The following is a 56,731-nucleotide window of genomic DNA, read 5'->3' as shown; positions in this document are numbered from 1 at the left end:
GCTACGAGCGAGTTTTCTGCTGCGCCCGCACGGCAAGTCGCTGAGTGTCGGCGCGGTGCAGTTGCGTTATGTGCTGCTGATGCACGGGATTTTTTATGTGGCGAAAGCGTTGACCGTGGTGATTCCGGGCACGCTGATTGATCTGGCGGCGTTTCGTGGCGAAATCATTCAGATCTCGCTGGTCGAAGGCGCGATGGCGGTGATGCTGATCGCCCTGTCGATGACCGGCACCGAGCGCTACCGCCGCGAACAACAGATCGCCCGCCTCGCCGCCCGCGATCCGCTGACCGCGCTGTACAACCGCCGAGCGCTGGAAATGCGCGCACCACGCCTGTTGCACGACGCCTCCCCCACTCGCCCGGGCGCGTTGCTGCTGATCGACATCGACAACTTCAAACTGGTCAACGACCTGTACGGCCACACTGCTGGCGACCGTTTGCTCATCGCCCTGAGCGAGATGATTCGCTCGGCCCTGCCGCAAGATGCACTGACGGCGAGGCTGGGCGGTGATGAGTTCGTCATTCTGCTGAACAACGCATCGAACGAGCGCGTGGTTGAACTGGGCAAGGCCCTGCGCGACCAGTTCCAGCGTAGTGCCTCACAGGCGTTCGCCACGCCCGTCGCCGTGACTCTGAGCATTGGCGCCACCTTGTTCGAGCATCCGCCCGCCAGCCTGACGGCGTTGATCGAGCAAGGTGATCTGGCGCTTTACGAATCCAAACGCGGCGGTCGCGACAGCCTGCGCATGAACCACGGACTCAAACTTCCAGGATAAATATAACAATGAACAATCCCGAGACCTCCCTGCAAGACCTCGCCGCGCCCGAAGGCGTCTGCTACGGCTGCGGTGGCCGCAACCCGCACGGCCTGCACATCAAAAGCCATTGGCACGAGGACGGCATCCATGTGATGGCCGAGCACAACCCCGACGCCCAATACTGCGGCTGGCCGGATCTGGTCTACGGCGGCTTGCTCGCCATGCTGGTCGATTGCCATTCCAACTGGACGGCGATGGCCCACCACTATCGCGCCGAACAACGCGAGCCTGGCAGCCTGCCACGCATCGACTGCGTCACTGGCAACCTTGGCATCAAGTTCATCAAACCGACGCCAATGGGTGTAACGCTGACCTTGCGGGCGAAAATCGAAGGTGAAACCGGACGTAAAACCCGGGTGATTTGCGAGGTGTATGCGGGGGATGTGCTGACAGCGGTTGGGGATTCGGTGTTTGTGCGGGTGGATACCGAGCAGTTGGCCGCCGCTGCGCACGGGCGCTAAGCATCGGGCGGGTAACTTTTAAACTGCGTGACTACAAAGCCATGCGCCTTTGCCTACAAATTCCCCGGAAAGAGCCGGCTTGTTCGCTAAGTGCTTCAGCTTTATCGTTTGGTCGTCACTGCTGAGCAACGAAGTGAAACTGAAAAGGCATGGTTGACGCCACCGTCAGCCAGACCTAATCTGCCCCCATCCCGCCCAAGGCAGTAAGCCGTCCTAACCATCCAGGACGTGCCAAACCCTTGGGCGTTTTGTTATCAGGAAGAAAGCATGCCCACAGCGGTATTGGTCGACGGCGCCTTTTTCATCAAAAGTAGCTCAAAGGTGTAAACGAGTGATAACGCCGACAGTTGGCAGCCGCAGCGCACGATAGCTGAAAAAACGCATACCCCTGTAGGAGCTGCCGAAGGCTGCGATCTTTTGACTTTGATTTTTGGCGTGAAGATCAAAAGATCGCAGCCTTCGGCAGCTCCTACAGGGGTAACTTGAGCAAGCCCGGCTAGGCGCTCCCCTGCCGTTATCGGTGACGCTATCGCAGACCGCACTTCCAGGAGTTTTCCGCCCGTGTCTGACATGCCGACCCACCTCGCCTACACCACACGCTTCAACGCCGTCCTCGCCTACATCGATGCCAATCTCGAGGGCGATCTGTCGGTGAGTACGTTGAGTCAGGTGGCGAACTTTTCGGTGTTTCACTTCCATCGGCAGTTCAGCGCGTTCGTCGGCGTGCCGGTTTCGCGCTACGTGCAACTGATGCGTCTGCGCCGAGCGGCACATCGGCTGGCCACGCAGCCGGAGCACTCGATACTCGACGCCGCGTCTGGCGCTGGCTTCGAAAGTCCGGAGGCATTCAGCCGCGCGTTCAGACGGGACTTCGGCATGGCGCCGAGTGCCTTCAGGAAGCAGCCGAACTGGCAGATATGGAATGCGGTGTTCGCCATCCCTCACTTTTCCAGGAGCGTCATCATGCACACCAAAATCGTCGAGTTTCCCGCCGTCAGGGTCGCTGCACTTGAGCACTGTGGCCCGCCGGGGATGGTCCAGCAGAGCGTGAGCAAGTTCATCGAATGGCGCATGCAAAGTGGCCAGTCGCCGGTGGCTTCGAGTCGCAGCTTCGGTATTCCCTACGGCAACCCCGACACCACGCCGCCAGAGGATTTTCGCTTCGACATTTGTGGCGAGATTCACGAGCCGGTTGCGCCCAACACGTTCGGCGTGCGGGAAATCGTCATTCCCGGCGGGCGTTGCGTGGTGGTGCGACACACAGGTTCGCCGGACCACATCGGCGAGTCGATCTATCCGGTCTACCGCGACTGGCTGCCCGACAGCGGCGAGGAACTGCGCGATCATCCGTTGTTTTTCCATTACCTGAGCGTCTTTCCGCAAACACCGCAGGATCAATGGCAGACAGATGTTTATGTACCGTTGAAGTAAACCGGCAGACAAAAAAGCAAAATCCCCATGTGTTTCCCTCGTCTCTTCCTGCGTCGCACTGTTCATTGTCTGTTTCTGTCTGCCTGGAGTTTTCGATGCCCGCGCCCAAATCCCTGCCCACTGCTCTGTTGGGGCTGGCCCTTGCCTGTCCGGCCATGGCCGAGGAGCCGAAAGGCATGGAACTGGGCCAGGTGCTGATTTCGGCCGAGGAGCAAAGCGGCGCAGACGCCTCCGTCGCCGAAGCCGAGGCGCGGCTTGCGCAGGTGCCCGGTGGCACCAATGTGGTCGATATGCGTCAGCCGTTACAGGGCCGCGTGGCTGGCAATCAGGATGTGCTGGCGTATCAACCGGGGGTTTACGCACAGTCGGCGGGCAATGAAGGGACGAAGATTTCGATTCGCGGCTCGGGGATCAACCGTGCGCCGGGGGCTCATGCGTCGGGGCTGTACACGATGCTCGACGGTCTGCCACTGACCGGCCCCGGCGGCACGCCTTATGAATTGCTGGAGCCGCTGTGGCTCGATCATGTCGAAGTGCTGCGCGGCGCCAACGGCTTTGATCGGGGCGCGCTGGCACTGGGCGGCGCCGTCGATTACGTCAGCCACACCGGTTACAACGCACCGAAGCTGCAAGTGCGCTACGCGACCGGCAGTCACGGCTATCAGCAGCGTCAGGTCAGCTCCGGGCAAGTGCTGGGCGACTTCGACTACTACGTGTCGATGACCGATTCGAACGCCGGTGGTTATCAGAATCACACCGCCAGCGAGAGCCAGGGCGTGATCGCCAACTTCGGTTATCGCTTCAACCCGAACCTGGAAACGCGTTTCTACATGCGCTATCGCCAGACCGACAACGATCTGGCCGGACGGGTGACCAAACACTCCATCGAGCACGATCCAAGGGCAGCCAACCCCGCCTACGTGAATCGCGACGACAGTCGCAAACAGCCGGGCAGCACCTTCATCGGCAACAAGACCACTTATTACATCGACGACGATTCGAGCATCCAGACCGGCCTCGTCTATCACGACTATCCGATGGATCTGCGCGAAGGCCCGAATCGCCTGAAAGTCGCGTACACCGATGTCAGCGGCACGTTTGACTACAAACGTCGCGATACCCTTTGGGGCATGGAAAGTCGAAGCATCATTGGCCTGCGAACCACCAAACACCTGCCCAACGATGGCGCCAGCGAACTGGTGCGCATCCCGACCGGCAACACGGCTGGTTACGCGCCGGGCACGCACATGCGCAACTTCACCTATCAAGGTTCGGACACCGTTCTGCACGTCGGCAATGATCTGGAAATCGCCAACGACCTGTGGCTGACCACCGGCCTCGCGGCGATTTACACCCGCCGCGAAAGCGACGTCACCTACCCGCAGAGTGGCGGCAAGACCAGCATGAATGACTGGGACTACGCGCCGCGTCTGGGCCTGCGCTATCAGGTGACCCCTGACCTGCAACTGTTCGGCAATCTCAGCCGCTCGGTCGAAGCGCCGCATCCGTGGTCGCTGATCTACAGCTCGAACATTCGCTTCCCGGCCGGCAACGGCCCGGCGACCGGCGCACAAAGCGATCCGATCAAACTGCAAAACCAGACGGCGACCACCCTCGAACTTGGCGGTCGCGGGGACAGCACGCTCGGCCAGTGGAGCCTCGCCTGGTACTACGCGCAAGTGCGCCACGAATTGCTCTCGGTGTTGCCGGACGCCAACGCCATCACCCCTTACGAACTCAACGCCAGCCCCACCGTGCATCAGGGCATTGAAGCCAGCCTGCAAAGCACTCTGTGGACGCCCGATGACGGCGGCAAACTGAGCCTGCGCCAGAGCTACACCTTCAGCGACTTCCACTACCGCGACGACGAGCGCTTCGGCGACAACCGCCTGCCGGGGCTGCCGATGCACTACTACCAGGGCGAACTGCGCTACGACTGGCCACAGGGTTTCTTCGCCGCATTCAACACGCAAATGGTCTCGAAAGTGGCAGTCGATTACGCCAACAGTTATTACGCCGATCCTTATGCGATTTTCGGCGCAACCGTGGGTTACAACGCGCCGAAGGACGACTGGCAAACCTGGCTCGACATCCGCAATTTGACCGACAAGCGCTACGCCGCGACCGTCACACCGGGGTATGACGACAAGGGGCTGGATGCGGCGCGGTCTACACCGGGTGAAGGTTTGGGGGTGTATGTCGGGGTTTCGTGGAGCCTGCTCTGAGCGTTGGTCGTAGTTTTTAAAACAGAAGCCACGCAATCACGCGCGACCACGCAAGAAATAGCCTCCATCCAATACACACCGATCCGTTAAAGTACCAAGAGCAAAAGCCCACCGAAGGATCGACGCGTGAACACCGTACGAGAATGGCTGCAACGGCTGAAAGGCAAACCAGTAACCGTTTCTTCCCGGGAGCAGTATCGCTGGAACGAGGCGTTGGAACTGCTGGGGCATGTTGAAAGCGATAGTTCCTGGGTAGAACTTAGCAGCCACTGCAACGGTTTTATTCGAGAAGCTGCTGTACGGGAACTGTGCAGCCACTCATCTCCCGAAGCATTAGTGGCCCTGATCCAGCGGCTGAACGATTGGGTGCCACAAGTTCGCGATCTGGCAGCAAATGGTCTGCAAAGCTACTTGTCGCCTAGCCATGCGATGTCATTGCTGGCCGCGCTTGAGCCTCTCATCGCATTGGCCGGGCAACGTCGAGTCGATCACAGCCCGACACTCAAAACCGCACGTACATTGCTGCAATCGTCAGAAATGCGCGATACGGTCTACGCAAACTTCCTTGCACGCCAAGGCAAAACTGCGCGATATCTGTTTGAACTCTTGATTGAAAATCAAACTGCTTCGGACATGCTTCTGAGCAGCGCGCTGGCACATCGCGAATTGACTGTGAGGTTGATGGCGGTGTCTGCGTGTCAGGCGCTGCCGACTGCGCGGGCTATGCCGTTGCTGCTTGAGGCCCTGTCGCGCCCTGGAGCAAAAGTTCGCGTTCGCGTCCTCCACGCCCTGCTGCCTATGCTTGACGACCCGACACCCGTGTTACGCAACGCATTGCTGGATGCGTCACCGGCAATTCGCAACCTTGCTCGCTGGGCTGCTCCACGCCACAACATCAATGCGCTTGTAGTCCTCACCGCGCAATTGAACCAAGAGCCACCCACAGGGAAACGTGACTGGCTCGGTTGTCTTGGATTGGCAGCGGAGTTGGGCGCTGAACTGCCTGAACGCTGGCGTATTGAAGCTCTGCATTCACCGTATGCTACCGTTCGACAACTGGCCGTGCGCCTGCTGCGTGATGAACAACTTCACGAGCTGTTCGAGGCGCTCGATGATCCATCGGACAACGTGTTTTTTGCCGTTGTCGCGCAATTGGGCAAACAGCCGTGGGCCTTTATCGCGGTGGAGATAGGCAGAAAACTGGATCGGGACTGGCATGAACTCTCGACGGCGCGCCGCCAAGGCATATTCCAGCTACAACCCGCTTGGCAGCAGTTGGCGTATCTAGTGAGACGGCTGGATACGGGAGCGGCTGAGCGGGTTTTCTGGCTCGATCAAATCGACTTATGGTGTGATCGCCAGTATCAAATTGTCGACCCTGTCACCACCGGATCTGCGCGAGCGGTATTGGTGGAAGAACTCAGACATCTGGCCGAAAACGGCCTCATCCGCAGTGATAGTTTTGCTCGAGTTGCAGGGTAACTTCACTCCGGGTAGATATTGCTCAGCTACCCCGCCTCTTCTTGATAACTCGACGGAAGGTTGGCACACACGGCCTTCTCATCCGACGCCTTCGCCTGAGTACAATCGATACTGGCGGCGAATACCTAATTGGCGGCGAGCAACAAAGTGCCGCCGAGCATCGCGGCGGTCAATCCTGAAAAATCTCGAACTCGGGTCATATCTCTGTATCCAATGTTCAGGTCAATCGAGGTATGAAAAATGAAAAGCACCGACGATATCAAGCCTGTCCCCACTGCCGACGATGAAAGCAAAGTCGTGGATGAGGTCATCACGCCGACATCCACCCACACCAAGGAACAGGCTGCCGAGGAACTCAAACGCAAAACCGACGAGATCGAGCGCAAGGTTGCTGACGGTAATTAATCGCGCCGAAGCAAAGGTTTGACGGGGGCACCGACGAAAAATGCCTGACAGGTGGATTCTTTATTGCAAACGAATCCACCCACCTCTTGTCGCCCTCCGCAAATTGCCAGAACTCGCAAAACCCCGGCAAATCAAAACCTTGATAGCCTTCAACGACAGCCCCTCAGGCAACGCCAACGTAATGCACACGACCGTTCGGCGCTTTCTCTGGCAGGCCTGCAAAATCGGATCTAGGGTTGCGTGGCTGGCGATATGCCAGCGAACTGACGAGCCTTGAATGGACGCTCGTCCGTAGCAGCATCCGGTAAGAAATCAGGGATGGTTTTGGTGCTTGCGGTTCTTTATGCACTCTGAGGAGTGCTCAACTGATCCCTGTGTTTCGTTGTTTTCTATCAAGGACAGAAAGATGACCAACGTACAGGCGAAATCCCCATGTTTGCCGCTCTGGCAGGCATCTCGCGACGCTCCCGAAGCAAAGCCCAACGGCTTCGGCTGACGATGCCGGTGCAGAAACCGACGCTTTTGAAGCCGTCTCTGCGCTCACTGAAAACCCCTGTTTGATCAGATCCCGACGGATCAGGCTGTTTGCTCGCCGAGAAAAACTGTTGCCGGTTTTTTTCGCCGACCGCTGCTGCCTGCCTGTCAGGTAAGACGCTCCTGTTCATCACGGAGCGGTTGCACGGCACTGATGAGGAAGCTCGATATGACCCGTTCCACGGCAAATATGCCCCCTTACGGCGTCGCGATCCAAAGCGCGATCTCCCAAGGCGATCTGCAACACATGAAGTCGTTGTTGAAGCAACGCGACGTGGCGAACCCGGAATCGAAAGATCTGAAAGTCGCGTACGAAAAACTGGCCGGGGAAATTTCCCGTTTGGAAAAACCCTAGGCCATTCCCCACATTGCAATGGAGGCAATCACTATGTCTGGTTCTACTCAGCAAAACGTCGGCTTGTTCCCGGTCTGCTATCGGATTGGCACGGGACAACCCGGCGCGCAAAGTCTGGCGATCAACCTGCTGGTTTCCACGCCCCAACTTGAAGTCACCGGCACATCCGTAGTCACTCAGGCAACCAACCCGCCGCTCGATCTGCATGCCGATGTCTGGGGCGGTTATACCTACATGACGGTCATGTCGCCCGGTGTCAGCAAAATCCTGATCACGGCCCAAGGTAATCAGGGCGGCCCGGCTTCCAACTCGATATTGACCTTCAAGCTGCATCTGGTGGTCGGCACCGACTGGAAGGACGGCGTAGCGAACTATCAATACTTCGACGGGCAGCGCTGGCACGAGGTCAACAACGCCCCGGCGCGCATGGTTGATTCGGTGCGTTCGAGTGCGTTCCCGCCGTTCGAACCGGGCCCGGTGATCAATCCGCACACGCCAATCGTGCCGCTGTACGGCGCGCCGATTCAAAGCGCGATTGCCAGCGGTGATCTGGCGCAGATGAAAAATCTGGCGCAACTGGCGAAACAGCAACTGGACCAGCAACCGCAACTGAAAAGCGCACTGGAAGCGGCCAAGAGCGAGATCAGCCGCCTGCAAAGCCGCTGAACCGGGCGACCCGTTTGCCTGACTCGTTTGCATTCATTCAAGGGAGTAGCACCATGTCGATTGGACTTTTTCACACCCGTCTCATCATCAGCAATTCATTGCTCGGCGCGCCGGTCCTGAACCTCGATCTGCTGGTCGATACCGCGCATAAAAAAGTCAGCGGAATTGCCAGCGTCTTTCAAAGCACCTGGCCTACAGTCAATTTTCGCTCGCGGGTCTGGGGCACTTTCTCCGAGGCGAAACTGACGGCAAACGTCGAAAACCACATCATCCTCACCCTCGACGGTAGCCCGAGCGGCCCGACCAGCCAGATAGCGGAGACCTTCCATCTCAAAGGCATTCTCGGTGGTGACTGGGCCAGCGGTTTTGTCGATTACCGCTACAACGAGCAAGGCCAGTGGCACGACGTCAAACACGTCGCCGTGCATCAGGCGCCGACGGTAGAGCCGCAACCCGTGCGGCATCCAGTCTTGCCGCTGTATGCCGTAGCGGTGCAGCAAGCCCAAGCCAGCGGCGATCTGGCGCAGCTCAAATCGGTGGTGCAGCAAGGCGAGCAGCAACTGGCTCATCAAGCGACATTGCGCAGCGCCCTTGAGCAATTGCACGCGGAAATCGCGCGGCTGGAAGCGCGCTAACCGGACTCAAACGGGCGGGATCATCGCTGATCCCGCCCGTTTGTTTTTCAACCACGGTCAATCCATTCGTGTCGCGCACAGTCTGCTGCGCAAGGATTTCCCATGTCAGACCAACTCCCCGCCCGCTACCTCAGTGACACCGATCTCAAACGCTACGTGCCGGTGCACGTGGTCTGGGAAATCACTCTGGCCTGCGATCTAAAATGCCTGCATTGCGGCTCCCGTGCTGGCCATCGGCGTCCCGATGAGCTGAATACCCGCGAATGCCTGGACGTCATCGATTCACTGGCTGCGCTCGGCACTCGCGAAGTCACCCTGATCGGCGGTGAAGCCTATTTACGCAAGGACTGGACGCAGTTGATCGGCGCCATTCACGACCACGGCATGTACTGCGCGATCCAGACCGGCGGGCGCAATCTGACGCCGGCGAAGATGCAGGCAGCGATCGATGCGGGCCTCGACGGCGTGGGTATTTCCCTCGACGGACTGGCGCCACTGCACGACGCGGTGCGCAACGTCGCGGGCTCGTTCGACAAAGCCGTGGACACCCTGCGCCGAGCCAAGGCTGCCGGGCTGGCAGTGAGCGTCAACACGCAGATCGGTGCGGCAACCTTGCCGGACTTGCCTGAGCTGATGAACACCATCATCGAACTCGGTGCCACCCATTGGCAGATCCAGTTGACGGTCGCGATGGGCAACGCGGTGGATCACCCGGAATTGTTGATGCAGCCTTTTCAATTGCTGGAAGTGATGCCGTTGCTCGCACGGCTTTACCGCGAGGGGCTTGATCGCGGCCTGCTGATGAACGTCGGCAACAACATCGGCTATTACGGCCCGTATGAACATTTGTGGCGTGGCTTCGGTGACGAACGCGTGCATTGGACCGGTTGCGCAGCCGGCCAGACAGTGCTGGCGCTGGAGGCCGACGGCACGGTCAAAGGTTGCCCGTCACTGGCTACCGTCGGGTTCTCCGGGGGCAATGTTCGCAACATGAGCCTGCACGATATCTGGCATTACAGCGAAGGCATGCACTTCGGTCGTCTGCGCTCGGTGGATGATCTGTGGGGTTACTGCCGAGGCTGTTATTACAACGACGTTTGTCGCGGTGGTTGCACCTGGACTTCGCATTCACTGCTCGGCAAACCCGGCAACAATCCTTACTGCCATTACCGCGCACTGGAATTGCAGAAACGCGGCTTGCGCGAGCGCATCGTCAAGGTCGAGGACGCGGCACAGCAATCCTTCGCCGTCGGGCGTTTTGACCTGATTACCGAACGCATCGACAGCGGCGCAAAAGTCAGTAGCGTCAGTGACAGCGGTCAGGTGATCAAACTGGCCTGGGTCAATCAGGGACAGCAATCACCGGAGGAAGGACGGATCGCCACGCAACTGAGTCTCTGCCGCCATTGCATGCAGTACATCCAGCCTGACGAAACGATTTGCCCGCATTGCGATGCCGATGTCGCCGCCGCTGAAGCCGTGCATCTGGCTGATCGCGCACGCCAACAAGAGATCATGAACACTCTGACCGGACTGCTGGGAATCGCTCCGAGTACGTTAACCAGAGATACACAACAGCGCTGACTTGAGAAAAAAACCTGTTACTGGCCCGGATTTCTTCTCCGGGCCAACCTTCCCCTCGCCTGAAAGGCCCGGTTTCAAAGGGCCTCGCCCCTCTGCATCAGCATTTTATATTCACATCCCAGCTTAATAATATTTTACCGATACCCGCCCCCTCCCTAGTCTGATCCCACGCAAAGAGGACAAGCCCAGCGCGGTCCGAATCCAAGTGCCTTGCCAGGAAGGATGTAGAGATGACCACTGAAATAATAAAAACAGACACACTCGTTGTGGGGGCCGGACAGGCAGGTGTGGCGATGAGTGAGCACCTGAGCAAACTCGGTGTGCCGCACATTGTTCTGGAGCGCAGCCGTATCGCCGAGCGCTGGCGCACCGGGCGTTGGGATTCACTGGTGGCCAATGGTCCGGCCTGGCACGACCGGTTTCCGGGGCTGGAATTCGACGACGTCGACCCGGATGGTTTTGCCCCGAAAGAGCGCGTGGCGGACTACTTCGAAGCCTATGCGAAAAAATTCAACGCGCCGATCCGCACCGGCGTCGAAGTGAAGAAAGTCGAGCGCAATGTCGGGCGTCCTGGCTTCACCATCGAGACCTCCGAAGGCGTGATCGAAGCCAGCCGCGTGGTCGCTGCGACCGGCCCGTTCCAGCGTCCAGTGATCCCGGCCATTGCCCCGCAAGACCAACGCCTGCTGCAAATCCACTCCGCCGACTACCGCAATCCGCAGCAACTGCCGGAAGGCGCAGTGCTGGTAGTTGGCGCCGGTTCGTCGGGGGTGCAGATCGCCGATGAGCTGCAACGCTCAGGCAAACAGGTTTACCTCTCGGTCGGCGCCCACGACCGCCCGCCTCGTGCCTATCGCAACCGGGATTTCTGCTGGTGGCTGGGGGTGTTGGGCGAGTGGGATCAAGCGGCGATGAAACCCGGTCGCGAGCACGTGACCATCGCCGTCAGCGGCGCCCATGGCGGGCGCACCATCGACTTCCGTGGTCTGGCCCATCGCGGCATGACGCTGGTTGGCGTGACCGAGTCGTTCAACAACGGCGTGGTGACTTTCAAACAGGATCTGCTCGATAACCTCAAGCGCGGCGACGACAACTATCTGGCCCTGCTCGATGCCGCCGATGCCTATGTCGAACGCAACGGACTGGATCTGCCGCTGGAGCCCGAGGCTCGCGAAACCTATCCAGACCCTGAGTGCGTGAAAAATCCGCTGGCCGATCTGGATCTGGCAGCGGTCGGCATCACTTCGATCATCTGGGCCACCGGGTTCGCCGTGGATTATTCGTGGCTGCAGGTCAACACATTCGACGCCAACGGCAAACCGCAGCATCAGCGCGGGGTTTCCAGCGAGTCGGGGATTTATTTCCTTGGCCTGCCATGGCAGTCGCGCCGTGGCTCTTCGTTCATCTGGGGCGTGTGGCACGACGCCAAACACGTGGCTGATCACATCGCCACCCAGCGCAAATACCTGAGCTATCGCGATGCCGAGCAACGCGACGCCACGCACAGCAAAGCCGCCGACACCGTCGACGCTTGATCCCCACCTTCCGTAACGGCGCCGAGGGCGCCGGGCCAATATTTGTCAGGAGCTGCACATGAGCAAGCCAACCCACACGCGCATTCGTATGTTCAACACCAAAGACACTTACCCGAATCAGACTCTGGACAACGATCTGTGCCAGGCCGTGCGCGCCGGCAACACCGTGTATGTACGGGGTCAGGTCGGCACTGATTTCGACGGCAATCTGGTCGGCCTCGGTGATGCGCGGGCGCAAACCGAACAGGCGATGCGCAACGTCAAGCAACTGCTGGAAGAAGCCGGCAGCGACATGAGCCACATCGTCAAGACCACCACTTACCTGATCGATCCGCGCTATCGCGAGGCGGTGTATCAGGAGACGGGCAAGTGGCTTAAAGGCGTGTTCCCGATTTCGACCGGGCTGGTGGTGTCGGCGCTGGGGCAGCCGCAGTGGCTGATGGAGATTGATGTGATTGCGGTTATTCCTGAGTAAGCAGGTTCACCGAGTTGCGGCCATCGCTAGCAGGCTAGCTCCCACAGGTTTTATGTGTGCCACAGATTTTGTGAACGACATAGATTCCTGTGGGAGCTGGCTTGCCAGCGATGAGGCCAGCCAAAAACGAACAAGGAGCAAGACCATGACCTTTTCAATCGCAGCCCGCTGCGCCGAAACCGGCCAGTTCGGCGTCGCCATCAGTTCCTCAAGCATCGCCGTCGGCGCCCGTTGCCCATGGCTGCTGCCGGGTGTCGGCGCGGTGTCGAGCCAGAACATCACCCTGCCGTCCCTCGGCCCGGAAGTCCTCGCACTGATGGAACAAGGTCTGGCGCCCGATGATGCACTCGACAAAGTGCTGACCCGCAACGGCTACAGCCAGTACCGGCAAATAACCGCGATCAACCACCTCGGCCAGAGCGCGCATTTCAGCGGCGGGCAAACCCTCGGCGTGCACAACGCGGTATCGGGCGAACAGTGCGTCGCCGCCGGCAATATGCTCGCCGGACGCTCGGTGATCGAAGCCATGGTCGGTGCTTTCGAGGACGGCGAAGGGCAACTCGCCGACCGCCTGCTCAAGGCCCTGCACGCTGCGCAAGCCCTTGGTGGCGAGGCCGGGCCGGTGCATTCGGCAGCGGTGGTGGTGGTCGGCGAACAGACCTGGCCGATCGTCAATCTGCGGGTCGACTGGGCCGATGAAGACCCGATCGGACAACTGCAAAAACTCTGGGACGCTTACCGTCCGCAATTGCAGGATTACATCGACCGCGCTCTCGATCCGGCTAAAGCCCCGGGTTATGGAGTCGCCGGAGACGATCGATGAGCAGCAGCGTCGAACTGCTCAAGACGCTGGTGGGGTTCGACACCACCAGCCGTGAGTCCAACCTGCAACTGATAGAGTTCGTGCGCGACTATCTCGCCCGCCTCGATGTGCCTTGCGAGCTGATCTACAACGATGAGCGCAGCAAGGCCAACCTGTTCGCCAGCATAGGCCCGGTCGACAAACCGGGCATCGTGCTGTCCGGGCACACCGATGTGGTACCCGCCGATGGCCAGCCGTGGACGGTACCGCCCTTCGCCCTCACCGAGCGCGACGGCAAATTGTTCGGCCGTGGCACGGCGGACATGAAAGGCTACATCGCCTGCGTATTGGCGCTGGTGCCGGCACTGGTCAGCGCGCCGTTGCGCATGCCAGTCCACATCGCGCTGTCCTACGATGAAGAGGTCGGTTGCCTCGGTGTGCGCTCGTTGCTCAAGGTGCTGGAACAGCGTCCGATCAAGCCGCTGTTGTGCATCATTGGCGAACCGACCGAACTCAAACCGGTGCTTGGGCACAAAGGCAAACTGGCGATGCGCTGCGATGTTCACGGTCATCCGTGCCATTCGGCCTATGCGCCGCTCGGGGTCAACGCGATTGAATACGCCGCCGAACTGATCGGCGAATTGGGGCGTATCGGCCAACAACTCAAAGCCCCGGAGCAGCATGATGCGCGCTTCGACCCGCCGTATTCGACGGTGCAGACCGGCGTGATCAGCGGCGGCAGAGCCCTGAACATCGTCCCCGCCGACTGCCGCTTCGACTTCGAAATCCGCGCCCTGCCCTCGCAGGACCCGAGCGTGGTCGCGCAGCAGTTGCAGGCCTACGCCGAGCAACAGGTGCTGCCGCGCATGCGTGCGGTCAATCAGCGAAGTGATATCCGTTTCAGCGAACTCTCGGCGTATCCGGGGCTGGCGACTGATGCGCAGAGTCAGGCTGCGGAGTTGATTGCAGCCTTCTGCGGTTCACGGGAATTCGGCACGGTGGCGTTTGGCACCGAGGGAGGGCTGTTCGATGCAGCGGGAATTCCGACCGTGGTCTGCGGCCCCGGCAGCATGGATCAGGGCCACAAACCGGACGAGTTTGTCAGCCTCGATCAACTGCATGCCTGCGATGCGATGTTGCAGCGCCTGCTGGCTTCTGTTCGCAGCTAAAAACGTTCCGGCGCGCACCTGCCCTTCAGGTGTACAGCCGGGCCAGTTCTTCTCGGCAATGATCGACAAACAACTGCACCGGTTTGGTCAGTTGCACCCGTCGCAGCCACGCGGCTGACAGGCCCGAACCAGTGACGCTTTCTGCCAGCGGCACGCACACGACTTTCTGCCCGTCGTAGGTGTAGTCGCTGAACGGTTTGGTCACCAGAATCGAAAAACCAAAACCCCGACCGACCATACCGCGCACCATCTCGATTGATGGCGAGCTGAAGACGATGTGCGGCGTCAGTCCACATTCCTCGAAGATACTCACGAAGTAGGTACGGCTCGGCACCACGTCGAGCAGGATCATCGGCTCCAGCACCAGATCATGCAGCGAGACTTTCGCCTGTTGCGCAAAGCGGTGATCGGCCGGGAGCAAGGCATACGGCTGCTGTGCCGGCATCAGTGGCGTGGTTTCGATGGTGCTGTCGAGGTCGTGTTCGAACAGCATCGCCAGATCGATGCTGCCAGCAGTCAGGGCGTGCACCAGTTCCTGTTGTTCGCCGTCACGAATGCGGATTTCCACGCCCGGGTAACGCTCCTTGAATCCGGCGATCAGCCGCGGCAGGTACAGCGGCGCGACCGTCTCGAAACAGCCGATATCGATCTGCCCGGCCACCACATCGTTGTCGGCCAGAGCGTTCTGCTCGAACTCATGGGCGACCCGCAACAGCTCCAGCGCCTTGCGATAGAAGCGCGAACCGCTGGGCGTCAGGGAAACACCTTGAGCGTGATGGCGGATAAACAGCTGCACGCCGAAGCTTTCTTCCAGATGCTTGATCGCGGTCGATACCGACGGCTGGGCGATATAGAGCTTGCGCGAGGCTTCGGCGACGCTGCCGCAATCGGCGGTGGTGACGAAGTATTTGAGCTGGCGCAGGTTGTAGGCGGCCATGGGAACCTCCGGCGAAATCAGGTCAGGCAATGTTTTTTTGTAGTGATGAGTTTTATCTGTATTGACTGGATTTATCCGTGGCGAGGGGATTTATCCCCGTTGGACTGCGCAGCAGTCCCTTTTTCAGGGGTCGCTACGCAACCCAACGGGGATAAATCCCCTCGCCACGGGACACTGAATGTGGAGGTGAAACATACCCGACACCCCACAAACCCGGGGCATATATTTTTTAAGGTCTGAAGCAACAAACTTACTAATTTATCTATCCCGATGCTTTGCACATGATCGCTTCAACAAGAAATGCGCCGTCCGTGCCGGCGCTTACCGAAGTACGTCCACGTACTCATACTTGCCTTGGAGTTCGTCATGGCTACCCCTGCAACAACGTCGGCCCCGCTCATTGAAAAACACACGATTGGATACGTGCCCCCCGAAGATCGCCACGGAAAGGTCAGGGATCTGTTCACGCTCTGGTTCGGCGGCAACATCGCGCCGTTGCCCATCGTCACCGGCGCACTGGGCGTGCAGTTGTTCCACCTGAATCTGCTGTGGGGCATCGTCGCGATTCTGGTCGGCCATCTGGTCGGTGGCGTGCTGATGGCGCTGCACTCAGCGCAAGGCCCGCAGATGGGCATCCCGCAAATGATCCAGAGCCGTGCGCAGTTCGGTTCGCTCGGTGCCTTGCTGGTGGTACTGATTGCCGGGGTGATGTACATCGGCTTCTTCGCCTCCAACATCGTCCTCGCGGGCAAGTCGCTGCATGGCGTGGTCGATATCGTTCCAGTACCGGTCGGCATCGTTATCGGTGCCCTCGGTTCAGGGATCATCGGCATCATCGGCTATCGCTTCATTCACGTGCTCAACCGTATCGGCACCTGGGTGCTGGGAATCGGCATCGTCGTCGGTTTCGGCTACATCCTGACCCACGTGCAAACCGCCGACTTCCTCACCCGTGGCAGTTTCAACCTGTCCGGCTGGCTCGCCACCGTGTCGCTGGCGGCGTTGTGGCAGATCGCGTTTGCACCGTATGTTTCGGACTATTCGCGCTACTTGCCGGCCGATGTGAAGGTGTCTTCGACATTCTGGACCACCTATCTCGGCTCGACGCTGGGCTCGAGCCTGTCGTTCATCTTCGGCGCCGTTGCGGTGCTGGCGACGCCCGTGGGCATGGACACCATGGACGCGGTCAAACTCGCGACCGGCGCCATCGGCCCGCTGATGCTGGTGCTGTTCCTGCTCAGCGTAATCAGCCATAACGCGCTCAATCTGTATGGCGCGGTGCTGTCGCTGATTACCCTGGTGCAGACCTTCGCCTACCGCTGGATTCCGACTGCCAAGAGCCGTGCGGTGATTTCGATCATCGTCCTGCTGTCTTGCTGCGTCGCGGCAGTCGGTGCCTCGGCGGACTTCATCGGGCACTTCGTCGACATGGTTCTGGTGTTGTTGGTGGTGCTGGTGCCGTGGACGGCGATCAACCTGATCGACTTCTACGCGATCCACAAAGGCAAGTACGACATCAGCTCGATCTTCCAGGTCGACGGCGGCATCTACGGGCGCTACAACCCGCAAGCGTTGCTGGCCTATGCGATCGGCATCGCGGTGCAGATTCCGTTCATGAACACCCCGTTGTACGTCGGCCCGGTGTCGGCACACATCAACGGTGCGGATCTGTCGTGGCTGGTGGGGTTGCTGGTGACGTCGCCGCTGTACTTTTGGCTGGCCAGCCGTGACACCGCTTATCGTCGGCGGATGACGGGCGGCAAGTTGGTCAACAGTTTGTAAACGCTGCATCGATAAAAGCGAAGGCCCTCCAATGTGAGGGCCTTTGTCGTTCAGTGGATGCGCCATCGGCAGTGTGTTATTTGTTTTGCTCCCGACAAGTAACAAGGACGCGACATGCTACGGATTCTCGGCAGGGCTTCATCCATCAACGTACGCAAAGTCCTCTGGGCCTGCGAAGAATTGCAGATCCCGTTCGAGCGCGAAGACTGGGGCTCGGGTTTCAAATCGACGCAGTCAGCAGAGTTTCTCGCGCTGAATCCCTGCGCCATGGTGCCGGTGATTCAGGACGGTGATTTCACCCTGTGGGAATCGAACACGATCATTCGTTACCTGGCAGCGCAGTACGACGGCGCACAACTTTATCCGGCCGAAGCCAAGGCCCGGGCGCGGGTCGATCAGTGGATCGACTGGCAGGCTTCGGAGCTGAACCGCTCGTGGTCGTATGCGTTCATGTCGCTGGTGCGCAAGTCGCCTGACTATCAGGACAAGAGCGCGCTGGATGACGGGATCAAGCAGTGGTCGAAGAGCATGGGCATCCTTGATCAGCAACTGAAAAAAACCGGTGCCTATGTCAGCGGTGAGGCGTTTTCGCTGGCTGATATTCCCATCGGGCTGTCGGTCAATCGCTGGTTTGAAACGCCGCTCGCCCACCCGGAGTACGAGGCAGTCAATGCTTATTACGAGCGCCTGACCCAGCGCGAAGGTTTCCGCCTGCACGGCAGAAACGGTACGCCGTAACGAAAAAAACCTCTGACTCCAGCATCTGGAATCAGAGGTTTTTCATTGACCTGATCAGTAGATCAGGCTGGAACGCCCAAAATGATGTGCGAAGCCTTGATCACCGCAGTGGCGCTCACGCCCGCTGCCAGACCCAACTCGGCAACCGCATCGCGAGTCACGATCGAGTACACCTTCGAGCCACCGGCCAGCTCAATGACCACTTCGGCGTTGACGGCGCCATCGGTCACGCTCAGCACTTTGCCTTGCAGGCAGTTGCGAGCCGACAGGCGGATGTCGCTGGACTCGGTCATCAGCATCACCCAAGGCGCCTTGACCAGCGCGACGGCTTCTTTGCCGACGGCGATGCCGAGGTTCTTGACGCTTTCCATGGTCACGACTGCAACCAGTTGCTCACCGCCGGCCAGGGTCAGAACCACTTCGGCGTTGACTGCACCCGGCTGAACCTGGCTGACCTGACCTTTGAATACGTTGCGTGCGCTGACTTTCATGACGGGACGTCCTTTTTTTGACTTTGGAGTTAGGAAACGGCGTGCATCATCAAGTTTAGCGCTATGTACAAACAACTACAGCGCAACATTTTCTGAGATCAGATCAACAAATCTTCATAGAACGCACCGAACGGTCGCTCAGGGTGGGCGATCTGGATTTCCAGAATCCACACGCCAGCATTCGGCTTCTGATCGAAATCCCCCAGATTGCCACCGCGGTAAATCGCGTGAGGGAAATCGCTGACGCGATGGCCCTTGATGTCGAGGTTGAGTTTCCAGCCCATGGCATCCGCCTGATCGCTGGCGTAGCGGTACAACTCGACGCCGGATACACCTTCGCGCCAGAACGCCTCGACCCGGTCGAACAGCTCTTTGGCTGCGGCGGCGCAGGCGATCATTTCCGGGTCGGAGCCGGTGGTGAACGTCGCTCCGGCATCGCCTTCGTGCCCCTGCCAGACCACGCCCATGTCGATGAAGAAAATATCGTCCTCACCTAACACCGGATCACCCTCGGAGCGTTCCTTGAACGCCTTCAGCGTGTTGGCGCCGAAGCGGATCAGCAGCGGGTGCCAGATTCGGTCCATGCCCAGTTCGGCGAGGATTTCCTTGCCGCGCGCCTGTGCTTCGGATTCCAGCATGCCGGGTTTGATTACCTTGGCAATCGCGTCGACGGCGTTCCAGGTCAACTGCTGCGCGTGGCGCATGGTTTCCAGCACAAAACGCTCGCCTACCGCTTCTTTGCCGCTCAGGGCTGTGGTCATTTACGAAATCCTCATCACTGCGCTGTATAGTTTTTTATATTGCGAAACAGCGATCAAGATACAGCCATGACACAAAGTGTCAATTGCCTTCTGCGCGCATCACACCGCGCTCCTCCAGCAAGCGCACAAACATGCTCAAACTGCGCGACACCGTGCCCCGCCGCCACACCAGCCAGGTCGTCAAAAAGCGAAAATCCGGCGCCAGCGGCCAGACGCTGACCGTCGCGCAGCCGGGCATGCTCTGCAACATGCTGCGCGGCATCAGCGCCAGACCGGCACCGGCGCTGACGCAGGCGAGCATGCCGTGATAGGACTCCATCTCGAAGATCTTGCCCGGCACTGCTGCGTCGGTGCTGAACCATTTTTCGAAGTGATGGCGATAGGAGCAATTCGAACGGAAGGCATAGATGCTTTCACCGTTCACATCCCCCGCCCGCTGGATCGGCCCATGGTTGAGCGGCGCGATGATGACCATTTCTTCTTCGAACGCCGGGATGCCTTCCAGCGTCGGATGCAGCACCGGTCCATCGACAAACGCCGCCGCCAGTCGCCCGGACAACACACCGTCGATCATCGTCCCGGAGGGGCCGGTGGACAGGTCCAGATCGACCTTGGGATGGCGCTGGTTATACGCCGCGAGCAATTCGGGAATGCGCACCGCCGCCGTGCTTTCCAGCGAACCGAGGGCAAATGCGCCTTGCGGTTCTTCGCCGGCGACGGTGGCGCGGGCTTCTTGCACCAGATCGAGAATCCGCCGCGCGTATTCGAGAAAACTCCAGCCGGCGGGCGACAGGCGCAATCGACTTTTTTCGCGGATAAACAGATCGACGCCCAAGTCCTGCTCAAGCTGTTTGATTCGCGTGGTCAGGTTCGACGGCACGCGATGAATCTGCGTCGCGGCGGCGCTGATACTGCCGTGTTCGGCAACGGCTTTGAAAATTTCCAGCTGCACCAGATCCACAGTCATTCTCCAGTCGTGAACGAAACGATCATTATTATTCAGTTTCCAGAAAACAAACGGCACCCTACTCTAGGCCCATCCACTGAACATGCAGGACAAAGCCATGAGCCAGATTTCCAGCCAGACCCACGCTATCTCGATCAACCCCGCCACCGGCGAGCAGATCGGCCACTACGCATTTGAATCCCAGGCAGCCCTCGACGCCGCACTGACCCGCGCCGCGTTCGGTTTCTCGAAGTGGAAACGCAAGCCGCTGCAAGATCGCTCCCGTGCCCTGACCGCTCTAGCCGGTGCCTTGCGCGAAACCGCCGAAGCCATGGCAACCATGATCACCCTGGAAATGGGCAAGCCGATTGCTCAGGCCCGTGGCGAGATCGAAAAGTGCGCCAAGCTCTGCGAGTGGTACGCCGAACACGGCCCGGCCATGCTCAGCGCCGAACCGACGCAGGTTGAAGGTGGCAAGGCGCGCATCGAGTTTCGCCCGCTCGGCCCGATTCTCGCTGTGATGCCGTGGAACTTCCCGATCTGGCAAGTGCTGCGCGGCGCGGTGCCAGCGCTGATCGCCGGCAACACCTACGTGCTCAAGCATGCGCCGAACGTGATGGGCAGCGCTTACCTGCTGCGCGACGCTTTTACCCGCGCCGGTTTTGCCGATGGCGTGTTTGAAGTGATCAATGTCACCCCGGAAGGCGTTTCCAGCGCCATCGCCGACCCGCGCATCGCCGCCGTGACCCTGACCGGCAGCGTCCGCGCCGGTATGGCCATCGGTGCACAGGCCGGTGCTGCATTGAAGAAATGCGTGCTGGAACTGGGCGGTTCCGATCCGTTCATCGTGCTCAACGACGCCGATCTGGATGAAGCCGTGCAGGCTGCCGTCATCGGCCGTTACCAGAACTCCGGCCAGGTCTGCGCCGCCGCCAAACGCTTGATCATCGAAGAAGGCGTGATCGAAGAATTCACCCGCAAATTCGTCGAAGCCACGCGCAAATTGAAGGTCGGTGATCCTTTGGCCGCCGACACCTACATCGGCCCGATGGCGCGTTTCGATCTGCGTGATGAACTGGATCAACAAGTACGCGACACTCTGGAAGAAGGCGCGACCCTGCTGCTCGGCGGCGGCAAGGCCCAAGGCCCGGGCAACTACTACGAGCCGACTGTGCTGGCAGACGTCACTGACCGCATGACCTCGTTCAAACAGGAACTGTTCGGCCCGGTCGCCTCGATCATCACCGCCCGCGATTGTGCGCATGCCGTCGCACTGGCCAACGACAGCGAGTTCGGCCTGACCGCGACGATCTACACCGCCAATGTGCAACTGGCCCAGCAACTGACCAGCGAACTGGAAACCGGCGGCGTGTTCATCAACGGCTACTCCGCCAGCGACCCACGAGTGACCTTCGGCGGCGTGAAGAAAAGCGGTTTCGGCCGCGAGCTGTCGCACTTCGGCGTCCGCGAATTCTGCAACGCACAAACCGTGTGGCTGGATCGCAAATAACCCGGACACCGGTAGGAGCTGCGGCACGCTGCGATCTTTTGATTCTGATTTTAAAGATCTAAAGATCGCAGCGTGCCGCAGCTCCTACACGTTTGAGTCTGGGCAGCAGTCGGTAATCGCTTAGCGGCGCTGCACTTCAAGCAACACTTGCAACGGATGACGCACCGCCCGATCCGACTGGCGCTTGACCTGACTGCGGCACGAATAACCGGTGGCCAGCGCCTCGCCCTGCTCTGCCGGCGCATCAATCTGCCGTGCCCAGGATTGCTCGTAGATGACTGCCGACGTCTCGCGATTGCGCGCTTCGTGGCCGTAAGTGCCAGACATGCCGCAGCAGCCGGTAGCCTGCGTCGCCAGTTTCAACCCGGCACGTTCGAACACCTGTTCCCACTGTCGCGTCGCGGCGGGTGCGTTGGTTTTCTCGGTGCAATGCGCCAGCAGGCGGAACGCCTCAGCGCTGCGTGGAGCGGCTTGCTCGGGCATCACTTTGAGCAGCCATTCCTGCACCAACGCCACCTCAGGGCACGCCTGCATGCCCGGCACTTTCTGGTATTCCTGGCGATAAACCAGAGTCATCGCCGGGTCCAGCCCTACCAGCGGTACGCCGATATCCGCCAGTTCCCGAAGTTGCCCGGCATTGCGCAACGCCGCGCGGTTGAACGCGGTGAGGAAGCCCTGCACATGCAGTGGTTTGCCGTTGGCACTGAACGGCGCCAGATAAACCTGATAACCGAGCCGCGAAATCAGCTCCACCATGTCCGCCAGCAACGGCGCTTCGAAGTAGCGCGTGAAGGCGTCCTGCACCAACACCACACTGCGCTCGCGCTGCGCCTGAGTCAGCGCCGACAGGTTCTGCACCGTGGCCGGTTGCACCTGCCAACGACGCATCGCCGCGTGGAAATCGAAACGGCTGAGCAACGGCACGTCGATCATCCCGCCGAGCCGCTCAAGCATCCGACGACTGAACGCGGCGCCCATCAAACCGTTGTACAGCGGCGCGATCCGCGCCATGTAGGGAATGCTGTATTCCAGCGAGGCGATCAGATAATCCCGTGCCGGGCGCAGATAACGGCTGTGATACAGCTCGAGAAACCGCGAGCGAAACTCAGGCACATTGACCTTCACCGGGCATTGCCCCGCACAGGATTTGCACGCCAGGCAACCGGCCATGGCGTCGTAAACCTCATGGGAAAAATCCGCTGCCGGCGTGCGGCTGTTACGCCAGCGCTGCCACAAGGTGCTGAAAAACGCTGGTCGCCGAACCGCATCCGACAACACATCAACCCCCGCCTCGCCCTGCAACCGCAACCACTCGCGAATCAACGACGCCCGGCCCTTGGGCGACTGCGAACGTTCGCGGGTGGCTTTCCATGAAGGGCACATCGCGTCATCGGGATCGAAGTTGTAGCAGGCACCGTTGCCATTGCAATGCATGGCCGCGCCATAGCTTTGCCAGACTTTTTCGTCGATCTGCCGATCCAGCTCACCGCGCAGGGTTACTTCGTCGATCTTCAACAGTGTCGCGGCGACATTGGCCGGGGTGGCGATCTTGCCGGGGTTGAACTGATTGAACGGATCGAACGCAGCCTTCAACGCTTGCAGTGCGGGATACAGTTCACCGAAAAACGCTGGTACATATTCCGAACGCAGGCCTTTGCCGTGCTCGCCCCACAGCAGTCCGCCATAGCGTTGGGTCAGCGCGGCGACGCCATCGGACACCGGCCGTACCAGCGCCGCTTGTAGCGGGTCCTTCATGTCGAGAATCGGCCGTACGTGCAACACGCCGGCATCGACGTGACCGAACATGCCGTACTGCAAACCGTGGCTGTCGAGCAGCTCGCGCAGTTCGGCGATGTACTCGGCCAGATGCTGCGGCGGCACGGCGGTGTCCTCGACAAACGGCTGCGGCCGCGCTTCACCGGCGACGTTGCCGAGCAAACCGACCGCTCGCTTGCGCATGCCGTAAACCTTGCTCACCGCCGCCTGACCGACGGCCAGCGTATGTCCCAGTCGTTCGACAGTGCGGTCGCTGCTCAGGTGTTCGAGGAAGGTTTCGACCCGGCGTTGCAGATCGTCCGGATCGTCGCCGCAGAACTCCACCAGATTGATCCCCAGCGTCGGCCGCTCGGCGTTCTGCGGGAAGTATTCGGCGACGCCGTGCCAGACGATGTCCTGCATCGCCAGCAACAGCACTTTAGAATCGACGGTTTCAATCGACAGCGGCTTGAGCGCCATAAGTGCCCGTGCATCGCGCAGCGCATCCATGAATCCGGCGTAGCGGATGTTCACCAGCATGGTGTGTTTGGGGATCGGCAATACATTCAGCTTGGCCTCGACCACAAACCCCAGCGAACCTTCGGCGCCGCACAGCACGCTATTGAGGTTGAAGCGCTGGTCGGCTTCACGCAGATGCGCGAGGTCGTAACCGGTCAGGCAACGATTGAGATCAGGGAAGCGCTGCTTGATCAGCTCGCCCTGCTCATCAATGATCTGCCGCGCACAGCGATAGACTTCGCCGACCCGATCTTCGCGGGCGCAATATTCGGTGAGCTGATCTTCCTGCAGCGCACGACCGTGCAAATGTTCGCCGCCGCGCAGAATCATCTGCAATTCGAGCACATGGTCGCGGGTCTTGCCGTAGGTGCAACTGCCTTGCCCGCTGGCGTCGGTGTTGATCATGCCGCCGACGGTGGCGCGATTGGACGTCGACAGTTCCGGGGCGAAAAACAGCCCGGCGCTCTTCAGGGCCGCATTGAGCTGATCCTTGACCACCCCGGCCTGCACCCGCACCCAGCGCTGCTCGACGTTGATTTCCAGAATGCGGTTCATGTGCCGCGACAGATCGACAACGATGCCGTCGGTCAGCGACTGGCCGTTGGTCCCGGTGCCACCGCCCCGAGGCGTGATCACCACCTGCTGGAAGGCCGGCTCGGCAATCAGCCGCGCAACCCGCGCAACATCCTCGGCATCCATGGGGAACACCACTGCTTGCGGCAGGCGCTGATAGATCGAGTTATCAGTGGCCAACACCACGCGGCTGGCGTAATCGGCGCTGATCTCACCGCGAAAACCACTGGCCTTCAGGGCGTTGAGAAACTGTTGGTAATCGCTGGTCAGAGCGGTAGCGGGCGACAGTCGGGCAATCATCAGGTGTGAATCTCGGTTCAAATTCGGGCCGTGTGGCGGTGAACTGTTGTACGCAACGAATGATTGCGTCAGGCTCCGCCATCTAATACGCCCATGTTCAGCGCAGAACGCTGTCGGGACAAACGTAAAATCGACCCGCAATCCATGACTAAAACGAATGAATCCGCGAACGCTCACCCCTTCCATGTCGTTATTGCTGGCTTTTGAGGCTGCCGCCCGCCACGAAAGCTACACCCGTGCGGCTCATGAGTTGTCGCTGACGCAAAGCGCAGTCAGCCGCCAAGTGCAGATTCTCGAGAAGATGCTCGGCATGCGCCTGTTCAGTCGCGAAGGCCGGCAAGTGGTGCTGACGGATGTGGGGCGCATGTATCAGCGGGAACTCGCCGAAGCCCTTGGGCAGATCCGCAGCGCGACCCTGCAAGCCATGGCATTTGGTTCCGGCATTCACAGCCTGCGCCTGGCGACGCTGCCGACGTTCGGTTCGAAATGGTTACTGCCACGGCTCAAGGATTTCTACACTGCCCACCCCGGCATGACTGTGCACTTGCATTCACGCATCGAAGCCATCGACTTCGACACCAGCGAAATCGATGCCGCGATCTGCGTTGGCGGTGGTGAATGGCCGGGGCTGACCGCCCTGCCCCTGCACACCGAAGAACTGGTGGTGATTGCCAGCGCGCAATTGTCCGCCAGCGAACGCGGCGAAGCCGAACAGCACATCACCGGGCAATTGCTGCTCAATGTCAGCAGCAATGCGCAGGCCTGGGCCGAATGGTTCAGCCATCACGGTTTACCGCACCGCAGCATGCGCATCGGCCCGAGTTTCGAGATGACTGCGCATTTGATTCAGGCGGTGCGCGCCAATATCGGTGTCGGTCTGGTGCCACGGATTCTGGTCGAGGATGAATTGCTCAATGGTGAGTTGCTGCAACTGGGTGAACCGATTACCAGTCGACGCAGCTATTACCTGGTGTATCCGCCGCGCAACGAGGCGCTGCCATCGTTGAAGGCGTTTCGCGATTGGTTGTTGCATACGTTGTGAGTCGGGGTTGTGGCGCTGCTTACAATGCCTTCGCGAGCAAGCTCGCTCCCACACTGGATTGATGAGCAACTCAAATCCCGTGCAGGAGCGAGCCTGCTCGCGAAGAGGCCATCAATCACATACTGCCCGCTGACTGATAACGCTCTACCGCCGCAAACACACTGAGCCGCGCCCGATGCAGCAGCACCCGAGTGTTGGTCAGCGAGATATCCAGTAATTGCGCAATATCTTCCAGCTCCAGCCCCTGACGCTCCCGCAGCAACAGCACACTGCTCTGCGCATCAGACAATTCACGCAAAGCCTGCTCAAGGCATTCGCGCAATTGCTCCTCGCGCAGCAGCGCTTCGGGGGTGTCCTCATGCCAGGGTTGCGGCACGCCGGACCAGCGTCCACCGGTGCTGAATCGCTCCTCACCTGCACCACCAAATGACGCCGGCAAATCGTCGAGTACCGCGTCGCGGCGATTCTGTCCGTAACGGCATTTTGCGGCATTGGCGGTGATCGTCAGAATCCATGTCTTGAGACTCGACCGCCCCTGAAATCCCGCCAGCCCGCGAACAATCGCCAGCCAGGCTTCCTGCACCACATCATCCATGTGTTTGCGCCCGACAATCGCCGTCGCCACCGCACGCATGGCGCCCTGATAACGGTTGACCAGATCGACATAGGCCTGCTGCTCACCTCTGAGCAAGCGATCCAGAAAGCCAACATCGTCCGGTTGATGAAACGTTTCTTCGACAGTCCCTGACAGGCGCATTTCATTGATCATCCAAGGTATGACCGCTGGAAACCTGCATCCAGAGACGCAGGCACGCGTGCTTCTGAACTACATACGAAGCAGCGCTGGCAGTGGATGCACCTGGAGGGTATTAATTTTTTGCCCGGGGGCAATAAAAAACGCCGCTCAATGAGCGGCGTTTGGGTGTTGTGGCCAAAAGGAATGGCTTGGGATGAAAGTTTCCCGCTTTTTAGCGTTTCAGCGGTGGAGGCGCACTCGGCCCTTTGAAAAGAGGCTTCTCTAGCCGCTTGCCGTCCGGCCCAAAAAAAAGGCGCTCCAAATGCTTTGGCATTAGCTGCGGTGCTCTGGCAGTCATTGTGATCCCTCTAATGCAGCGCTGAATTCAACCCATTTAACCTTCGTGGAATCTATCAGCAAAAACTCGACACCAAAAGGCGTCGACTCGCCACCCGCATCAAGCCAGCATGGATTCTGCATCACGAACTGCCCACTGCCTGACTCGGGCGGCCACTCGACCGGCCAGCCTAGTACGCGCCTTTCGTCATTCAAATGCAGGGTGATGATCCGGTTGAATTGCGAGAATGCGCAGAACCATTCACTCGGATAAGAAGATTGTTTCGTTACGTTTCTGTTGCGCAACCACCTATGCAATTTGTCATTGGTAGCCAGGCAGCAGGCCGACAATCCCAGCAACAAAGAAAAAATGAATGCCCATGACGTCTCAGCCCTGGCATCCCATTGACCGATCGAGATCCCACTTGCTCCCACCCATAAACACAACGCACCAACCCCGGTTACAGCCCCATGAATCACAAACGTAAAAATCAGCGCCTGCACAATCTGACCAAACGTATCGGGTCGCTTGAACGCAGTGAGCGAGTAAAAGATCCACCCGGAAAGAAATCCGGGAATCAGATACTGCAATAACGGAATAACTTCTTTGACCAGATCATCCATGATCCGCGGCTCCTTGAAAGACATGCCGGCCCGATTGATGGCCGGCACTCCAAGCCTAGAGCACTCAAAGAAACCGCTCGCTTACAACTGTCACAGCTGATTACGCGAAACCGGAAAACCTACGCATCCTGCAAAATCAGATCCGCGCCCTTCTCCGCCACCATCAGCACCGCCGCATGGGTATTGCCCGAGGTCACGTTGGGGAAGATTGACGCGTCGACGATGCGCAAGCCTTGCAGGCCATGCACTTTCAGGCGCTTGTCGACCACCGAAGTCCGCTCGTCCGCACCCATCGCGCAGGAGCCGCACAAGTGATAGATCGAGCCGCAGTTGTCGCGGAAGTACTGCAACATTTGCTCATCGGTTTCCACCGTCGGGCCGGGCAGGACTTCATCGACAGTGATGTTCTTGAGCGCCGGCGCATTCATGATCTTGCGCATCAGACGGCTGCCCTGAATGACCTCATCGATGTCCTTTTGCGTGCTCAGATAGTTCGGGTCGATCAGTGCGGCATCACGCGGGTTTTTCGAAGCGATTTCAATGTGCCCGCGACTGGTAGGACGGCACGGATTGAAGCACAGCAGAAACCCTGAATAAGGCTCGGGCTTGAGGCTGGCCTTGTTGTTTTTCGGAATCTGGTAAGACAGCGGATTGAAGTACAACTGCAGGTTCGGGTAATTCTGTTGCGCATTGCCACGGAAGAAACCGCCGGCCTGATTCACGCTCATGGCCAGTGCGCCCTTGCGCGTCAGCAGGTATTTGATACCGAGTTTGAGCTGGCCGAACAGCGAACTGAGCTCATCGTTCAAGGTTGGAATATTGGCCTTGTAGTAATAGCTGGCGCACAGGTGATCCTGCAGGTTCTGCCCCACCGCCGGCAGGTGCTTGACCATCGGGATCTGATGCTTGGCCAACAATGCACTGTCGGCCACGCCGGACAATTGCAGGATTTTCGGCGTATCGACGGCGCCGGCGCAGAGGATCACTTCCTTGCGAGCGGTGAAGCTGCGCACCACGCCATGCTGGGTGATGGAAATCCCGGTGGCGCGTTGCTGCGATTCGTCGAACAGCACGCGATCCACCAGCGCGTAATGCTCGACCGTCAGATTCGGTCGGCTTAGCGCCGGGTGCAGATGAGCGAAGCTGCTGGAGCAACGCTGACCGTTTTTAGTGTTGACGTCATACAGGCCGGCACCCTCGAATTTCGCCCCGTTGAAATCTTCGCTGCGCGGATAACCCAATTCAGAGCATCCGTCGAGAAATACATCGCAGATCGGGTGCGTCTGGCCTTTCATCGGAGTGATGCTGATCGGGCCACTGCCACCGTGATATTCGCTGTCGCCCAGCGGATGGTTTTCCAGTTTGCGGAAGTACGGCAGCACGTCCTTGAAACCCCAGCCATCGTTGCCGTTGGCCGCCCAATCGTCGAAATCATGGGCCTGACCCCGCACGTAAATCATCGCGTTGATCGAGCCCGAGCCGCCCTGCACCTTGCCGCGCGGGGCATAAATTTCGCGGTTGTTGAGCTGTTTCTGCGGCTGGCTGTAATACATCCAGTTGAAGGTCGGGTTGTAATACATTTTGGCGAAACCGACCGGGATCTTGAACCACAGCGAGCTGTCCTTGCCGCCTGCTTCCAGCAACAGCACGCTGTGTTTGCCCGAGGCCGAGAGCCGGTTGGCCAAAACGCATCCGGCCGCGCCGGCGCCAGCGATGATGTAGTCGTATGTCATGTACGGTTACCGCGTAAGTCGTTGTACAAAAACCGCCATCCCCCAGGGGTTGGCGTAGCATTCGGATCGTGTGTCAGCCTCTGGCTGGCGATGTGTCTTTGACGTCGGCCGGGGTCGCGGCCATTTGCAGGTGCAGACGCTCGCCGGTGTACGGCGAATGCTTGCGCACCACGTCCATGTTCAGTTCCACGCCCAGACCCGGCTCGGTGGACGGGATGATGTAGCCGTCCTCCCACTGCAACGGTTTGGTCAGGATTTCGGCATGGAAACCGCCCCAGGTCATGATGCTTTCCTGGATCAGGAAGTTCGGCGTGCAAGTCGCCAACTGAAAACTCGCAGCCGCACCAATCGGCCCGTTGTACAGATGCGGAGCGATTTGCGCGTAGTAGGCCTCGGCCATGCTGGCGATCTTCTTCGCTTCGAGCAGACCGCCGCAGCGCGCCACATTCATCTGCAAAATCGACGCGCCGCCAGCCTGCAACAGCTTGAAGAATTCGTACTTGGTGGTCAGTCGCTCGCCTGTGGCAATCGGGATACTGGTCTTCGCCGCGACTTGCGCCATGGCGTCTTCCTGCCCCGGCGGTACCGGCTCTTCGAACCACAGCGGATCGTATTTTTCCAGGCGTTTGGCCAGACGAATCGCCGACGACGGGACCATCTGCCCGTGCGTGCCGAACAGCAGATCGCACTTGTCGCCAACCGCTTCACGGATCTTGCGGCAGAAGGTTTCGCAGCGCTCCAGCACCTCCAGTGAAATCTGATGCCCGGAGTACGCGGTGTACGGGCCCGCCGGGTCGAACTTCACGGCGGTGAAGCCTTTGTTCATGTTCTCGATGGCGCACTCGGCGGCCAGATCCGGGTCGTCGTAGTCGTACTCGCCCTTGCTGTTGACCGGGTACAGATAGGTGTAGGAACGCAGGCGCTCGTTGACCTTGCCGCCGAGCAATTCGTAGACCGGTTTGTTCGCCGCTTTGCCGATGATGTCCCAGCAGGCCATCTCCAGACCGCTGACCACCCCCATCATGGTCAGGTCCGGGCGCTGGGTGAAACCGCTGGAATAGGCCTGACGGAAAAAGCGCTCGATGTGGTGCGGGTCCTGATTGAGCAGGTAGCGCTCGAACACATCTTCGATGATCGGCAACATGGCTTTCGGGCCGAAGGTCGCAGCGTAGATCTCACCCACGCCTTCGATGCCGCAATCGGTCTTGAGCTTGACGAACAGCCAGTACATGCCGCCGATGTGCGGTGGCGGTACGGCAACGATATGGGTTTCAAGGGCGACGATTTTCATCTCAGGCACCTGTCTTGTTCAGAAGTTTGCGATTGATTCGGGCGCGCAGGGTCACGGCAGCGAGAGTGCCGAGCAGACCGACGAAGGCGATGTAGCCGAAGTACAGCTTGTAGCCGAGAGCACCCGGATAGTGCTCGGTGAGGTAGCCGTTGATCAGCGGGATAAAGGCGTCCGGCATGTAGCCGACCACTGAGACGATGCCGATTGCCAGACCGGTGATGCGCAGCGGCACGTCGCAACTGTCGAGGATCGCCCAGTACAATCCGCGAATAGCGTAGGTCATCAGGCCGATGAAGATAACCGTGCCGATCAGCAGCCCCATGCTGTTCAGCGCCGGGAACACGATAAGACCGATCATCGCCAGCGATGCCAGCAGCAGCGCAACGATCAACACCGAAATGTTCGAGAACTTGTCACCGAGCCAGCCACCACCGATGCCGCCCACCGGACGCATCCACAGCTTGATGGTGGTGATGGTCCCGGCCATGACCGCCGTCAGACCGCCGCCTTGCAGGTAATCGGAGAAACTGTAGGTGGCCCAGAAGATGTGATAACCGCAGAACACGATAGCGGTGACCAGCCACAGCTCAGGGATTTTCACCAGCGTCGTCAGGTCGGCGAGCAGATTGAACCTGCCCTTCTCCACCGCTGGCGTGTCTTCCATCGACTTCGGGTCCTTGATCAGCACCAGCACGCAGCCGATGGCAATACAGGTGAAGGCGTAGAGATAAACCACATGCTTGAAGCCTTCGGCGGTGGACTCGCCACGGGTTTCGGTGGCGTAGGCAAACAGCCCCAGTGCGACCGTCGCCAGCAACGCTTCAACCAGCCCGCGACCGCCATCGAGAATGCCGAAGAACCGGCCCTGCTCGGTGTGATGAGCAATCATCTTCACCCGCTTGAGCACCGAGGCCCAGAAGGTCAAACCGGTAGTAAGGCCCCAGCAACCGAAGATGATCATCAGCCCGGTCATCGACGGCGAGGTTGAGTACCAAAGGCCCAGCACGCCGGTCGCGACCAGCGAAAAGAAGATCAGAAAACGCGGCGCGATGCGGTCGGCCAACCAGCCGCTAGGGAGATAACTGAGGAGGAAAATCGTGCCAAGCATCGAGTACAGATAGCCCAGTTCACTGTGGCTGATCTGAAAAACCTCAAGCATGGTGGTCTGATAGACCTGGCGCAGATAGAGAATCGGATAGATCGCACCGGCGGCGAGCACCAGCAACATCAATTGCAGATAGCGACTTCCCTTGTCGCTCTGGCTTTTCACAGCCGAACGGGAACCCTGAACAGCGGCAGCAGAGTTTGCATGCTTGGACATTGAAGTGACCTCGGGCAACCCGTGTACCGGGCGCCCCTGATAATTGTTTTTATAGGTGTCGCGTGAGGCGTGACGCGGTAGATCAGTACTTCATGACCACGAGACGGGTCTGGGTGAATTCGAGCATGCCGTGCTTGCCGTCATCGCCGCCCAGGCCCGAGCGCTTCCAGCCGGCGTGATAACCCTGATACGGATCGGCCGGGGTGCGATTGACGTACAACTCGCCGGCCTCGATGGCGTTGGCGACTTTCTGTGCGGTGCGGTAGTTCTCGGTGTACAGCACCGACGACAGACCGAACTGGTGGTCGTTGGCCATGGCCAGCGCTTCGTCGATGTCGCGGTACTTGAGCACCGGCAGCACCGGGCCGAAGATTTCTTCCTGGATGATTTCCATGTCCTGACGGCAGCCGCTGAGCAGCGTCGGCGGGTAGAAATGGCCGTTGCCTTCAGGGATAAAACCACCGCTTTCGAGGACTGCGCCGTCAGCAATCGCGCGCTCGACCATCGCGTGAATGTTCCGTTGCGAACTGGCGTTGACCAGCGGGCCCATAAGGCTGGCATTGGTGGCGCGGTCACCGAATTTAACCTGGGCGATTTTCGCTTTGAGCAGAGCGAGGAATTGTTCGTAGACACTTTCCTCTACGTAAACCCGCTCCACCGCCGTGCACAACTGGCCGCAGTGAGTAGTCTTGGAGGCGATGATCGCCGTGGCGGCAGCTTCCAGATCAGCATCGGCTTCGATGATCGCCGGGGTCTTGCCGCCCAGTTCCAGCGACGGCTTGGCGATGTTGGCCTTGCAGTAGTCGAGGACGATGCGCCCGGCATTGACGCTGCCGGTCAGGGTAATCAAGCCCACGGCTTTATGCGTGCACACCGCAGCGGCGGTAGCGTGGTCCATGGTCAGGATGTTGATCACCCCTTCCGGCATGCCCGATTGCTGCACCGCTTTGGCGATTTCCAGCGCCGAGATCGGCGTGTTGTTGCTCGGACGCACCACCACGGTGTTGCCGGCAATCAGCGCCGGAGCGACTTTGCGCAGTAAGGTGTAAACCGGGTAGTTGAACGGGATCAGGCAGGCGACGACGCCGATTGGCTCGCGGTGCAGGAACAGGTTTTCGTCGGGGCTGTCGCTGGGAATGATCTCGCCTTCGATACGGCGCGCCCATTCGGCGTGATAACGGGTGATCTGCGCGGCGTAACGCGCTTCGTTGCTGGCATCGCTGAGGCTTTTGCCGGATTCGGCAGCCAGCGCGGCACCGATATCTTCGGCGCACCGCTCAAGGGCATCGGCAAATGCCCGCAGGTGTTCCGCGCGTTCGATGCTGGTGAGTTTGCCCCAGACCTTTTGCGCCTTCGCTGCGGCATCGACTGCCGATGTGGCTTCTTCGGCGGTAGCGGCCGACACATGGCCGAGCAACGCTTCAGTGGCCGGGTTGTACACCGCGATCAATGCCGCGCTGGCCGGCTCGATGAATTGGCCATTTACAAAATTTCGCTCGATTCGCATGTGCATCGCCCATCGTTTGTTTTTATCAATGCCACCAGTCTTGTCATCGACGGCGGGTTGAACAAACGATTAAAAGGGCGGCGTAACATTCGAAAAATGCAGGTTACCCCCAAGAACAGCAAAATCCCCCTGTAGGAGTGAGCCTGCTCGCGATAGCATTTTTCCAGTGATAGATGTGTGACGGACACACCGCTATCGCGAGCAGGCTCACTCCTACAAGGGAATTGGGGGTGTCAGGTGGCGGCGGTCGACGGCTCCAGCTGGCGCTGCGCCAACCAGATTTCATCCTGCAACCACTGACTGAACGCCTGCAATTGCGGCATCTGCGTCTGTTCCGGCCGGGTCACCAGCCAGTACGACTGATGCCCCTCGACATGCACGTTGAGCACTTGCGTCAGCAGCCCGCTGGCCAGTTCCGGGGCGACCATGTGCCAGTCGGCAATGGTGATCCCGAGCCCGTCGATGGCCGCACGAATCGCCAGGTCGAGCAGATCGAACTCATAACCGCCCTGCGTATCGACACCCGTGATCCGCGCCGCATCGAGCCAGTGCTTCCAGGTCAGGTAACGTTGATCTTCCTTCGCCAGCACATGCAGCAACGTCAGACGATTGAGATCCATGCCCTGCTCGCCGCCCTCGCGGGCAAACAGCGTCGGTGCGCAAACGGCGATGTGCCGTTCCTGAATCAGCAGCGAACTGTCGAGCCCGTCCCACTCGCCGTCGCCAAAACGAATCGCACAATCCAGGGTGCTGGTTTCCGCCAGGCTGTCCTGCAAACGCGTGGTGATGCTCAGTTCGAGTTCCGGATATTGCTCGCGCAAACGCCCGAGTCGCGGCATCAGCCAACGGTTGGTGAAGGTCGGCGGCGCATTGATGTGCAGGCGATTGGAATGGGTTTTCTGTTGAATGCTGCGCACGGTCAGCTCGATCTTGTCGAACGACTGGTGCAAGGCACGCAGCAGAATGCGCCCGGCGCCGGTCAATTCCAGATGGTGATGGCGGCGCTCCAGCAGGCTTTCACCGAGCTGTTCTTCCAACTGCCGAACCTGACGACTGACCGCACTCTGGGTCACGTTGAGCAACTCGGCGGCGCGGGTGAAGCTGCCGGTGCTGCCAGCCACTTCGAATGCTTTGAGCGCATTCAGGCCGGGCATTTTGCGTTTCATACAAGGCACTCGAAAACCACTGACAAGGCGCGCAGCATCCCACGACTTTGCCGGACTGTCCTACGGGATTTTCCGAGTAACATGCATTCGACGCAGGTTTATTCGCACTTTTTATCGTTTGTTCAACCTCTCGCTGATCGCAAGACTGGCCGGCATCTCTAATAAAAATAACCGAGAGCCGCTCCATGCCCTTCCCTGCTTCGTTACGCCTGCGCACGACGTCCATCGCTCTGCTCTGCACCTTTGCCGCTCCGGCGATGGCCGTGCAAGTCACCGACAATCTCGATCTTGGCGGCGCCATTCGTGCGCGCTGGGACGTGGACCCGGATCGCGATATTCAGAAGTTTGGCCTCGACACGGTATTCCTCAGCGCCAAATACAATTCCGACAGCTGGATCGGCGAAGCGCAGTACCGTTTTTACGGTCGCTCCTATCCCTACCAGTACACCAAGAACTATGGCGATATCCGCTTCGCCAAATTCGCCTGGGCCGGCTACAAGTTCAATCCCGAGCAACAGATTCAGGTGGGTCTGAACACGGTGCCGTTCGGCTTGCAGCCGTACTTCGGCAGCACCTTCTATGAAACCCTGGGCAACGTCATCGGCCTCGAAGATGTGCAGCAGGTCGGCGCCAAATACATTCAGCAAAGTGGCGACTGGAACATTCAGGCCGGTTACTACCTGCGCCCGGCGTGGCAAGGCAAAGGCACCAGCAATGGCGTCACTTACTCCAGTGTGGTGTCCGAAGCCGACAGCTATGTGGCCGATGGCAGCGACAATCAGGAACGCAACACCGTGGTGCTGCGAGTGGCCAAAGCAATGGACCTGGGGCCATGGAAATCTGAAGTCGGCGTCTCCGGTCTGACGTCGAGCATTCAGAACAGAGACACCAACAATGACGGCCGCCGCAATGCCGTGGCCGTGCACTATTTGGGCAAGAACGGCCCGTGGGGTGTGCAGTTGCAGGCGGCACGCCAGCAGATGTCGCCGCGCAATCCCGGCAGCGACGAAGTAGTGACGCTCGGCGGTTACGACGGCACCTATAATGTCGCCAGTCGCGGCAATCTGTACGTGGCCGATCTGAGCTATGACGTGGGTGGCAAATACCTGTTCGACCAGATCAGCGGCATCAAGCTGTACGCCAACTACAGCGCATTCGACAAGTCCGCCAGCGGCTTCAAGACCTCGGAGCGGATGATCCTCGGCAGCTCGTTTTCAGTGAGCAAGTTGTGGGTGGCGACCGAGTGGTTGTTTGGCAGAAACGACCCGTATATCGGTGGCAGCAATTACACCCAGAGCCTGGGCGCGGGTGGGCTGGATCAGTGGGAAAACCAGTTGTATGTGAACGTTGGGTATTACTTCTGATCTGGTATTTGCTGCGCTGCTGAATGCGTCTTCGCGAGCAAGCTCGCTCCCACAGGTTTTGTGATCACCACAAATCCAGTGTGTGCGGGCTTGCCCGCGATGGCGTCGGTCCAAACAACACTTGCATCCGCCCACCACCAATAGTCAGATAGGCCCTTCAAATAAAACCTACAAAAAAATCATAAGGCCGAGCCATGGGTTCGGTCCGGAGTTCCGCCTCCATGCGTCAACTGCCCTCGCTCAACACCCTGCGCGTATTCGAAGAAGTCGCCCGCCATCGCAGTTTCAGCCAGGCCGCATTGGGCCTGAATGTCACGCAAGGCGCGGTCAGCCGACAGATCAAACAACTTGAAGATTATCTCGGGGTCGCGCTGTTCGTGCGCACCCCGCAAGGCTTGTCACTGACCGAAGCTGGCAGCAACCTCAAACCGCATCTGGCCGAAGCGTTCGATCATATGGAGCGCGCCCTGCAAGCCGTGCGCGTACCCAATCTGCGCCAGCGCCTGCGGGTCCTTGCGCCGCCGACCTGGGCGACTCGCTGGTTGTCACCGCACCTGCGTGCGTTCTGCCAGCGCTATCCGGACATCAGCCTCAGCGTCACCAATCACACCGACCACGACAGCTTTGCGGAGATCGACTGCCATATCCGCTTCGGCCTCGCGGCGGCCACGCATTGCGTGAGCCAATTGCTGGTGATGGAACGACACATTGCGGTGGCCAGCCCTGAACTGTTCAACGGTGATCAGGCGCCGGATCTGCGCGAGAGTTCGCTGCTGCATATCCTCCACGACGGCAAGCGATTGAGAGTCTGGGAAAACTGGCTGGCGGCCATGGGGCGGGATGATGTCGACGCCGGACAAGGGCTGGAATTCAGCACGCTGGATCAGGTGATTCACACCGCGCTGGCCGGTGGTGGCGTGGCAGTGATTGATCGGCAGATGATCGAGAAGGAATTGGCCAACGGCAGCTTGCTGCCGATCACCCCGATTGAGGTGATCGGTCCATATGGTTACTGGCTGGACGTGGCCAACGACAAGCAGGGACTGTCGAAAGTGAAGCTGTTCACCGATTGGCTGAGCCTGGTGAGCAATCCCTGAAACACCTTGTCCCCTGTAGGAGCTGCCGAAGGCTGCGATCTTTTGATCTTGTTTTTCAGGATCAAAAGATCGCGGCCTTCGGCAGCTCCCACAGGGACCGATGGGGGTCTTAGATTGGGGCGGCCACTTTGACCGCCGCAACCACCGAGCCTTCCACCGGACTCTGCGCCTTGCACGCCTGACTCAATGTCAGCGACTTGGTCTCCGGCGCCCACGCCCACGACAGCCATGCGCCAATCGCAAGAATCGCCGCGAGGATGCCCATGGTCGGGCTCAGGCCAATACCCGCCACACTCACCGGCAGCAGAAAAGTGCTGACCGCCGAGCCCAGACGACTGACCGCCGTCGCCAGACCAATGCCGCTGGCGCGCACTTCCGTCGGGAAGCTCTCTGCCGGGAACACTCCGACCAGATTACTCACCGCTGACAACACCAGCGTGAACAAGCCAAACACCAACACCATCAGCCACGCCGCACTGCTCGGCAACACCGCCAGCAGGAACAGCGCCACCGCCAGAATGATGAACGAGTTGATCAAGAACCCACGGCGGCTGAATTTGACCGTGCACCAGATGCCGATCAACGCCCCGAGGATCAGCAACAGATTGAGCATCAGCTCAGTGCCAAAACCTTCGGCCAGGCCCATCTTCTGCAGGATCGACGGCAGAAAGGTGTAGATCGCAAAGTACGGCATGACGATGCACACGAAGAACAGACAGTTGAACGCCGTGCGTTTGCGGTACTCGCGACTGAACAGCACCGCGTAGCCCGAGCGGGTTTCCGTGGAGCGGGTTTCATCGAGCTCGACGTTATCGCCCAGGTGCTTTTTGACGATGGCGCGTGCTTCCGCCACACGGCCCTGATTGACCAGCCAGCGCGGTGATTCCGGCGTGCCGATGCGCGCAATCAGAATCAACGCCGCCGGGATCGCCGACGACGCCAGCATCCAGCGCCAGGCATCGTCGCCGAGGTTGAGCATCGCGGTGCCGACGAAGGTTGCGGCGACATAACCAAAGGTCCAGATCACGCTGAAAGAACCGAGCAGCACGCCCCGGTGTTTCTTCGGCGAGAACTCGGCGAGCATTGCGTGACCGACACTGAAATCACCGCCCAGACCAATCCCGATCAACACTCGGCAGAGGAACAGACTCATGGCGCTTTCGACGTAAAACTGCATCACCGAGGCGATGGTGATTAGCACGAAGCTGACGAGGAAAATCTTCTGCCGGCCGACCTTGTCCGAGATCCAGCCGAAAAACAGACTGCCGAGAAACAGCCCGATCAGCGCCGACGCACCAATCAGCCCCTGCCAAAATGCATCGAGGTGCATCTGCGGGCTGAGCAAGGTGAAGGCGATACCGATCAGGCCGAGAATGTAGCCGTCGGTGAAATGCGCGCCGAAGGTCAGACCGGCGATCTTGATGTGAAACCGGCCAATGGGCAGGTCATCGATTTTTACGGGTTGAGCGGACATGTTCGTCTCCAGTTTTTGTTATTGACGGAGAAACCGATAGCTCTTGCTTCTGCTGTTGCAGGAGTGAGCACGCTCACTCCTGCAGGGGTTCTGCGGTGGGCTACAGGCCGCCCATCAACAGGTATTTGATTTCCAGATAGTCATCCAGACCGTACTTCGAACCTTCGCGCCCAAGGCCCGATTCCTTGATGCCTCCAAACGGCGCGACCTCGGTAGAAATGATCCCTTCATTGATCCCGACCATCCCCGCTTCCAGCCCTTCGGCCATGCGCCAGACCCGACCGATGTCACGGCTGTAGAAATACGCCGAGAGCCCGAACGGAGTGTCGTTGGCCCGCGCCAGCACTTCGGCTTCGTCCTTGAAGCGGAAGCATGCAGCGACCGGGCCGAAGGTTTCTTCCTGGGCTATCAACATCTCGCCGTTGACCTCGGTGAGGATCGTCGGCTGATAAAACGTGCCGCCGAGGGCATGCCGACGGCCGCCGCACAACAGCGTTGCGCCCTTCTCCAAGGCATCGCTGACGTGGGATTCGACTTTCGCCAGCGCAGCGTTGTTGATCAACGGCCCTTGCTCGGTGTCACCGTCCAGCGCGCTGCCAACGCGCATCGCGGCAACGGCTTCGGCGAGTTTGCCGGTGAAAGCTTCGTAGACGCTGTCTTGAATGAAGAAGCGATTGACGCAGACGCAGGTCTGCCCGGTGTTGCGGAATTTCGAGGCCATCGCGCCTTTGACGGCGGCATCCAGATCAGCATCGTCGAAGACAATGAACGGAGCGTTGCCACCGAGTTCCAGCGAAACTTTTTTCAAGGTCTCGGCCGCCTGACGCATCAGCAATTTGCCGGTTCGGGTGGAGCCGGTGAACGACAGCTTGCGCACTACACTCGACGCTTGCAGCGCACCGCCGATGGCCACCGCATCCCCGGAAACGATGTTGAAAACGCCAGACGGAATCCCGGCTTGCTCAGCCAATACCGCCAGGGCAAACGCTGACAGCGGCGTTTCTTCCGACGGTTTGAGAATCATCGTGCAACCGGCTGCCAGTGCCGGACCGACCTTGCGCGTGACCATCGCCAGCGGGAAGTTCCACGGCGTGATCGCAGCGACCACACCGATGGCTTCTTTGGTCACGATGATCCGCGCATCAGCCTTGTGGCTCGGAATCACGTCGCCATAAGCGCGCTTGGCTTCCTCACCGAACCACTCCAGAAAACTCGCGGCATACACCACTTCGCCCATCGCCTCGGCCAGCGGTTTGCCCTGCTCACGACTGAGCAGCGTGGCCAGATCCTTCTGGTTGGCGAGCATCAGTTCGCTCCAGCGTTTGAGCCGCTGGCTGCGCTCCTTGGCGGTGAGTTTGCGCCACGCCGGCAACGCACGGTCGGCGGCTTCGATAGCCGCGTTGGTTTCTTCGGCGCCAGCCTTTTGCACGTCGGCAATCAGCTCGCCATTGGCCGGGTTGCGCACCGGATAAGTCGCGCCGCCCTTGCCCCACTGGCCGTCGATGAAGTTGCCGTGACGGATTAAATCGCTCATGCCACAGCCCCTTGCAAAATGAAGCGCTCAAGGCCCGGACGCGCCGAACGCAGGATGCGTTTGCCGGCGGTGTAATCGTTGATCACGTCGCACGGGGTGTAGTTGCGTTCCAGTTCGTGCAGCTCATCGGCATCGAATTTAGTGTCGAGTGCCGCGAGCGCGCTGTCGAATTGCGCCGTGGTGTCGGCGCCGACCAGCATGCAATCAACGCCCGGATGATTGGCCACCCAGGCCTGGGCGATCTGCGCATTCGACACGCCACGGGCACGCGCCACACGCTGCACCGAATGGGCGATTTCGAACGAGGCTTCGTCGCTGTACATCTGCTGCGTGAAGAAGTCGGTCTGGTTGCGGGTCGACTGCACATCGCCGGTCAGCAGGCCTCGGGCCAACGGACTGAACACCGACACGCCAATGCCCTGATCCCGGCAGAACGGGATCATCTCGCGCTCTTCTTCGCGGTAGGCGCAGTTCAGTTGCAGTTGCATGTTGATCGGCTTGACCCAACCGTTGCGCTCGCAGGCCATGAGGATCTTCGCCAGTTGCCCGGTGAGCATGGTCGAGACACCGATATAACGGGCCTTGCCGGAGCGCACGATGTCATTCATGGCACTCATGGTTTCTTCGACCGGGGTGTTCACATCGAAGTAATGCAGCATGAAAACATCGACGTAATCCATGTCCAGACGCTTCAGCGACGCATCGATGCTGTCCATGATGTGCTTGCGCGAATGGCCGCTGGCGTTGATGCCGTTGCGGGTGCCGTAGCCAACCTTGGTGGTAATTACCAGGTCTTCACGGCAAGCCAGACGCTTGACGATACGCCCGACCACTTCTTCGCCGACACCCGCGGAATAGAAGTCGGCGAGGTCGATGAAGTTCACGCCGTTGTCCAGCGCGTGCGCGACGATGGGCTCGCTCTGTTTCTCATTGAAGATCCACGGTTTCCAGTCCGGGGTGCCCATGTTCATGGTGCCCAGGCACAGGCGGGAAACTTGCAGGCCGGAGTTGCCCAATCGGATGTATTGCATGCTGTGGACCTCAGGCTTTCGGCGTGTAAAAAGGGTTGCTGATGTGGTTGACCACATCGGCCAGTTGCGCGGTTTGCGGTTTGCCGGTCAGGGCGGCGCGGATCGCCGTGCGGCAGGCGTTGTAGTTGTTCAGGTAAACCGCATCGAGGTCATCGCAGGCCGGGTTGACCCAGTTGGCGGTGACGATTGCCCATTCATCTTCGGCTTCGGCTGGCAGCGTGCCGTCGAGCAGTGCTTCGAGCACAGCCTTGGCAATCCCGGCCTGGGACGCGCCCCATGTGGCGTTGCCGTGCAGGTCACTGCTGATCGCAGCCTTGTTCACATACAGAGTCATCGGTTTGACCGGGATGTTCGGCTGCGCAATCACCATGAACGGGCAATGGCCCTGGCTCGGCGACGCCAGACTGTTGGCGAACGCCTGCCCTGCCGGACCGTTGCGCGGGCCGATGAGAATATTGATGTGCGCAGCGTTCACGCCCGGGCCTTCGAAACCTTCACCGATGTACAGGTCGAGTTCTTTCATCAGTCATTACTCTTTGCGATACGAGGGATTTTTGGGTGATCGACAGCTCACGCAGGTCGTGTGACCGGCGGGATCAATAGCGCGGATTCGAGGGTGCGGCAGGAGAATGGGGACATGGCTGCAAACGCTCTCTGGTTGTTATTGATGAGCTGTGTTTGCGATTTTTTAACACCGGGCAACGACTTGGCCGTAACCATAAAAAGTCATAGGGCCATGAGCTTTTCTCATGCCCCTGGCAGCTGCCGCCGAACAAAAAAAATCCCGCTCAGGATCACCTGAGCGGGATTTGTGGTTCGCAACCTGCGCTTTACGCGACCACAGGAATCATCGGGTCTGCGGCAGCCAAGGCACTGACGCGATCAGCCGCAGGCGGGTAAATCCACTGGGTGTTGATCTGGGTCTTCAGCGTCTTGCCTTCCTGCTTGACCAGCTTCACCTGACGATCCCAGCCCTCGGTGTACACCGCACCCCAGGCGCCAAGGTCGAGACACGTCACGTATTTCGGCTGGCTGTAAGGCGTCGGATCAACCCCCAGAAGCTGCGCCGCAACGTTGTTGCCGGCATGCCGTCCCAGGGAAATCGCGTGCTGGCAGGTCATCAGCGCGTAGTTGCCGATGGCGTCGGAAGCGGCGTAGGCCACGTCACCGGTGGCGAAGATGTCGTCCTGACCGATGACTTTCAGGTTTGCATCAACGTGCAGGCGACCTTGAGCATCACGCTCGGCGGGGATCTGTTCGGTCAGTGAGCTGGCGCGCACGCCAGTGGTCCAGATAACGGTTTTCGCATCGATGTGCTGACCGTCCGACAGCGTCACGCCGCTTGCATCGACTGCTGCCACCGATACACCGAGACGCCATTCAACGCCCAGTTGTTCGCTGGCTTCGACAATCGAGTGGCTGATTTCTTCGCCCATCGAGGCGCCGATTTTCTGCCCGCGATCAACGATGATCACCTTGATGTCGGCCTGCTCACCAAGGATTTCCCGCAGGCGTCCCGGCATTTCAGTGGCTGTTTCAATCCCGGTGAAACCGCCGCCCGCCACCACTACCGTATTGCGAGCCTGGGTTTCAGGCTGATCGACCAGCGCTTTCAAATGTTTTTCCAGGCGGATCGCCGACTCGATGCGGTCAACGTCAAAAGCATGCTGCGCCACGCCCGGGGTGTTCGGCAGCGCCAGACCACTGCCGGTCGCCAGCACCAGTTTGTCGAAGTGCAGCACCTGCGTCTCGCCGGAAGCATCGGTGTAAGCCACGGTTTTTTGCTGCACGTCGATGGTCTCGGCAGCCCCTTTGATGAAGTTAACGCCGACTACTTCGAACAGTTCGCCCAGCGGCGCAGCCAGTTGATGCGCGTTCGGCTCGTAGAAACGTGGACGCACGCGCAGCTCGGCCTGAGGCGCCAGAACACTGACTTCAACGTTGTCACGACCATGAATCTCGGCCAGACGCGTGGCGCTCAACGCGCTCCACATACCGCCAAAACCCGCGCCGATTACCAGAATGTGCTGTTTCATTGTTGTCTCCGGGAGAGAAAATCACTGGACTTGAATTCGATAACGGCGACTGTATTGGTCGGATATAAAATCAACAAGTCAGATAGTTCGATGTTTATGATCGAACCTGTCGATTTATAAATTGGATAGCTATCTCGAAAAACGCCAATTCACTGGGCCTTACAAGCTAAAGCGCAAACCTTTGAAGATTGCCGACCCATCACTCACCTGCTAACATTGGCGACAAATCAAGTCGGAGATAACGATGTCCTTGTACAGTGCAGGAGTCGAGTACGGCATCCACTGCCTGGTGTTCCTGGTCGGTAACGGCGGCGACAGTCGCGAAGCGAGCGTGCGCGACCTCGCGGAACTGCAGGGCGTGCCGCTGGACTATCTGGCGAAGATCTTCACCAAACTGGCCAAAGGCAAACTGGTGGTTTCCACTGAAGGCGTGCGCGGCGGATTTCGTCTGTCACGGCCGGCGGATGAAATCACCCTGCTCGATATCGTCAACGCCATCGACGGGCGCAAGAATATTTTCGAATGCCGGGACATTCGCGGACGTTGCGCATTATTCGACGGCAACCCGCCAGACTGGGCGCTGGAAGGCACCTGCTCGATTCACGGGGCGATGATGACTGCGCAAAAGCGCATGGAAGAAGCCCTCGCCCAGCAAACCATTCTCGATATCGCGAGAAAGGTCGGGCGCAAGGCGCCTGCTGAGTTCGGGGCAAAACTGGAAGACTGGATGCAGGATCGACGGGAGAAAAAAGGCAACGTCAGCTCGATCCCGCTCACCGATATTTCAGACTGATCGCAGCCGTATTTCAGGCAAAAAAAAGCAGAAACCGTGGTTTCTGCTTTTTTGTGGACGCCTTGAAAAGCCTTCAGAGGCAATCACGCACCGCTTTGCGCAACGACCCGGACTTGGCCCACGGCGGTCCTTGATAGAGCGAAACCCGGCTGCCGTCCTTGTACTTCACGACATCGAGAATCTCGTCAGCAGTGATGATGCTCGGCGCGGTGATGCGGTAACCGTTGGAAATCGACGTCTGCGTGGTCTTGGAAACGTCCTGCTGCCACAACGGCAACAAACAGGCGGCGTAGTCCTTAGGGATTTTGGTGCTGGTCTTGCTGAGATTTGGCTCACCCGGCACCAACGACGACGGCAATGAACAACCCGCCAGCATTGCCAACGCCAACCCCCCGATCCATATCCGCATGGTGTTTCCCTGATCTGAAAAAAAGCGAATGTAGCCTGTAACCGCAGACACATCCATCGTGGCTCCGTGCCTTTGGCCAATATTGGACAAACTTTTACATCCGTTCAGCCGAAGACTGACGAGATGCGTCCCGCCGCAAAAAAATCCGGCTACTATTTTGTACCGAGAATGTTCCGGAGGTGATCATGCGGCTCAATGAATACGAACACGAACTTCAGCGCGACCTGCAAAGTGTCGCATCGGACCTGAGATGGTCAGCGGTCGACCTTAAACGCATCGCCGAGCAACTGCGCAAGTCCGGCAATGAAGCGGACGCACAAACGGTACTCAGATCCTGTGAAGTGCTGCAAAGCGACGAAGAACGCCTGCAACTGTATGCCAAGGAAGTGAAGGCGCGGGCAATCAGCCGAACGAAAGTCCATTGAATCTGCGCTGACCCGTAACAAAAAGCCCCGGATTCCCCGGGGCTTTTGCGTTACGCCGATCAACTCGATCTGTGACTTCGCTTGCCTGGCGAGCGACTCCTGTAACCAGGCAACGCAGCCGCATAGGCCAACGCCTCTTCTTTGCTGGCAAAAGACGCCAGTCTGTCGCCTTGGGTGCAAACCCGCCACGGGCCATGGTTTACGCTGAGTACGTCATAGCCATTCATGTGCATTTTATTCAGCATCGGAATGCTCATGGATACCTCCTGTTTGCTGGCACTCATTCAGCTTTACGCTTTTACCTTACACCCAGTGTCCGCACGTGTGCCGACCAGACGTCGCGCCAATCAATGCCGGGGCCTTGGCACTTTTCTTTAAGCCCAGCGCTCAAAAAACCTGCGGAACCTTTAAATCGGGCCCCGGCTCGAATATTGCAGTTTTATTACTTATTTGTGACACGCAATAAACAGGTAACAGATGAAAGTACGCGCAACCGTAATTTGCGAACAGGACCGGCATGTGTTGCTGGTGCGCAAACCCAGATGTCGCTGGACATTACCGGGCGGCAAGGTCGAGCCTGGGGAAACCAAAGTGGGAGCCGCCGCGCGGGAGTTGCAGGAAGAGACAGGGCTGGACGCCGAGGACCTGCTGTACTTGATGGAACTGCAAAGCGGCGCCACACGCCATCATGTTTACGAAGCTTCGGTACTGAACATCGACCAGGCACGTCCGCAAAACGAAATCGCCGAGTGCATCTGGCATCCACTGGATGCAGTGCAGAATCTGAATGCCAGTGATGCGACGCTACGTATCGTCCAGGCATTCAAGCGCAGGCTGTAAGGGTTTACCCGGCGAATGCCCGGCGCCCGGCGCTCATTTCTGTGCGCAATTCGCCAATGAAATTGGATATGTCACGAATGGTGACCAGATGTTCGAGGGATACGCCATTCAGTAAAAGGTCCACTCGCCCGCTGTCCGCCTCATAGACCTTGATCTGCAAATGACCCTGCGCGGTGATGGTGCAGTTGCAGTTCAACGGCGAAAAGCCGGATTCAATGATCCGGCAGATCTCGGTAATGGCAACCATAGGCGAACGCCTCGCAGGCGATAAGTCGGGGATCGACCGGTAGAGCATAGATGAGCTTTTCGCACCCCGCGCCTGACAGAATCGACGAAAATGCCAACCAGCTCACACATTTTCAGTGCGCGTCGTGGTCCCAGATCCAGTTCCACATGCCTGGCAGGTGCACCGAATCCCCGCTTTTTTGCACGGTACGCGCCATTGCGGCTCGCAGCAGCGCGTCGTGATCGTCATAAAACGGTTTGTCCGCCAGCCGCACGCCAGTGGCCGCCGCGCTATCGACCAGAATCTGCAAATACTCGCGAGCGTGGCGGGCGGAATAACGGTTTAGATCGTGGAACGTCACCACGACTGGAATCACCCCGTCGACCGTCGGCAATTCACCCCGGGCGATCTGCTCACGCACTTCCGACAACTGCCGCAACATGTTTGCCCGGCGTCGCGGGCTGCCATTGAAACCCCAGATTTTGCCGTCGTTGGCGCTCAAGTCGGTGAGCAAAATGTGCATGCCATGTTGCTGATAAGCGGCGAAGGTGCGTTTGTCGTAGTTCCAGAACGGTGGACGCACCAGCGTTGGCGCCGCACCGGTGATCGCTTTGATGTCTGCCACGCCGTTGCTCAGCGATTGCTCCAGTTCTTGCGGATCAAGCGAACGGTGGTTGGTGTGCCAGTGGGTTGCCGTGTGGAAACCCAAAATATGCCCTTCGTCATGCTCGCGATGCATGATTTGCCGGCCGATATCGCTGTTGCCGGCTCTCGGCGCACGGGTCTGTACAAAGAACACCGCTTTGATGTGCGGTTGCAGCGGATTATCCGCGAGGCTGTCGAGTACGGTGGCGCTCGGATTCCAGAAACTGGAAGCGCTAGGACCGTCGTCGAATGTCAGCAGAAACCGCACCGGCGCCTGCGCCTTGAGCTGCGCTTGGGTCTGTGCAGTCATTTCGATGGGCGCTGCGATGCAGCCGACCAGCCCGAAGGCGATAGCGGCCGCAGAGAAAAGCTTGAACCAGGATTTCATGTTTTGCCTTGAGCCCGACCACTGCGGTCATGTTGTCGATTGGCAAAACTCCCTCGCCTGTGTTTCCTCCCTGCGGCCCGCGTGTGCGAGCCGAGGTTGGATAAGGTTACACAGGGTTTGGTTCAAATGCTGCTCAGTGCGTCAGAACCTGCTGAAAGGAGGTGTCGATAATACTTGCGGTGGCTAGCGGAGCCGGCAGCGCTTTGACCTTGAATAGAAAATCCGCCGTGCTCTGCAAGTCCGCCGCTGCTTGCTGATCGACCGGCCCCACCGTCATATGCGCCTGGCGCAACCAGTGTCGCGAAACCTCTTGATCCAGATTGGCTTTCTTCGCCCACAGATCGGCGTACTCATCGGTGTGGCTGTCGACCCAGGCGCGGGCCTGCTTCAGGCGTCCGAGAAAATCGGCAATTGCCTCGCGCTTAGTGTCGATTGACGGCGTAGACGCCGCAATGGCGCTGAGCCCCGGCATCAGGTTCTTCGCAGTCAGAATGGGCCGCGCTCCGGAAAACACGATTTGTTGGGAGATGTACGGTTCCCACACCGGGAACGCATCGATGCTGCCTTGCGGTAGCGCGGCTGCCGCATCAATCGGCATCAGTTTGACGAAGTCGACGTAATCCTCCGGCAGACCGCCCTGCTCCAGCGCCCGCAAGGTCAATTGCTGACTCCAGGCGCCCGGCCAGTAGGCGACTTTTTTGCCTTTTAGATCCGCGATGGTTTTGACTGGCGAATCCTTCGGCACCAGCAAGGCGATGGTGTCCGGGTTCTGTCGCGACACGCCGATCAGTTTCACCGGCGCTTGTTTTGCCGCAAGAAACAGGAAACCCGAATCGCCGAGAAAACCCAGATCCAGCGATCCGGTTTGCAGCGCTTGAGCCAGCGGAGCGGCAGCCTGGAAGTGTTTCCAGTCGACAGTGTAAGGCGCGTCTTTCAGGACGCCGGAAGCCTCCACCGAAGCGCGAATGTTGTAGTAGTTCTGATCACCGACATGCAGGACCAAAGGCTCGGCGCCGTAAGAAAGCGGTGCGGCGAACAGTGCAGCGGTCAGCGCAGTGCGTAGGAAACGAGAAAGCTTCATGGCGGGTCCTGCAAAAGGGATTTGCATAGACCATAACGCTCTGAATGTGCTGATTTTAAATTCGATTAATGCATAAGCTCATCACCACCAATTCGCGTTGTCTCTCCAGCAACAGTCGCTTATCAGACTGTTCCTACAGCAACACCCAAAAATCCGAAAACATTGGCAACCTCCAATAAATACGGGGCCTCAAAGCACATGGCACAGAGCCTGCAATATTCCATTCATGCAGGACGCAGCCGATAAAAATATCTTTTTGGAAATAACCAACAGTGCCGTTGCCGGAGCGCCGCAATGAAATCGATCTTCCATTTTTCACGTTTCAAAACGCTGTTGGTTGCCAGCGCGATCGCCCTGAGCCTGCAACCCATTGCTCACGCCGCTGAAACCGTTCCGGCCGAAGTGCATCTGGATTACGCCTACTATTCGCCCGTCAGTCTGGTACTCAAGCACTTCGGTTTCCTCGAAAAAGCCCTGCCGCAAACCAAAGTCAGTTGGGTGCTGAGCCAGGGCAGCAACCGTTCGCTGGAGTACCTCAACAGCGGCGGCGTCGATTTCGCTTCCAGCGCCAGCCTCGCGGCGGTGCTCAGCCGTGCCAACGGCAGCCCGATAAAATCGGTCTACGTCTACAGCCGTGCCGAATGGACTGCGCTGGTGGTGCGCAAAGACTCACCGTACAAAACCATTGCCGACCTCAAGGGCAAGAAAATCGCCGCCACCAAAGGCACCGATCCTTATCTATTCACCCTGCGCAGCCTGCAACAGGCCGGATTGAAAAAGGACGATGTGGAACTGGTGCATTTGCAGCATCCGGACGGCCGCACCGCGCTGGAAAAAGGTGATGTCGACGCCTGGGCCGGGCTCGATCCGCACATGGCCGCCAGTCAAGTACAAGCCGGTTCGCGCCTGCTGTATCGCAATCCGGCCTTCAACAGTTATGGCGTGGTCAGCGTTACCGAGCAGTACGCCAAAGAGCATCCGCAAACCATCGACACCGTGATCAAGGCCTACGAACAGGCGCGTGAATGGGCGCTGAAGAATCCCGACGAGTTCGCCGCCCTGCTCGCCCAAGAGTCAGGTTTGCCGCTGGACGTGGCCAAGCTGCAACTGTCGCGCACCGATCTGAGCAGCCCGCAATTGACTGCCAACGACGTACTCGCGTCGAAGGCTGCGGCGCCGATTCTGGTCTCGGAAGAACTGGTACGACGCGGGGTGAATGTCGATCAGGTCATCGATCAATTGCTCGACAGCGGTGTGCAGCAAGCCGTCGCCCGCCAGTAACTGATAAGGCTCACGACCAATCCGCGCCCGACGCGGATTGGTCGTGAGCGGAGCCAAAATCATGAGCAGTCAAAGCAAAACCTTGTCCGCGCCTCTCGCTGTGCCGAGATCGCGCCGTTCTTTCATCAACCCTGCATGGCAGCGACGCTTGAAAGGCCTGGCCCTGCCATTGGCAATCGTGATCGCGCTGGAAATAATCGTACGCGTCGGCTGGTTGCCGTCCTACCAGATGCCCGCGCCGAGCGAGATCGCTGTGACCCTTACCGACCTCGCCGAGGGCGCGCTGTGGAAACACATCGCCGCCAGTTTGATACGTGTGCTGCTCGGTTTCGCCATCGGCGCCGGTCTGGCGTTGGTGTTCGCCGCATGGGTCGGTTTGAGCCGTGAGGCTGAGGCTTATCTGGAACCGACCTTCGCCGCGCTGCGGGCCATTCCGAGTCTGGCCTGGGTGCCGCTGTTGCTACTGTGGCTGGGGATCGACGAGACCTCGAAAATCGTCCTGATCGCCATCGGCGCGTTCTTTCCGGTGTACGTCAATGTCGTCGCGGCGATCCGTAATATTGATCGCAAACTGGTGGAGGTCGGCCGCATCTATGGCTTCAGTCGCTTGCAACTGGTGCACCGGATTCTGCTGCCGGCCGCCCTGCCCGGGCTGTTCACCGGATTGCGCAGCGGCATGAGCCTGGCGTGGATGTTTCTGGTGGCCGCCGAACTGATCGCCGCGACCAAGGGCCTGGGTTATCTGCTCAGTGACGGTCGCGAAACCTCACGACCGGACATTGTGCTGGCAGCAATTATCGTGCTCGCCTTGCTCGGGAAACTCAGCGATGGCCTGCTCGCGATTGTGGAGCGCCGCTCACTGGCGTGGCGCGATACGTTCACCGGTCAGGGCAGTCAGGATTGAGCTAAAAGTTGCGACTAAGCTGAACCTGTCCAGATGGAGGTTCGGCCATGTGCGGAAGACTCTCGCAATACCGCGGCATCCACGATTTTGTCGCGGTGCTAAGCATTCCCGATGCGCTGATCAACCACGTCGGCGACGCGCCACTGGCTCGTTATAACGCCGCGCCGACCACCTCGCTGGCGATCCTTCATCAGCAGCAACAGCAACTGCACGCGCAAAACCTGCGCTGGGGCTGGCGACCGCATTGGGCCAAGGACCGCGCCGCGCCGATCAATGCTCGAGTCGAAAAGGTTGCCCATGGGGCGTTCTTTCGGGCGATCTGGCGTCATCGGCTGATTGTGCCCATCGACAACTGGTTTGAATGGGTCGATACGCCGGACAACGGACGCCAACCCTGGCTGATTCGACGAGCGGATCGCTCGGCAGTTTTCTGCGCCGCCATCGGCCAATTTCCCACAGCCGAAACACCAGAGCGCGAAGACGATGGCTTCGTGATCATCACCGCCGACAGCGTCGGCGGCATGCTCGATATCCATGATCGGCGCCCGGTGGTTCTGTCCGCAGAGCTGGCCCGCGAATGGCTCGACCCCGGCACGCCCGCCGAACGTGCCGAGCAAATGCTGCTGTTCGAAGGCGAAGGCAGTGAAGTGTTTGAGTGGTACAGGGTCGACAAAGCGGTGGGCAATGCACGCAATCAGGGCCCCGGACTGATTGCCGAGATGCCCTAAAAATCTGCCGGCCCCGCACGTTCAATCAAAGTTGAAGCGCAATATTTACAGACATTGTTTCAATCTTGAAACATTGCTCACTGCACACTCGGCTGAGCAAACTAACCGCTTGTCTGACTCTTGAAGAGCGTTAGATACAATTCGTAATACTACGGATAGCATGCGCGCCGCATTTCCGTTTGGCATACCAGTTGACCAAAGAGTCAACAAACCAGGAATCCACTACAACTTTACAAGCCTTGCAGAGAACTAAGTTGCGCGACGATTTTGCAATCAAACAGGCCAACGGCCTGGAGTGTATTTATCTGTCCATGACAGAACGCTTTCAACTCGACTGTTTTATCGGCCACTACATCAAGACTCGAAACCTGCGCTCAATCCCCGATATTGATCGGATCTTGCGCACGACCCTTGACGGGTATCCCGGCCATGCGCCGGTGATGGTCAACGAGCTAAACGCCTGGATCGACAAGACCTTGGGCTACCGGGCTTCCCACCCCGATTTCCCGAAGCTGGAAGACCTCTGAAACAACAAAAAGCCCCGCATCAAGCGGGGCTTTTTCGTATTCAGATGATCAACGTTTCAGATCAGGGGTTGAAAGCTCTTTGCCATCATCGTGTTTCCACGTTTGTTCTTTGCGCCTCTCACGCTCGATTTCTTCTTCAGTGGGTTCATCCACATCTTCTTCCAGCTCTTCATTCACATCTGGATGCGTCGGCTCGTTCGCCATGTCCACCTCGCCGTTATAAAGGAAACCTGATCCTTAGAGCGTAGAACAGTTTTGCGCCAGCAACTTACAGCCACCAACGCAACAGAAAGAAGAACGCCATGCTCAACAGCATGCTAACCAAGGTACTACGGGTGTAAATCACCAGCCCAATCGCCACCAGCGAACTAAGCAGGTACGGATTATCCCACTGCAAATTCAGTTGTTTGTCCGGCATGAATACGATGGGCCCGCAGATCGCGGTCAACATTCCCGGCACCGCAAAGCCGAGAAACTGCCGGGCATTGCTGCTCAGGCGCACCGGCAAGCGTGGTTCGAGAAACACATAGCGGTTGAGAAACACCAACAGCCCCATGCCGAAAATTACTGCCCAGACCATCATGTGCGCCCCCGATACAGCTTGTTGCAGATAAACCCGGCAGTCATCCCGGCCAGCCCCGAAAGCACCAGCGCCGAGCCCCACTGCCAATAACTGAACAGCACCGAGCAGAACAGCGACACCGCCACGCAGACCACGGTCGGCACATTGCGCACCACGGGGGTGATCAGCGCGATAAACGTCGCGGCAATCGAGAAGTCCAGGCCAAGATGTTCGAGCCCCGGGATACTGCTGCCCAAAACGATGCCAGCGAGGGTGAACAGGTTCCACGCAACGTAGAACGTCAGCCCGACGCCCAAGGCGTACCAGCGATTGAACTGCTGCCGGTCGTGCTGGCTGGTCAGGGCAAACAGTTCATCGGTCAGCAGAAAACCGAGCCCGATGCGCCAGCGACCGGGCAACGGCGAAATCACCGAACGCATGCTCATTCCGTACAGCAGGTGCTGCGAAGTCAGCAGCACGGTGGTCAGCAGAATCGAAAAAATTCCGGCGCCACCCTTGAGCATGCCGATTGCCACCAGTTGCGCGGCACCGGCAAACACGATGCTCGACAGACCCTGCCCTTGCAGCGGGGTGAGATTGGCTTCAATCGCCATGGAGCCGGCCAGCAGCCCCCAAGGAGCGGTCGCCAGAGATAACGGCATGATCGCCGCAGCGCCGCGCAAAAACGCACTGCGCGGCATTAGTGAGTCAGACATATCGCTCTTCAACCGTGGGAATGACCACAGACTGTGCCAGCAAACACCCCGCGCTGGCTTGAATAATCTTGCGCAATTGCACCGGCCGGCGGCGTACCATAACGCCATTCGCAAACGCGTCAGGGAGACGACATGCTTTATCGAATTGCCGCCGACGGGCTGGTGCTGTTTCATTTGCTGTTCATTTTGTTCGTGCTGTTCGGCGGGCTGTTGGTGCTGAAATGGCCACGGATCATGTGGCTGCACCTGCCAGCGGCGGCCTGGGGCGTGGCGGTCGAGGTGTTGCACCTGACCTGTCCGCTGACGTATTGGGAAAACCTGATGCGCCACGCCGCCGGACAAACCGAGTACGCCGGTGGCTTCATCGAGCATTACATCTGGCCGATCATCTACCCCGCGGGACTGACTCCGCAGATTCAACTGGCGCTGGGCAGCGTGGTGCTGGCGGTCAACTTGCTGGTGTATGGCCGCTGCCTGCGCCTGTGGAAGCTGCGGCGCAACGCTTCACACCCGTAAGTCTCGGCAGCCGTAATGATCTTAGCGCGGCGTTTGCTTCAGCGCTTCCAGCCATGCCGGATCGAGTCGGGTTTGCTGAGTGTCCAGGCCCAGCGCCTGCATCCGCTCTTTCAGCTGCTCGACTTCCCGGTGCAACTGCGCATGATCGCTGGAGTTGCCGTCCAGCTCATGCATCTGGGTCAATCCCAGATGATAGAAACGCAAGACTTTCATTGCCGTCGGATCGTCTTTCTCCACCTCCGCAGTCACTTGATGCATCACATTAGTGACGCTCATCAGATTACGCTTGAGCCGCCAGCTATAAACCGCAGGTGCCATCCAGCTCTGATTCCAGAATCGTCCGCGCAACAGCCCCGCCGTCAACAGCAACGCCGCAAACACGCCGCCGACATTGAAGCGCAGATTGTCGCCGCCGGGCTCGCCAAACAGCGCAACCGCCGCCGTCGAAAACAGCATGGCCAACACCAGGAACAGCACTGCGATGATGATCGTGCTGCGTCGGGTCTCCCGGCGAAAGGTGACGGCGTCCATCGGCTGAATCTCGAACATTACTCGGGGCTTCCTTGGGCTATGGGAAAAAACAGGCCGGCGCATTATCGCATCGAGGGGGGATTTAGCTATGCTGGGGTCCCTTTTCATCTTTTTATCGTTCAACGGAGACATGGCGGGACCAAGCAGATCGTGCCATCTTCATTCATGGATACATATTATTCGGATGCCATTTGCCTGCTGTTGGAATGACATCGTTTTAAGGATCATTGCATGACCCAAAGACACGTAATCAACGCCTCCGTCAGCCCGAAAGGCAGCCTGGAAACCCTCTCTCAACGTGAAGTCCAGCAACTGAGCGAAGCCGGAACCGGCAGCACCTATACCCTCTTCCGCCAGTGCGCCCTGGCCATCCTCAATACCGGCGCGCATGTCGACAACGCCAAGACCATTCTCGAAGCCTACAAGGACTTCGAAATCCGCATCCACCAGCAGGATCGCGGTGTGCGCCTGGAGCTGCTGAACGCTCCGGCCGACGCGTTCGTCGACGGCGAAATGATCGCCAGCACCCGTGAAATGCTGTTCAGCGCCCTGCGCGATATCGTCTACACCGAAAACGAACTCGACAGCCAGCGCATCGACCTCAGCACCTCCCAAGGCATCAGCGACTACGTTTTCCACCTGCTGCGCAATGCACGCACCCTGCGCCCGGGTGTCGAACCGAAAATCGTCGTGTGCTGGGGCGGTCACTCGATCAACACCGAAGAATACAAATACACCAAGAAAGTCGGCCACGAACTGGGCCTGCGCAGCCTCGACATCTGCACCGGCTGCGGTCCCGGCGTGATGAAGGGCCCGATGAAGGGTGCGACCATCGCCCATGCCAAACAACGCATCCACGGCGGTCGCTACCTCGGTCTGACCGAACCGGGCATCATCGCCGCCGAAGCGCCGAACCCGATCGTCAATGAGCTGGTGATCCTGCCGGACATCGAAAAACGCCTCGAAGCTTTCGTCCGCGTCGGTCACGGCATCATCATTTTCCCGGGCGGCGCCGGTACTGCGGAAGAATTCCTTTATCTGCTGGGCATCCTGATGCACCCGGACAACGAAGGCCTGCCGTTCCCGGTGATCCTGACCGGACCGAAACATGCCGCGCCGTATCTGGAGCAGCTCGACGCCTTCGTCATCGCCACCCTCGGCGAAGCAGCGAAAAAGCACTACGAGATCATCATCGACGACCCGGCCGAAGTGGCGCGGCAGATGACCCAAGGCCTCAAAGCCGTGAAGCAGTTCCGCCGCGAGCGCGCCGATGCGTTCCACTTCAACTGGCTGCTGAAAATCGACGAAGGCTTCCAGCGCCCGTTCGATCCGACCCACGAAAACATGGCCAACCTCAAACTGCACCGCGACCAGCCACCGCACGAACTGGCCGCCAACCTGCGCCGGGCGTTCTCGGGCATCGTCGCCGGCAACGTCAAGGACAAGGGCATTCGCCTCATCGAAGAACACGGGCCTTATCAGATTCGCGGTGATGCGGCGATCATGCAGCCGCTGGATCTGCTGCTCAAAGCGTTCGTCGCCCAACACCGGATGAAACTGCCGGGCGGCGCGGCGTATGTGCCGTGCTATCAAGTGGTGGCGTAGTAAATAAACGCGGGCTGTAACATCGGCGGCGACGACAGCGAGCAGAAATGACTCAAGTCGCTGAAATTGTCTTAGCTCGGTTGGACGCATCAGCGTTAGCAAACCCCGGATAGATCGACTCTACCCGGGGTTTGTTGTATTGGAGGTCCAGCGATATGCGTGGCAGCTTTTCTACAGCGGGTGCTGCACGAACTGCTGATGCCAGACGAGCGACGCGTGATTTCGGATAAGTAAATCTGATTCTGTTCTCATCCTGGCATTCAGACTACCAATCAGCTTATCGCTGAACAGTTAACCTGAAAGAATCAAAATAAAATTGACCTCCTGCAGATGGACTCCCCACGTTTATATCCATGCGCGTTATTCCCTGAGCTTCAAACGTTATCTGATGGTTAACAAGCTGATACCTATTAACTAGTGGGCACGTTCCTAAAAAATTTCCACTGACATCAAAAAATTTCACATCCCCCGCATGCAACGAATTTGAAAAATACCAAAAACTGATCCTGGAGCACCTATCATTGAAATAGACCTTATATGGTAGAGCATCATAACTCTGCCAAACACCTATCCCATGACCATCTACATGCTCATTCGGCCCTGAATATACCGAGCCTAAAGTTAGGTGCCCCCTCACGCATTCAAACTTCATATGATCATGCTGGAAACTTTCTCCCGCCCTCAGGCTTAACAACGTCACCGGAAAATCCTCCTCGATCACAGAACTCCAGACCTCATACGTACGAACAAGCGTCTGCGCCGTCGATTCATCAAGACTCCCATCAAAAGTCACCTTCAACTCCACCCGCAAGTTCGAACCCCACTTGAGTTTTCGCAGGTTTGCCACGGGGGCCTCAGGCAATAATCCATCAACAATTCCGCCCGCAGGCAACAAATCTCCTGAATACGTGGTGTGTTCAAATGGCGTGCCGTTGTCATTGGTACCGAAGTATCGCAACCAGATCCGCTGGAATTCGCTGATATGGGGCCACGCCGAAACTCTTGTTCGCGTCGAGTCATTTAACGCGAAGCTATCCAGCGAGTTGTCGACGTTGTTTGCGCCATCAATTGAAAGCACTGTCCAACCCGGGTGATTCTCCGGAATTTTGCTGACCGACGCGGTCAACGTCTGCGACGTGAATTGTTTGCCGTTGCGGAACAGTAGATAACTGAACGTCACTTGCTTGCCCATGTTTGCCGCAATGAACGCACTGCTCAATGGGAAGTTGGCTCGACTGCTGGCATTAAGCGGTAATGGATTGAAGACCGGAGAACCAGGCCCGGGCGACCCTTCGACAATCAGTTGAACGGTATCGCCGGGACGATGCCCCAGCAACTCAACTTGCCCGTTGGCACCACTCAGATTGGCCGGGT

General features: G+C 58.9%; 56 protein-coding genes (2 of these 56 only partly in view). 29 read left to right on the top strand and 27 right to left on the bottom strand.

Annotation, left to right across the window (positions count from 1 at the left end):
• From ACIOZM_RS09120 to argE, 14 genes are all read left to right on the top strand, one after another.
• Nucleotides 1-775 carry the 3' portion of a GGDEF domain-containing protein gene (locus ACIOZM_RS09120; RefSeq protein ID WP_401212284.1) on the top strand. It extends 386 nt beyond the left edge of the window, so 775 of the gene's 1,161 nt are visible here — the last part of the coding sequence; the start codon falls outside the window, past its left edge; it ends in the stop codon at nt 773-775.
• Nucleotides 776-783: 8 nt separating this feature from the next.
• On the top strand, nt 784-1,278 hold the full coding sequence (locus ACIOZM_RS09115) for a PaaI family thioesterase (RefSeq protein ID WP_401212281.1): 495 nt from the start codon (nt 784-786) through the stop codon (nt 1,276-1,278).
• A 561-nt stretch (nt 1,279-1,839) separates the two neighbouring features.
• Nucleotides 1,840-2,709, top strand: coding sequence for a GyrI-like domain-containing protein (locus ACIOZM_RS09110; RefSeq protein ID WP_401212278.1), 870 nt, complete (start codon nt 1,840-1,842; stop codon nt 2,707-2,709).
• A 95-nt stretch (nt 2,710-2,804) separates the two neighbouring features.
• Complete coding sequence (locus tag ACIOZM_RS09105) at nt 2,805-4,934, top strand: TonB-dependent receptor family protein (RefSeq protein ID WP_401212275.1); 2,130 nt, start codon at nt 2,805-2,807, stop codon at nt 4,932-4,934.
• 126 nt (nt 4,935-5,060) lie between these two features.
• Nucleotides 5,061-6,416 carry a HEAT repeat domain-containing protein gene (locus tag ACIOZM_RS09100; protein ID WP_401212272.1) on the top strand — a complete coding sequence of 452 codons (1,356 nt, stop codon included), beginning with the start codon at nt 5,061-5,063 and terminating at the stop codon, nt 6,414-6,416.
• 240 nt (nt 6,417-6,656) lie between these two features.
• Nucleotides 6,657-6,821 carry a hypothetical protein gene (locus tag ACIOZM_RS09095; protein ID WP_401212269.1) on the top strand — a complete coding sequence of 55 codons (165 nt, stop codon included), beginning with the start codon at nt 6,657-6,659 and terminating at the stop codon, nt 6,819-6,821.
• A 703-nt stretch (nt 6,822-7,524) separates the two neighbouring features.
• Nucleotides 7,525-7,710, top strand: coding sequence for a DUF1843 domain-containing protein (locus ACIOZM_RS09090; RefSeq protein WP_401212266.1), 186 nt, complete (start codon nt 7,525-7,527; stop codon nt 7,708-7,710).
• Between the two features lie 33 nt (nt 7,711-7,743).
• Entirely contained in the window at nt 7,744-8,376 is a 633-nt protein-coding gene (locus ACIOZM_RS09085) for a DUF1842 domain-containing protein (protein ID WP_401212263.1), read from the top strand.
• A gap of 53 nt (nt 8,377-8,429) precedes the next feature.
• Nucleotides 8,430-9,011, top strand: a complete 582-nt coding sequence (locus ACIOZM_RS09080; RefSeq protein ID WP_401212260.1) for a DUF1842 domain-containing protein — start codon at nt 8,430-8,432, stop codon at nt 9,009-9,011.
• 102 nt (nt 9,012-9,113) lie between these two features.
• Complete coding sequence (locus ACIOZM_RS09075) at nt 9,114-10,595, top strand: GDL motif peptide-associated radical SAM/SPASM maturase (protein WP_401212257.1); 1,482 nt, start codon at nt 9,114-9,116, stop codon at nt 10,593-10,595.
• A 230-nt stretch (nt 10,596-10,825) separates the two neighbouring features.
• A complete protein-coding gene (locus tag ACIOZM_RS09070) occupies nt 10,826-12,130 on the top strand; it encodes a flavin-containing monooxygenase (RefSeq protein WP_401212254.1) in 1,305 nt (434 codons plus the stop codon).
• 58 nt (nt 12,131-12,188) lie between these two features.
• Entirely contained in the window at nt 12,189-12,605 is a 417-nt protein-coding gene (locus ACIOZM_RS09065) for a RidA family protein (RefSeq protein ID WP_401212251.1), read from the top strand.
• 145 nt (nt 12,606-12,750) lie between these two features.
• Nucleotides 12,751-13,428, top strand: coding sequence for a DUF1028 domain-containing protein (locus ACIOZM_RS09060; protein ID WP_401212248.1), 678 nt, complete (start codon nt 12,751-12,753; stop codon nt 13,426-13,428).
• Entirely contained in the window at nt 13,425-14,576 is a 1,152-nt protein-coding gene (gene argE, locus ACIOZM_RS09055; RefSeq protein ID WP_401212245.1) for an acetylornithine deacetylase, read from the top strand. The genes ACIOZM_RS09060 and argE overlap by 4 nt, the downstream gene beginning before the upstream one ends.
• A 25-nt stretch (nt 14,577-14,601) precedes the next feature.
• Here argE and ACIOZM_RS09050 read toward each other — a convergent pair whose 3' ends face one another.
• Nucleotides 14,602-15,513, bottom strand: coding sequence for a LysR family transcriptional regulator (locus tag ACIOZM_RS09050; protein WP_401212242.1), 912 nt, complete (start codon nt 15,511-15,513; stop codon nt 14,602-14,604).
• Nucleotides 15,514-15,879: 366 nt separating this feature from the next.
• Between ACIOZM_RS09050 and ACIOZM_RS09045 the strand changes: the two genes are divergently transcribed.
• The gene (locus tag ACIOZM_RS09045) at nt 15,880-17,295 is read left to right on the top strand and encodes a purine-cytosine permease family protein (protein ID WP_401212239.1); all 1,416 of its coding nucleotides are present in this window, start codon (nt 15,880-15,882) and stop codon (nt 17,293-17,295) included.
• 114 nt (nt 17,296-17,409) lie between these two features.
• Nucleotides 17,410-18,033: a glutathione S-transferase family protein gene (locus tag ACIOZM_RS09040; RefSeq protein ID WP_401212236.1), complete on the top strand. Its 624-nt coding sequence runs from the start codon at nt 17,410-17,412 to the stop codon at nt 18,031-18,033.
• A gap of 62 nt (nt 18,034-18,095) precedes the next feature.
• On the opposite strand, the gene ACIOZM_RS09035 is transcribed toward ACIOZM_RS09040, so the two are convergent.
• The 3 genes from ACIOZM_RS09035 to ACIOZM_RS09025 all read right to left on the bottom strand — a co-directional run bounded on the left by ACIOZM_RS09035 (nt 18,096) and on the right by ACIOZM_RS09025 (nt 20,246).
• Nucleotides 18,096-18,524 (bottom strand): molybdopterin-binding protein, encoded by a 429-nt coding sequence (locus ACIOZM_RS09035; RefSeq protein WP_401212233.1) that lies wholly within the window; start codon nt 18,522-18,524, stop codon nt 18,096-18,098.
• Nucleotides 18,525-18,622: 98 nt separating this feature from the next.
• Nucleotides 18,623-19,285, bottom strand: a complete 663-nt coding sequence (locus tag ACIOZM_RS09030) for a M24 family metallopeptidase (RefSeq protein ID WP_401212231.1) — start codon at nt 19,283-19,285, stop codon at nt 18,623-18,625.
• 79 nt (nt 19,286-19,364) lie between these two features.
• Nucleotides 19,365-20,246: a LysR family transcriptional regulator gene (locus tag ACIOZM_RS09025; RefSeq protein ID WP_401212415.1), complete on the bottom strand. Its 882-nt coding sequence runs from the start codon at nt 20,244-20,246 to the stop codon at nt 19,365-19,367.
• Nucleotides 20,247-20,349: 103 nt separating this feature from the next.
• Here ACIOZM_RS09025 and ACIOZM_RS09020 point away from each other — a divergent pair, with 103 nt between their 5' ends.
• Nucleotides 20,350-21,741 carry an aldehyde dehydrogenase family protein gene (locus tag ACIOZM_RS09020; RefSeq protein WP_401212228.1) on the top strand — a complete coding sequence of 464 codons (1,392 nt, stop codon included), beginning with the start codon at nt 20,350-20,352 and terminating at the stop codon, nt 21,739-21,741.
• 120 nt (nt 21,742-21,861) lie between these two features.
• Here ACIOZM_RS09020 and ACIOZM_RS09015 read toward each other — a convergent pair whose 3' ends face one another.
• A complete protein-coding gene (locus ACIOZM_RS09015) occupies nt 21,862-24,888 on the bottom strand; it encodes an FAD-binding and (Fe-S)-binding domain-containing protein (protein WP_401212225.1) in 3,027 nt (1,008 codons plus the stop codon).
• Between the two features lie 157 nt (nt 24,889-25,045).
• Here ACIOZM_RS09015 and ACIOZM_RS09010 point away from each other — a divergent pair, with 157 nt between their 5' ends.
• On the top strand, nt 25,046-25,930 hold the full coding sequence (locus ACIOZM_RS09010) for a LysR substrate-binding domain-containing protein (protein ID WP_401212222.1): 885 nt from the start codon (nt 25,046-25,048) through the stop codon (nt 25,928-25,930).
• Between the two features lie 115 nt (nt 25,931-26,045).
• Here the strand turns inward: ACIOZM_RS09010 and ACIOZM_RS09005 are convergent, their stop codons facing one another.
• The 7 genes from ACIOZM_RS09005 to ACIOZM_RS08975 all read right to left on the bottom strand — a co-directional run bounded on the left by ACIOZM_RS09005 (nt 26,046) and on the right by ACIOZM_RS08975 (nt 34,644).
• The gene (locus tag ACIOZM_RS09005; RefSeq protein WP_401212219.1) at nt 26,046-26,687 is read right to left on the bottom strand and encodes an RNA polymerase sigma factor; all 642 of its coding nucleotides are present in this window, start codon (nt 26,685-26,687) and stop codon (nt 26,046-26,048) included.
• Nucleotides 26,688-27,020: 333 nt separating this feature from the next.
• Complete coding sequence (locus tag ACIOZM_RS09000; RefSeq protein WP_401212216.1) at nt 27,021-27,626, bottom strand: DUF6338 family protein; 606 nt, start codon at nt 27,624-27,626, stop codon at nt 27,021-27,023.
• Between the two features lie 119 nt (nt 27,627-27,745).
• On the bottom strand, nt 27,746-29,359 hold the full coding sequence (locus tag ACIOZM_RS08995; protein ID WP_401212213.1) for a GMC family oxidoreductase: 1,614 nt from the start codon (nt 29,357-29,359) through the stop codon (nt 27,746-27,748).
• 73 nt (nt 29,360-29,432) lie between these two features.
• The gene (locus ACIOZM_RS08990) at nt 29,433-30,650 is read right to left on the bottom strand and encodes a mandelate racemase/muconate lactonizing enzyme family protein (RefSeq protein WP_401212210.1); all 1,218 of its coding nucleotides are present in this window, start codon (nt 30,648-30,650) and stop codon (nt 29,433-29,435) included.
• Between the two features lies 1 nt (nt 30,651).
• Complete coding sequence (locus ACIOZM_RS08985; protein ID WP_401212207.1) at nt 30,652-31,971, bottom strand: nitrate/nitrite transporter; 1,320 nt, start codon at nt 31,969-31,971, stop codon at nt 30,652-30,654.
• An 82-nt stretch (nt 31,972-32,053) separates the two neighbouring features.
• Nucleotides 32,054-33,478 carry an aldehyde dehydrogenase gene (gene aldA / locus ACIOZM_RS08980; protein WP_401212412.1) on the bottom strand — a complete coding sequence of 475 codons (1,425 nt, stop codon included), beginning with the start codon at nt 33,476-33,478 and terminating at the stop codon, nt 32,054-32,056.
• Between the two features lie 233 nt (nt 33,479-33,711).
• Nucleotides 33,712-34,644: a LysR substrate-binding domain-containing protein gene (locus ACIOZM_RS08975; RefSeq protein ID WP_401212204.1), complete on the bottom strand. Its 933-nt coding sequence runs from the start codon at nt 34,642-34,644 to the stop codon at nt 33,712-33,714.
• 185 nt (nt 34,645-34,829) lie between these two features.
• On the opposite strand from ACIOZM_RS08975, the gene ACIOZM_RS08970 reads away from it, so the two are divergent.
• Both ACIOZM_RS08970 and ACIOZM_RS08965 read left to right on the top strand, forming a co-directional pair.
• Nucleotides 34,830-36,008, top strand: a complete 1,179-nt coding sequence (locus tag ACIOZM_RS08970) for a hypothetical protein (RefSeq protein WP_401212201.1) — start codon at nt 34,830-34,832, stop codon at nt 36,006-36,008.
• Nucleotides 36,009-36,229: 221 nt separating this feature from the next.
• Complete coding sequence (locus tag ACIOZM_RS08965) at nt 36,230-37,105, top strand: LysR substrate-binding domain-containing protein (RefSeq protein WP_401212198.1); 876 nt, start codon at nt 36,230-36,232, stop codon at nt 37,103-37,105.
• A gap of 109 nt (nt 37,106-37,214) precedes the next feature.
• On the opposite strand, the gene ACIOZM_RS08960 is transcribed toward ACIOZM_RS08965, so the two are convergent.
• The 5 genes from ACIOZM_RS08960 to ACIOZM_RS08940 form a co-directional block, all read right to left on the bottom strand.
• Entirely contained in the window at nt 37,215-38,579 is a 1,365-nt protein-coding gene (locus tag ACIOZM_RS08960; RefSeq protein WP_401212194.1) for an MFS transporter, read from the bottom strand.
• Between the two features lie 100 nt (nt 38,580-38,679).
• Nucleotides 38,680-40,113, bottom strand: coding sequence for an NAD-dependent succinate-semialdehyde dehydrogenase (locus tag ACIOZM_RS08955; protein WP_401212191.1), 1,434 nt, complete (start codon nt 40,111-40,113; stop codon nt 38,680-38,682).
• Complete coding sequence (locus tag ACIOZM_RS08950; RefSeq protein WP_401212188.1) at nt 40,110-41,144, bottom strand: aldo/keto reductase; 1,035 nt, start codon at nt 41,142-41,144, stop codon at nt 40,110-40,112. The genes ACIOZM_RS08955 and ACIOZM_RS08950 overlap by 4 nt, the downstream gene beginning before the upstream one ends.
• A gap of 10 nt (nt 41,145-41,154) precedes the next feature.
• A complete protein-coding gene (gene fae / locus ACIOZM_RS08945) occupies nt 41,155-41,667 on the bottom strand; it encodes a formaldehyde-activating enzyme (protein WP_401212185.1) in 513 nt (170 codons plus the stop codon).
• Nucleotides 41,668-41,974: 307 nt separating this feature from the next.
• On the bottom strand, nt 41,975-43,180 hold the full coding sequence (locus ACIOZM_RS08940; RefSeq protein WP_401212183.1) for an NAD(P)/FAD-dependent oxidoreductase: 1,206 nt from the start codon (nt 43,178-43,180) through the stop codon (nt 41,975-41,977).
• 244 nt (nt 43,181-43,424) lie between these two features.
• Here ACIOZM_RS08940 and ACIOZM_RS08935 point away from each other — a divergent pair, with 244 nt between their 5' ends.
• Complete coding sequence (locus ACIOZM_RS08935; protein WP_401212180.1) at nt 43,425-43,973, top strand: RrF2 family transcriptional regulator; 549 nt, start codon at nt 43,425-43,427, stop codon at nt 43,971-43,973.
• Nucleotides 43,974-44,046: 73 nt separating this feature from the next.
• Here the strand turns inward: ACIOZM_RS08935 and ACIOZM_RS08930 are convergent, their stop codons facing one another.
• The gene (locus ACIOZM_RS08930) at nt 44,047-44,382 is read right to left on the bottom strand and encodes a hypothetical protein (protein ID WP_401212177.1); all 336 of its coding nucleotides are present in this window, start codon (nt 44,380-44,382) and stop codon (nt 44,047-44,049) included.
• 185 nt (nt 44,383-44,567) lie between these two features.
• On the opposite strand from ACIOZM_RS08930, the gene ACIOZM_RS08925 reads away from it, so the two are divergent.
• On the top strand, nt 44,568-44,807 hold the full coding sequence (locus ACIOZM_RS08925; protein WP_008085812.1) for a hypothetical protein: 240 nt from the start codon (nt 44,568-44,570) through the stop codon (nt 44,805-44,807).
• A gap of 59 nt (nt 44,808-44,866) precedes the next feature.
• Here the strand turns inward: ACIOZM_RS08925 and ACIOZM_RS08920 are convergent, their stop codons facing one another.
• Nucleotides 44,867-45,064 (bottom strand): DUF2188 domain-containing protein, encoded by a 198-nt coding sequence (locus ACIOZM_RS08920; protein WP_401212174.1) that lies wholly within the window; start codon nt 45,062-45,064, stop codon nt 44,867-44,869.
• A 220-nt stretch (nt 45,065-45,284) separates the two neighbouring features.
• Here ACIOZM_RS08920 and ACIOZM_RS08915 point away from each other — a divergent pair, with 220 nt between their 5' ends.
• Nucleotides 45,285-45,647: an NUDIX hydrolase gene (locus ACIOZM_RS08915; RefSeq protein ID WP_401212171.1), complete on the top strand. Its 363-nt coding sequence runs from the start codon at nt 45,285-45,287 to the stop codon at nt 45,645-45,647.
• 4 nt (nt 45,648-45,651) lie between these two features.
• Here the strand turns inward: ACIOZM_RS08915 and ACIOZM_RS08910 are convergent, their stop codons facing one another.
• The 3 genes from ACIOZM_RS08910 to ACIOZM_RS08900 all read right to left on the bottom strand — a co-directional run bounded on the left by ACIOZM_RS08910 (nt 45,652) and on the right by ACIOZM_RS08900 (nt 47,987).
• Nucleotides 45,652-45,894, bottom strand: coding sequence for a DUF1652 domain-containing protein (locus ACIOZM_RS08910; protein WP_401212168.1), 243 nt, complete (start codon nt 45,892-45,894; stop codon nt 45,652-45,654).
• Nucleotides 45,895-46,006: 112 nt separating this feature from the next.
• A complete protein-coding gene (locus tag ACIOZM_RS08905) occupies nt 46,007-46,906 on the bottom strand; it encodes a polysaccharide deacetylase family protein (RefSeq protein ID WP_401212166.1) in 900 nt (299 codons plus the stop codon).
• Nucleotides 46,907-47,039: 133 nt separating this feature from the next.
• Complete coding sequence (locus ACIOZM_RS08900) at nt 47,040-47,987, bottom strand: ABC transporter substrate-binding protein (protein WP_401212163.1); 948 nt, start codon at nt 47,985-47,987, stop codon at nt 47,040-47,042.
• Between the two features lie 294 nt (nt 47,988-48,281).
• Between ACIOZM_RS08900 and ACIOZM_RS08895 the strand changes: the two genes are divergently transcribed.
• From ACIOZM_RS08895 to ACIOZM_RS08880, 4 genes are all read left to right on the top strand, one after another.
• Nucleotides 48,282-49,268 (top strand): aliphatic sulfonate ABC transporter substrate-binding protein, encoded by a 987-nt coding sequence (locus ACIOZM_RS08895; RefSeq protein WP_401212160.1) that lies wholly within the window; start codon nt 48,282-48,284, stop codon nt 49,266-49,268.
• 61 nt (nt 49,269-49,329) lie between these two features.
• Nucleotides 49,330-50,172, top strand: coding sequence for an ABC transporter permease (locus ACIOZM_RS08890; protein WP_401212157.1), 843 nt, complete (start codon nt 49,330-49,332; stop codon nt 50,170-50,172).
• A gap of 47 nt (nt 50,173-50,219) precedes the next feature.
• Nucleotides 50,220-50,900: an SOS response-associated peptidase gene (locus ACIOZM_RS08885; protein WP_401212154.1), complete on the top strand. Its 681-nt coding sequence runs from the start codon at nt 50,220-50,222 to the stop codon at nt 50,898-50,900.
• Between the two features lie 254 nt (nt 50,901-51,154).
• Entirely contained in the window at nt 51,155-51,427 is a 273-nt protein-coding gene (locus ACIOZM_RS08880; RefSeq protein WP_401212151.1) for a hypothetical protein, read from the top strand.
• Nucleotides 51,428-51,475: 48 nt separating this feature from the next.
• Here ACIOZM_RS08880 and ACIOZM_RS08875 read toward each other — a convergent pair whose 3' ends face one another.
• The 3 genes from ACIOZM_RS08875 to ACIOZM_RS08865 form a co-directional block, all read right to left on the bottom strand.
• On the bottom strand, nt 51,476-51,631 hold the full coding sequence (locus tag ACIOZM_RS08875) for a hypothetical protein (protein WP_401212148.1): 156 nt from the start codon (nt 51,629-51,631) through the stop codon (nt 51,476-51,478).
• A gap of 64 nt (nt 51,632-51,695) precedes the next feature.
• The gene (locus tag ACIOZM_RS08870) at nt 51,696-52,007 is read right to left on the bottom strand and encodes an AzlD domain-containing protein (RefSeq protein ID WP_401212410.1); all 312 of its coding nucleotides are present in this window, start codon (nt 52,005-52,007) and stop codon (nt 51,696-51,698) included.
• A complete protein-coding gene (locus ACIOZM_RS08865) occupies nt 52,007-52,705 on the bottom strand; it encodes an AzlC family ABC transporter permease (RefSeq protein WP_401212145.1) in 699 nt (232 codons plus the stop codon). The genes ACIOZM_RS08870 and ACIOZM_RS08865 overlap by 1 nt, the downstream gene beginning before the upstream one ends.
• Nucleotides 52,706-52,837: 132 nt before the next feature.
• Between ACIOZM_RS08865 and ACIOZM_RS08860 the strand changes: the two genes are divergently transcribed.
• On the top strand, nt 52,838-53,221 hold the full coding sequence (locus ACIOZM_RS08860) for a DUF2784 domain-containing protein (RefSeq protein ID WP_401212142.1): 384 nt from the start codon (nt 52,838-52,840) through the stop codon (nt 53,219-53,221).
• A gap of 21 nt (nt 53,222-53,242) precedes the next feature.
• On the opposite strand, the gene ACIOZM_RS08855 is transcribed toward ACIOZM_RS08860, so the two are convergent.
• Nucleotides 53,243-53,770, bottom strand: coding sequence for a DUF3087 family protein (locus ACIOZM_RS08855; protein WP_401212140.1), 528 nt, complete (start codon nt 53,768-53,770; stop codon nt 53,243-53,245).
• A 213-nt stretch (nt 53,771-53,983) separates the two neighbouring features.
• Here ACIOZM_RS08855 and ppnN point away from each other — a divergent pair, with 213 nt between their 5' ends.
• Nucleotides 53,984-55,357 (top strand): nucleotide 5'-monophosphate nucleosidase PpnN, encoded by a 1,374-nt coding sequence (gene ppnN / locus ACIOZM_RS08850; RefSeq protein ID WP_401212137.1) that lies wholly within the window; start codon nt 53,984-53,986, stop codon nt 55,355-55,357.
• 277 nt (nt 55,358-55,634) lie between these two features.
• Here the strand turns inward: ppnN and ACIOZM_RS08845 are convergent, their stop codons facing one another.
• Nucleotides 55,635-56,731 carry the 3' portion of a hypothetical protein gene (locus ACIOZM_RS08845; protein WP_401212134.1) on the bottom strand. It continues 631 nt past the right edge of the window, so 1,097 of the gene's 1,728 nt are visible here — the last part of the coding sequence; the start codon falls outside the window, past its right edge; its stop codon occupies nt 55,635-55,637.

It is taken from the genome of Pseudomonas sp. NPDC087346 (genome assembly GCF_044744235.1).
In the GTDB taxonomy this organism is placed as follows: Bacteria; Pseudomonadota; Gammaproteobacteria; order Pseudomonadales; family Pseudomonadaceae; genus Aquipseudomonas.
Note: the sequence above shows the minus strand (reverse complement) of the source record. Positions and strands in the feature narration are given on the sequence as shown.

Coding starts and splice junctions, on each gene's coding strand:
- ACIOZM_RS08865 (WP_401212145.1), bottom strand. CDS start 52,705: ATGTCTGACTCACTAATGCCGCGCAGTGCGTTTTTGCGCGGCGCTGCG.
- ACIOZM_RS08990 (WP_401212210.1), bottom strand. CDS start 30,650: ATGAAAATCGTCGCCCTTGAAACCCATATCGTTGCCGTACCGCCACCG.
- ACIOZM_RS08855 (WP_401212140.1), bottom strand. CDS start 53,770: ATGTTCGAGATTCAGCCGATGGACGCCGTCACCTTTCGCCGGGAGACC.
- ACIOZM_RS08860 (WP_401212142.1), top strand. CDS start 52,838: ATGCTTTATCGAATTGCCGCCGACGGGCTGGTGCTGTTTCATTTGCTG.
- argE (WP_401212245.1), top strand. CDS start 13,425: ATGAGCAGCAGCGTCGAACTGCTCAAGACGCTGGTGGGGTTCGACACC.
- ACIOZM_RS08975 (WP_401212204.1), bottom strand. CDS start 34,644: ATGAAACGCAAAATGCCCGGCCTGAATGCGCTCAAAGCATTCGAAGTG.
- ACIOZM_RS09040 (WP_401212236.1), top strand. CDS start 17,410: ATGCTACGGATTCTCGGCAGGGCTTCATCCATCAACGTACGCAAAGTC.
- ACIOZM_RS09050 (WP_401212242.1), bottom strand. CDS start 15,513: ATGGCCGCCTACAACCTGCGCCAGCTCAAATACTTCGTCACCACCGCC.
- ACIOZM_RS08915 (WP_401212171.1), top strand. CDS start 45,285: ATGAAAGTACGCGCAACCGTAATTTGCGAACAGGACCGGCATGTGTTG.
- ACIOZM_RS09015 (WP_401212225.1), bottom strand. CDS start 24,888: ATGATTGCCCGACTGTCGCCCGCTACCGCTCTGACCAGCGATTACCAA.
- ACIOZM_RS08910 (WP_401212168.1), bottom strand. CDS start 45,894: ATGGTTGCCATTACCGAGATCTGCCGGATCATTGAATCCGGCTTTTCG.
- ACIOZM_RS09075 (WP_401212257.1), top strand. CDS start 9,114: ATGTCAGACCAACTCCCCGCCCGCTACCTCAGTGACACCGATCTCAAA.
- ACIOZM_RS09080 (WP_401212260.1), top strand. CDS start 8,430: ATGTCGATTGGACTTTTTCACACCCGTCTCATCATCAGCAATTCATTG.
- ppnN (WP_401212137.1), top strand. CDS start 53,984: ATGACCCAAAGACACGTAATCAACGCCTCCGTCAGCCCGAAAGGCAGC.
- ACIOZM_RS08965 (WP_401212198.1), top strand. CDS start 36,230: ATGCGTCAACTGCCCTCGCTCAACACCCTGCGCGTATTCGAAGAAGTC.
- ACIOZM_RS09035 (WP_401212233.1), bottom strand. CDS start 18,524: ATGAAAGTCAGCGCACGCAACGTATTCAAAGGTCAGGTCAGCCAGGTT.
- ACIOZM_RS08925 (WP_008085812.1), top strand. CDS start 44,568: ATGCGGCTCAATGAATACGAACACGAACTTCAGCGCGACCTGCAAAGT.
- ACIOZM_RS08950 (WP_401212188.1), bottom strand. CDS start 41,144: ATGCAATACATCCGATTGGGCAACTCCGGCCTGCAAGTTTCCCGCCTG.
- ACIOZM_RS08970 (WP_401212201.1), top strand. CDS start 34,830: ATGCCCTTCCCTGCTTCGTTACGCCTGCGCACGACGTCCATCGCTCTG.
- ACIOZM_RS08900 (WP_401212163.1), bottom strand. CDS start 47,987: ATGAAGCTTTCTCGTTTCCTACGCACTGCGCTGACCGCTGCACTGTTC.
- ACIOZM_RS09090 (WP_401212266.1), top strand. CDS start 7,525: ATGACCCGTTCCACGGCAAATATGCCCCCTTACGGCGTCGCGATCCAA.
- ACIOZM_RS09060 (WP_401212248.1), top strand. CDS start 12,751: ATGACCTTTTCAATCGCAGCCCGCTGCGCCGAAACCGGCCAGTTCGGC.
- ACIOZM_RS09000 (WP_401212216.1), bottom strand. CDS start 27,626: ATGGATGATCTGGTCAAAGAAGTTATTCCGTTATTGCAGTATCTGATT.
- ACIOZM_RS08930 (WP_401212177.1), bottom strand. CDS start 44,382: ATGCGGATATGGATCGGGGGGTTGGCGTTGGCAATGCTGGCGGGTTGT.
- ACIOZM_RS09085 (WP_401212263.1), top strand. CDS start 7,744: ATGTCTGGTTCTACTCAGCAAAACGTCGGCTTGTTCCCGGTCTGCTAT.
- ACIOZM_RS09065 (WP_401212251.1), top strand. CDS start 12,189: ATGAGCAAGCCAACCCACACGCGCATTCGTATGTTCAACACCAAAGAC.
- ACIOZM_RS08940 (WP_401212183.1), bottom strand. CDS start 43,180: ATGAAACAGCACATTCTGGTAATCGGCGCGGGTTTTGGCGGTATGTGG.
- ACIOZM_RS08960 (WP_401212194.1), bottom strand. CDS start 38,579: ATGTCCGCTCAACCCGTAAAAATCGATGACCTGCCCATTGGCCGGTTT.
- ACIOZM_RS09005 (WP_401212219.1), bottom strand. CDS start 26,687: ATGCGCCTGTCAGGGACTGTCGAAGAAACGTTTCATCAACCGGACGAT.
- ACIOZM_RS08995 (WP_401212213.1), bottom strand. CDS start 29,359: ATGACATACGACTACATCATCGCTGGCGCCGGCGCGGCCGGATGCGTT.
- ACIOZM_RS09115 (WP_401212281.1), top strand. CDS start 784: ATGAACAATCCCGAGACCTCCCTGCAAGACCTCGCCGCGCCCGAAGGC.
- ACIOZM_RS08905 (WP_401212166.1), bottom strand. CDS start 46,906: ATGAAATCCTGGTTCAAGCTTTTCTCTGCGGCCGCTATCGCCTTCGGG.
- ACIOZM_RS09095 (WP_401212269.1), top strand. CDS start 6,657: ATGAAAAGCACCGACGATATCAAGCCTGTCCCCACTGCCGACGATGAA.
- ACIOZM_RS09030 (WP_401212231.1), bottom strand. CDS start 19,285: ATGACCACAGCCCTGAGCGGCAAAGAAGCGGTAGGCGAGCGTTTTGTG.
- ACIOZM_RS09010 (WP_401212222.1), top strand. CDS start 25,046: ATGAATCCGCGAACGCTCACCCCTTCCATGTCGTTATTGCTGGCTTTT.
- ACIOZM_RS08985 (WP_401212207.1), bottom strand. CDS start 31,971: ATGTCCAAGCATGCAAACTCTGCTGCCGCTGTTCAGGGTTCCCGTTCG.
- ACIOZM_RS08875 (WP_401212148.1), bottom strand. CDS start 51,631: ATGGCGAACGAGCCGACGCATCCAGATGTGAATGAAGAGCTGGAAGAA.
- ACIOZM_RS09020 (WP_401212228.1), top strand. CDS start 20,350: ATGAGCCAGATTTCCAGCCAGACCCACGCTATCTCGATCAACCCCGCC.
- ACIOZM_RS09105 (WP_401212275.1), top strand. CDS start 2,805: ATGCCCGCGCCCAAATCCCTGCCCACTGCTCTGTTGGGGCTGGCCCTT.
- ACIOZM_RS08955 (WP_401212191.1), bottom strand. CDS start 40,113: ATGAGCGATTTAATCCGTCACGGCAACTTCATCGACGGCCAGTGGGGC.
- fae (WP_401212185.1), bottom strand. CDS start 41,667: ATGAAAGAACTCGACCTGTACATCGGTGAAGGTTTCGAAGGCCCGGGC.
- ACIOZM_RS08920 (WP_401212174.1), bottom strand. CDS start 45,064: ATGAGCATTCCGATGCTGAATAAAATGCACATGAATGGCTATGACGTA.
- ACIOZM_RS08935 (WP_401212180.1), top strand. CDS start 43,425: ATGTCCTTGTACAGTGCAGGAGTCGAGTACGGCATCCACTGCCTGGTG.
- ACIOZM_RS08890 (WP_401212157.1), top strand. CDS start 49,330: ATGAGCAGTCAAAGCAAAACCTTGTCCGCGCCTCTCGCTGTGCCGAGA.
- ACIOZM_RS09070 (WP_401212254.1), top strand. CDS start 10,826: ATGACCACTGAAATAATAAAAACAGACACACTCGTTGTGGGGGCCGGA.
- ACIOZM_RS08885 (WP_401212154.1), top strand. CDS start 50,220: ATGTGCGGAAGACTCTCGCAATACCGCGGCATCCACGATTTTGTCGCG.
- ACIOZM_RS08895 (WP_401212160.1), top strand. CDS start 48,282: ATGAAATCGATCTTCCATTTTTCACGTTTCAAAACGCTGTTGGTTGCC.
- ACIOZM_RS09045 (WP_401212239.1), top strand. CDS start 15,880: ATGGCTACCCCTGCAACAACGTCGGCCCCGCTCATTGAAAAACACACG.
- ACIOZM_RS08870 (WP_401212410.1), bottom strand. CDS start 52,007: ATGGTCTGGGCAGTAATTTTCGGCATGGGGCTGTTGGTGTTTCTCAAC.
- aldA (WP_401212412.1), bottom strand. CDS start 33,478: ATGCGAATCGAGCGAAATTTTGTAAATGGCCAATTCATCGAGCCGGCC.